We start from the raw sequence: 57,671 nt of genomic DNA on the forward strand, positions 1-57,671 counted from the left end.
CCGAGAGCACTCTGGCTTACCTAATCGCCTATCTTGCGATAGAACAAAGAACAAACGTTCGAAACGTAACCGCACACCAGATTGTAAAAGATCGTTAGAGATTACTCTGTCGCCTCCTGTTTTAACCTTAGTGGTTCTTGACATCACCGAACTCTCCGGAATATCCAGATCAACCGGCTAGTCAATAGCCATCACTTAAGCTTGGTATTTCCTCAATATTCCTATCATCTCATATGCGTATTGTATGCTACGGCTGAACCGATCCAATTTGACAAATAGGATATACTTCTCTTCCTTGCCACGCTCCTTTTTAAATTAGCTTCTTCCATTCTGGCCGGTTGAAGTTCTTTGCGGAAAAATCCTCTCGGTAAATCCCTTTAACAAGAATATTGTTGGATTCACAATATTTAAGTAACCGGTCCTCCTGTTCTGGCAGAGAAAAACCTTTCCTCTTTTGTTCGTCAGTGCTTACCCGCACATATAAATAAGCTGATTTCATAAAACGGGAAATATTTAACTTCAGTTACCTAACAAATAAGGAATGGGAATGGGTTTAAGATAATATACCGGCAAAATATCATTATGACTGAAGATATTTTTTCCGGCAATGTATAGCGGTGCTCATACCCAATATTGGAAGGAAGGCTTAAAGAAATATTTGCTGATCGACTAATGAATCGAGAAACGATCTTACTTTATCAACAAGCGCTTCGTACAGCTTAGGGTCAGCAACTGTTTCGGAAACCGCCTGCTCGCCCTTGTCTAGTCCTTCAAACTCGATTTTACCCTTTTTTAGGAACCAACTTACTTCATATAGCTTGGTATAATCAGCACTTCTTGACAATTTATAATAGGGTGTTAGTTTTGTTTTCCTTAGTTTTCCTTTATTTACCCAGAGAAGAAACCTGTCATCTTTATCTTTCGTATATCCGATAATTAAGTCACCAATGAAGTCCATCTTTTCATTGAAACAGGATTCATGCTCAATTTGATTAAACATGGTTTTAGTTAGCCGTTTGTTACCTACGACAACCTCTCTAACAGTAACATTCAATTGCGTCAATTTATAATCTACCATTTATCGGATGTTTAGGACAATAAAGATATATATCTTATGTGGAATATTTCTTCTTTTGGCTTACCGCCTTTATCCCGACATTTATAGAAATTTTCGAGTATGCCGAAAAAAATTACATCCGCGGAGTTGGCGAGCCTAAATCCAACAGATTTTACTTTGGAGGAAGTTTTAGATATTATAGGACAACTCATTGACCTTGCATCAGATGAAGGGAACCGTGCTTTCCTTGATAAAGCCTTTTTATTATCGGAATCAATAGATGTTGATCGATTGAACAATCCTCAGCAAATGCACTATCATTATTTTTTGGCCAATGCTTGGGCTGCAAAACGACACTTCAATAGATTTGAAACCGAGGCAAGTTGGGACTACGATCAGGAAGAACTTACCAAAGAACTCTACCACCTAAGAAAATGTATATCTATACCCGGATTCAAGAACACCATGAAGGAATTTCAATGTCAGGTTTACACCAATTTGGGCAACCATTTTTCCCATGTCGGCAGATTTGTAGAAGCACAAGAGTATTGGAATATAGCGTTGAAAGTGATCCCGGATTTCCCAATGGCATTGGGAAATCTGGGGCATGGACTACATGGCTATGCCGGATGCTTATACGACGACTCACATCGAAATATCTTCATGTACCATTCGCACAAGTCGCTCAAAAGCGCATTAATATGGAAAGACCATATCTATCCAGCAGCATACAATTCGTTCCTACGACCTTATCAACTTATTCGCATCCATTGGCCAACGGAATACCTGGACAAAGAACACTCCTTTGACTATGATTTGGGTACGGATAAAAGACTTGCCAATTACCGAAAATGGTGTATAGATAAAACCTTATATATTAATCCCCTTAATGACCTCGCGCCTTACAACATCGCCTGCCAAGATATTCTGCATTTGCCGAGTATGACGGTTGCACCAGACGACCCACCAAAATACCATTCTTTATTCAACCAAATTAAGCAGGAATACGGCACAGCAAGATTTCTTTTTTATGAGGGAACCCAGTTACCAGCACAGAGTTATGGCGATGAGGACATCCTACTCGTCGATACGCTGGAATATGCGGAGTATTCCCATAACCTTGAAAAAGTAAAGATTGCATATCGTTTGGTTTATTCGCTTTTTGATAAAATCGCCTATTTATTGAATTTCTATTTAGGCATTGGTATAGAAAGAAATAGAACCAGTTTTCGGGGTTTGTGGCACGAGCCCCAAAAAGGAAAGCCGCTTCGTACCGTTTTCCATAAAAACAAGAATCTTGCATTAAGGGGACTCTATTGGCTAAGTAAGGATCTTTTCGACAAAGAAGACGCCCATCAGGCAGTAATAGAACCCGAAGCAAGGGAGTTGGCTGAAATCCGTAATCATATAGAACATAAATCTTTCAAGGTCGTTGAAAATGGGGGGTCCGGGGCGGATGAATCAGACGACATGACGTATTCCATTGGGCGGGGAGAATTGGAACGAAAAACTTTAAAACAAATGAAGTTAATCCGGTCAGCGATTATATATACTTCATTGGCCATACATCATGAGGAACAAACCAAAGAGCCGAAGTTAACCATACCCTTTACTCTGCCAAATATGCGATTTGAAGATAAAATATAACTTATTACCTTCTTCAGCAATTATCCTGTATACCATCAAAAATTTCCGGCGCTCTTAAGCACACTGGTGCCGCCTCCTCAATAATAAAACTTGCAATTCCTGATATCAGGACTTTTGGATTTTGTAACCTTGCCCAGCTGCAAAAAATACGCTATTTTTAAAAAAAACATCATATATTGCGCCGAGTAATACCTGATCTTGTTCGCTGGAAAACTTCATATAAGCACAGGTTTTATCACAGGATATTTATGAACAAGGTAATTTTTATTGCAAGCTTGCATAGACCTTTCAATCAACAGCTGAAAACCACAAAGTGGGTTTGCAACTTTATTGCATCCAACAAAAATAATCTAAGCAGTTCTTATCTAAACCTGGGGTTTTATTATTACTTAATTAATCTGCTTTATAAGGAATACAGCTTAGCAATCCCGGAAGAGTTTAACGGGCTACCTAGTGACGCTGCTATTTTCAACATCTATCAATATCTCAAGTCGAAAAAGAAAGAACAGTTTATTGCAGAGATTCCGAACATTATAAAGTCGAGGAAAACACCTTTGGAAAAGCAGATTTACTCTACTTATAAAGCAGCGTCCTATTATATCAACCTTGCAAAGGATAAGTTCGGATTAATTAATGATAAGAATCAGCTTAGTTCTGATGGCTATTATCTGATAGGACTCCGGTCAAATTTTTACAGACTGTCCAGCCCGGAAAAAAAATTCTTTTTCAGAAAGATAATAGAAGCAGATTTTCACTTATTTATCACGCACTGCCTGTTCGCAAAACTGGAAAGGCGCTATGACTTGAAGCGGTCGATCGAAGACCAGATAGAATTCATTAATCAATTTTTATCCATTCGACATTTCAACTTCACTTCTGCTAGCCTAGAAAATTATAATATTGTCCGCGGTTACTGGGCAGAAGCCCTAGGCGTTTTAGATTCCGCCTGTAATATCAAAAAGAAATATTTGGATATTATCACCAAGAATGAGAATTTCAGTAAATTATATGATGAAGTAACATCCTTATTTTCAATATTTGAAAAAGAAAATTTCCAGATTAAGAAAAAATATCTAAAAAATAAAAAGAAATTTTTAGATGGCTATAAAAAATGCCTTAAAACTAGCATCAGTGACCTTGGATTCATTAATTTATATGACATCAAGGCGACTATGCGCATTTCAACGGCAAACTTTCAGTTATTTCTCGACGATTTTTATGAATTGGAAAAGAATAACCTGAATCTTTTTTTCGGCAATACAGTAAATTCGATTGATAGGCGGGAACGATTTTTTATCCGAGACCGACCGGTCATTAAAATTAAGATAAAATAAATATGGATACTTCAAATCTATGGGAACGCCTCCCGTTACCTAGCGACAGGTTGGCCACATTTAAAAAGGATATTGCTGAAGGCAAAGTACCTGAATTGCCTTTCTATATTATCGGTCAATTGAATTTAAAAAAGAGAGTGAAGGAACGTATTGAGCAAATCGATTCTGCCCGTATGATTACCAATCTGATCATTGCAGAATATGGTAATGGTAAAACTAACCTGCTTAAATATCTTGAACTTTTTTACAACAAAATTTACCCTGATCTCGGAGTTTCTGTTCAATATTCAAGGGCGGATGTGGAACGGACTGATCTGGTTCTTTTCCTTCTGAAAATCGTTCAAGACAAATATTTACCAGACTTGATTGATGGAGTTAAAGTAATCCGGGAAACGCCGGATGCTATCCCCGACTTGGTCAATAATTACCAAAGCAATTTCCGCGAGATCCAAGAATACACCTTGAAGTTATTCCTGCCGGAACATACCGACGAAGTAATTACTGAATTGCTTTACTTGGGAACGGGGAGGCTTTACAACAAAAGATACTTTGACAAATTTGGGTTGGAGCAATTAAAGGACTTCAACCGCCGTGAAATACTCGTGCTTTTCCTGAACCTTTTGTCTAGTCAATCAAAATATATAATTTTTGCTATCGATGAAATTGAAAAGATAAGAGAAAAATCAAAAATCAGATTTAACCATTTCCTCACCTCTTACCGTGAGTTGGTCGATTTGCTTAACCAGATCAAAGGGCATTACTTATTGGTAAGCTTTACTGACAGTATTGGTTCGTCCGAAATAAGCACGGCCAATGACGCCCTTTATACGCGAATAAAAAATGACATTGTCAATATTGAGCCCTTAAAATCGAAAAGTGACATTATCGAATTGATCGAATACTTAAACGGGTTATTCGAAACACAGAAGGTCGCCGGTGACATTTACAGCGGCTTTATCAAAAAAGGTGCAACGAACAATCGAGTCGCCATCCAGGAAATCTCCAAATTGCTATATGAACAAGATCTCGACGAGTCTTTTGAAACCCAGCTGGAAAACGCGAAGCTGACCGAACTTTTCAAACAGACGGAAACCAAACTTGAGAACGACGAGGCATTTAAAAACCTGCATCGTAAATTCTTTGACCCCTTTGAATATTATATTGATTCCCTAGGTTTAGATTCCGGAAATCTAAATAAACAGGACAGGATTTTTGTCGATCTTGCTACGGAAAAAGTTCATTATTTCATCTTCAATTCCTATCTGGAGGACTTTGAAAACGAACGCATACGAATCTCCAACTTGTTAGCTGAATATCCTGGCTTCAATACTGTGGTTTATGCACCGGAAAAACTGGAACTAACCCACAGCAAATTGAGTATAAGCTCTGACGATGACCTCGAAATTGTTGACGTTGATCCACGCCGCCTTTTTATCTTATTCGTTATTTATAGGGAAAATTATGATTACCAGCCAGCTATAAGTGATATAATTTCCAGCTATACTAAAAGGAAACTCTGATAATGTTCGACAACACGGGTAATATATTCCTTTCTAACTACGAAGTACAGTTAGATGATATCATCGGAGCGTTATGTGATATTTCGTTCGATATTGGCATACAGCTCGAAGAAGTCATCGAGTTGACCAATAAAGAAAAGGGCTTTTCTATTGTTGATCTTTTCAAAGAGGATTTTGTTAAAGCTATATCTAATATCAGAATTGAATCGTTAGTGGACCAAACCACAGAAGAGGGAACAATTCCAGGCTATACCAATCAGGAATTCTTTTCCTATATAGCAGATCATTATAATAAGACACTTTTTTATGATTCGGGCTTCCTTGTGGCACTTGAAGGCTCGGATATCTTACTGGTAGATAAAGAAGCTACTACGTTTTTAGGTTTGGGCGATAAATCGAAAGAACGACTTATCCCAGCTCTGAAAAATACAAAAATTCTGAAAAAACTGATCACAAACCTAAAGAGCGATAAGATCCAGCGCAGCCTTCAGAAAATTGACGCATTCGAAAACGATATATTTTATCGGAATACGATTAAAGCGATAAAACAGGAAGGTCAGCCATTGCTGCCATTTATTAAGCTGGCTTTCTTGAATGAAGCAATAACCGATATTAGTAAAGTAGACACCGGTAATTATTGGATCAATACTACAGCCTACCTGACCCGTCATGGTATTGATCTTACCGGCGATGAAGAGTATTATGTTATGACGGACAAGGATAATGGCAGAACACTCGGTTTAGTCATCAAGGATAATCTACTGCCGTATGCTAATGTCGATTTAGCAAATTACGTGAAGGCGGATCAATTATATAATTATTATTGGCTACTGCTTAAATATACGTACAGCGCAAAGCCCGCCCCAGTAGCGGCAGGTGCCGACGAGGAGCTTGATGAGTTTAAAGCGTTAGTAGTCGACCCGCAATTAAATCAATTGCTGTCAAACCTTAAAAACAACTTTTACATTAAGGACAAAACCAAAATCAACGAGAAATTTTTAAAGTTCTTTAATGATGTGGTTATTCTCGAAAAACTTGACTTTCTTGAAAGCTACTCGTTTTTAATGTCTTCCAACCATGAACAGGAGACAGCTTTAGGTGTATATAATAGTGAAAAGATCGGTACAAGTTATAACTTACTGCACTGGCTTAATCATAAAGGGGACAAAAAGGTTAATCACTTCCGCAGTCCGGTTCCCGTTGAGAAAAACAAAACCATCATTCATACCCTAAAACCCGCGATCTGTTACTATTTCCTTGAGAAGTATTTCGAAGATCTTTTTGAACATCTGTTAAACGCTAATCATTATGCATATCTGGTTAACCGGAGATTACTGGATAAAAACGAGCTATTCTGCGAAATCGATTTTTTAGTACGAACCGAACAGAAGTTCTATTATTTTGAAACCAAAACGAAACTGTCCAAATTCTACATCGACGACTTTTTGAAGAAGGTGTCCAAAATGATTGATAAGTTCAAACCAATGACAGATAGAGGTATTGAGATTGAATTTGTCTTGGTTGGCGGCTATAGTGATCCCAACGTAAGTGATTATCAATATTTCATTACCAACAATGAAAATAAAGAAGGCGTGATTTATAACACAGCAAGGGCGACACTTAACACGAAACCCTATTATTTTAATGTTCCGGTTCCCGACAAAGAAGGAAAAGAAATCATTTGTATCGCCGAGCCAGAATACGATAACCTTCAAAATCTTGTAAGATCTATATGCCCGAAATAAAACTACCTATTACAAGATATTATGGTTCAAAACGTAAGTTAGTAGGACGTATTTGGAATGAAATTGAAAACCTTGGTTTAGAATTTGATTCCGTGCTCGATCTGTTCGGAGGTACGGCTATTTTTTCTTATTATTCTAAGGTTAAGGGCAAACAGGTTACCTATAACGATATATTTAGTTTTAATACGGCTATTGGTAAAAAATTGATTCAGCATAATTCTAACGAATTAACTTATGAAGAAGCCATCTCGCTTTTAGAACCTCAGCAGGGATATCCCTATCAAAAAATTATTCAGGAAAACTTTCAGAATATATATTTTACAGATACAGAAAACAGGCAGATAGATATTTTTATCCAAAATGCAAACCTGCTTGAAAACGAGAATAAAAAACTGAGTGCCTATTATATCCTATTCCAGTCCTGTATTATAAAAAGGCCATACAATTTATTTCACCGGAATAATTTGAGTATGCGGCTTAACTATAATGGAGGCAGCTTTGGCAACAAAAAAACCTGGGAAAGAACCTTTGAGGAACTTTTTTTACGCTTCCTCAACGAATTGGATGAATTTACGTTTGATAATGGGCGTAATAATTTAGCCGTCAACTTCAGCGCTGCAGATTGTTTAGAGACAGCCGATCTCGTTTATATTGATCCGCCATATTTCAGCTCCAGCCGCAATCATACGACCTATCACTCTAAATACCATTTCTTGGAAGGATTGGCTAACTATAATCGTATCCTTGAACACATCAATCATACAAAGAATAACAGGGAAATCACTATCAATAAAAGCGATCAATTTGAAAAACCTTCTACATTTTTAACAGAATTGGAGCAATTGATTCTGCGCCATAACGAATCAATTATTGTAATCTCTTATCGTAACAATGGGATCCCAAGTGTGCAATCTATAAGCGACCTGTTGGTGCGGTGTAGACCAGACCGACAGGTCTTTACTTTAGATTTAGGTCTGTATGGCTATGCTCTAAACAAAGGAAACCAATTTAATAATGAGTTTTTGATTATTGGGACCAACGACCCTATTTAACAAAACTATTGGTTGGTCTTAGTGTGATTTTGCGCCGCTCGGATGGGATGGACATCACGGTGATATGGAAGGAATATTGGTGGGTGGCGATGGAGGCTTCAATCGGTTATGAGGACGATTGGCTTCTGGAAGGAGGAAACCTGTCGAGCCTGCCGCTCGGAATTAAGGTACGTCGGTTGTGGTTGAATAAGTATTGAGTTTCAGTGAAACAAAAAACCTGCTTATAGGATTGAAGCAGGTTAGAATATCATTAGTATAATGATATCAAATCATTCAAGAGTTTTCTTTGCGTTTAATACGGCCTCGTAATCCTCCAAAAAGTTCGACATTTGTAAAGTTCCCTCTACCAAAGGAAGCCGGTCAAGAAATTGATCGGCTTTATTTTTAAACCGAAAACCATGTTTACCGTTTACGTATTGCATTCCGAAAAGTACGGCAAAATCTATATTGGATATACCTCCAACCTGCAAGAAAGGCTGAAATCCCACAACGAGCTCGGAAAAAAGGGCTGGACAGTCAAATTCAGGCCGTGGACACTTGTGTGCTCATCAATGCACGCCGCGCTGGTTGCGCTTAATAAGGAAAGAAATCCTTCCGATGGCCCCCGTGCAGCCTCGCAAACGGGACAGGTCGGGCAATCGGTGCTTTTATCATACGTATGCCCGGCGGCACAAACTTTCATCCGTTTCATCAGAACATAATTATTGATCTATAGCCTGTTTTAGCGGCATCAATGAATGCGTTACAGTTTGCCTTTAAAGGTCTGATGGAACCTGCATTTTCATTGCCTTTTGCGTCAGGCACTGACATCGCAGGTTTCATGGATTCAGTTGCGTTCACAGATTTCTCTGAGCTTTTCCAACGCTTTGGGATAGGTATTCCGAAAATATTCCACCATCTGATCGTTCACGTCGATATCAACGGTCACAGTAGTTGAACCGTTATGGCCTTCAAATGCATAATTTTCAAAACCTTGCCAATCTTCCGCCACAGGTCCTTCCGTAATTTCATTCTCACCGTCCAAAATGCCTACATATTCGATGGAAATATAGCGATTTGGGATATTCTCCCGGATATAACCCACCATTCCTTCCCGTTTTCCCTGCTTATCGGTGCCCACAAACAATACTTTAGCCCCCTTTTGCCAGGTTCCTTCCATATCTCCTCCTTCGTAGTCCGAGCTGGGGTTAAATACCGATGTCCACTGCTTGAATGTTTCTTTGCCGATCATTTTGTCGTACACCGTAGCCACGGGGGCATTGATCGATGTCGTAAATTGCATCCTTTCCATCGTAATCTGTCTTTAAGGTTTTTTACATATAAACTAACCTAACAAAGATAGGGACCAATTGTTGAACGATGCATTGGTACAATGCGCCAATATAAAGGGGTATTTGCGACAAAAACACGAGTCAAAACCATCCTGCAACTCACCTTCCAAATAACAAGGCCATCAAGTCGTCTTTCCGTTGGGACGATACTTCGATTTCCATCCCATCTGCCATTTCCAGCGTACCGCCATTCCCTTTACGATAGCGATTGATGTAGTAAAGATTGATCATCGAGGAACGGTTGACCCGCAGGAAGGTATCGGCTGCCAGTGCACCCTCAAACTCCTTTAATGTTTTCGACACCACGATTTTCTTTCCCTCGATGAGGTAAAACGTACAATAATTGCTCATAGCCTCAATGCGGATAATGTGGGATTTATCTACAAAGTACACCCCTTCTGCGGTGGAGAGCGACAATCTTTTGCTCGCAAATTCGCCCGAAGGTTTGGGCGCAGCTATTGTTTTTTGGGCCACACGGCTTTTCAACCGAACAATCGCCTGACTCAGTTCGTCGTCTGCGATCGGCTTGAGCAGGTAGTCTACAGCACTCAAGCGCAACGCATCTAAGGTGTACGAATCATACGCCGTCGTAAATATGACCTCAAAGGCAAAACCGGAGAGCCGCTCCAAAAACTGGAAGCCATTCATACCCGGCATTTCTACGTCAAGAAAAAGTACATCCGGCTTGTGATTATTGATCTCAATAAGTGCAACTTCGGGATCGTAGAAAGTGGCCACAAGGGAGATATCCGCTTCAAAATATTGCAACTTGTGAGCCAGCAACTTGCACCCCCGGGGTTCGTCATCCAAAATAACTGCTTTGAGCATATCGATCAAGGTTTAGTGAATATCTAGTATACTGAATGGCGTCAATACCAGCGGAACACACAATACCGCTTTCGTTCCGCTCAATCCGTCTCCCGCCAGGTTCGTCAATTCCAGCTTTCCAGTCGTACAACCTGCATTCCGATTGATCAATTTAAGGCGTTCTTCAATCGTAGCCAGCCCCATTGATGCTTTCTTATAGGGATGATTCGGTTTTGACCGTGATTTTCCCAATCCCATTCCGTTGTCGACAATGGTAAAGCAGATACTACTTCCATCCTGCTGGACGGTAACCTGTATCTTGCCCCGCCAGTTTATCTGCTGCCGTATCCCGTGATGGATGGCATTTTCGATCAGCGGCTGTACCAGCATCGGAGGGATAAAAAGATTCTTCATATCAGGGTTTCCTATAACCGAAAAATCATAATCGAACTCATTATTGAACCGCAATGCTTCCAATTCCACGTATAAATTCAGCGCTTCCCACTCTCTCGCAACACTCACGTAACTGTAGGCCGAATTTTCGAGCACCAACCTGTTCAGCTTGGCAAACTTCTGCACCAAACGACTCGCTGCTTCTGCATCTTTCTCCAAAATATAGGATTCAATGGAGCTAAGCACATTGAATATAAAATGCGGATTCATCTGTGCGCGGATAGCCTTTAATTCGCTTTCGGATAAGCGTTTTTGGTAATCTGATTCCAATTTTTCCTTCCGCTCCGCTTCGATGCGTTCCATCTGCGCGGTTACTTCGGCGGTTTTCAACGCCAGTTGCTGCTTCAAATCCTCATTGAAGGCAATCTGCATGGCGTTGAGCTTCTTTGATTGATCAAGCCGATACCGGAAGACACTGTATGCAATCAAAAAAAACAGGATGATAACGACTCCGTAAAACCAGGGAGTCTGCCAATACGGTCCTTTGATATGGATCGGAATTTCACTTAGGTGCGTATTCCAATTGCCCATGTAGTCACCCGTACGCACCAGAAAACGGTAATCGCCTCTGCTGATATCGGTATAGGAGACCGAAAAATCTGCTTTCGCCAGACGCCAGTCTTTATCCACCCCTTCCAGCATAAACGCAAATTGCATTTCATGCGGGTCAATGGCACCGGGGGCAGAGAGGGTGAGGGTAAAAAAGTTCTGTTCATGATCGAGTTCGATCGGCCCTCGCCGCAGCAGGTGGGAAAAATCCTGATCATGCACAAAAAAGGAGTTAACTACCGCTTTTGGAAGCGTTCTTTTTGCCACTACATCGGCGGCACGCCCCATCACAAAACCCCTATCGGTAGCCATCACAACGGTGGAGTTTGAATTGGCAGCGCAGGTTTGCAAGGCGATGTGCCGGGGAGGAACAATGCCCTGCCCGGGTTGCAACTGCTTGAATTTTTTAGAATCGGTATCAAACACCATCAGCCCATCTTCCGTAGCAATCCAAAGGTTACCCAGCGCATCTTCCGACGCGTCATGTGGGTTTTGCCAAGGTGTCGGATTGGTATTCGGAAAGTTCTGAAACGTGTAGCCGTTTCCTGATTTTTTGACGTTGGAAATCCCCAAGTATTCGGTTACCACCCATACAGACCCGTCCATTGCCGGTACGATAGCCCGTACGGTATTCGATGGAATGGAGTTAGACATTTCAGTCCGGAACCGATCAACGGTGACCAACTTCTTATCCGAAATATGCAATAAACCGAAGCCATCCGTACCTACCCATATATCCCCATTCATGTCTTTGGTCATGCAAATCAGTTTGTTGTCGGGCAGTCCATTCCCCGCATTGGTTAACGTCAGGGTTTGGTCGGTACAGTTGTATTTATAAAGCCCCGAATTCCAGGCAGCAATCCATAAATAGGGCGACCCGTCAATCGTATCCGAGACAACATTTCCGCAATCGGCCTGGCGAAAACCATAGGTGTCTCCCCGGATGGGCAAGGGATACGGGGGTTTGCCGCCATCCTGTATCCAAACCCCTTTATCGTATGTAGACAAGTATAGTTTCCCTCCGATTTCGGTAAAATTACTTGTCCACAAACCATTCAAGTCGTAACGCTTGACTGTTCTTTTCTCCCTCTTGTCGTATAGCTGTATATGGGATGCCGTACGGTACCACCACCGGTCGCCCCCTGCCATGCGCAGTTGCTTGATTGGCTCCGATAAGGACAGGGAATAAAAAGACGAAAAACGGTTCTGATAATCCGAATACCGGATCAGGCCTTTATTACGTGTACCGATCCAGATCGTACCTCCTGCGTCCACGTGTATTGTCGCAATGATATCACTCGTGGGGTCTTCTGGGGTTAGTGTCTCCCAATCCAACAAGCTACAGGCCCCGGTAGTCCGGTCATAGCGGTATATCCCTTTTGACTGATGCCCCGCCAGCACTGTATTTCCCCGGATGGCCACGGCATGGATCGCGTTGTCATAGACCCGATCGTTAGGGCCAATGCCCAGCAAATCCGTACGCAGTTCACCGGTTTTCAAATTCAGGCTGCAAAGGTTATAATCGTAATAGGAAAACCACAGGATGCCATCGTGTTCTGCAAAACTGCCGCAGCCATTTTCATCGACCCAGGGTTTTGCTTCCGGTTTTAAATTATATGCTTTTGTGACTCCCGTTTTCGGGTTGACGCAAAAAATACCGTGATGCCGGGTACCTACCCAGATAGTACCGTCTTCCGCCCGGAAAAGATCATAGATAGATAGCGGCCCAAGGGAGTCGGGCACCAAGGTAACCTTTGAAATCTGCTTTGTGGATGCATCCATCTTCAGCACACCGGTATCCTGCCCACCAAACCAGATATTGCCGTCCGCATCGGATACGACATCGTTAAGCATCCGTATCGAAAGGGTATCTCGGCCGTCCCAATAGTAGGTATAATTGGTAAATGCCCGGGGGCTGGGCAGCGATTTGTCATAATAGCTCAACCCACCCGTATAACTGGTAATCCACATCCCGCCATGTTCGTCCTCGTAAATGCCCGAGAGGTTATTACTGGAAATAGAGGCTGGATTTTGGTGGTCGTGCGTAAAATTCTTGCTATTGACCAGGTCGAACAGGTAAAGCCCCTTATTGGTTGCCAGCCATACAAACCCTTCACGGTCGGTGATGATTCGCCGGATGGCATTACCCGGTACCTGTCCTTCTTTCGTAAACCACTCAAAATTGTAAAGACGTTCCTGCGCGCTGCTCACGTGTATGAGCATCACCATCATCAACCAACCGGGTACTATCTTTGCTATCAACGCTTATCGACCTACGTAAATATCCAATTTTTTCCACTCAAATAAAAAGAAAATAACAATCCGTTAACTGACCAGTGCGCAGATGACTCCTTTGAATGAGCGAAACGAACCTGTTATTGAGGGAATGGATAAAATGGCCTTCCCTTATCGCAGGGCAGTGTCCGCTCATTCAACCCTACCCTTTACGCATTGTTAAAAAACCAACAGGCCACCGCGCTCGTAGTTTCAATAAAAATTACTCCCCATTGATGATTAAAACTGCCATGAAACCGATTTCACGTGCGATCCGCTTACTTTAGATGGCCACCTGGATAAGTACTCCTGCCTTACACGCTCAACTTCCCGTACAGGATTCGCTGCAACAGCTGCTCAATGCCCATCCGCAGCATGACGATCGCCGTGCCGAATTGCTTAACAGTTTGGCTTTTTTTACATACCTAAATCAAGCAACTTTGGCTGTATGGCGCACTGTTGATTGTGTTACTTATTTCGCTGGGCGGATACCTACTTAGCTAGTCGCGTATCCAACGGCATACAAAGAAAAATCGATTGGCCTGGCAGGGATCGAAAACAGTTACCCGCGCACAGCTAATCCTGCCCCTGATCCCTGCAACAGAACCGTCTGTCGTACAATAGGGACGGAATACGGATACGGCCGGATTTCATTGCCTGCGAATCGACTGGGCCAAGCCCCGGTTGCCCTCCGCTGTTCCCGAGGCTACGCCGACCGCATATTCATACAGCGTGTCGTTCTTGACATTTTTATCAACAAATACGCTGTTCACGGCTGTTGTACCGATCTTTGAAAACTCCGCCTGCCCGGCCGCCTTTCGGTAAATAACATACTGCTTTCCGGCGACCGTTAGCGGAACAGGCCACGCAACCTCAATCCCGGCAGTCAGGTTGCGCAGGTACAGCTGAGTGGGTGCCGCCAATTCCTCTGTCTGGTCTGCGGCAAGTGCAGTATTGGGCGAAAGGATACTTTGGTTGCCCCAGGCATCCACTGATGCAACAGCGTATTCAAGGGCCACCGTTTTATCGACCGTACTATCGGTAAAAAACGGGAGTTTAAGCAGTTCCGGCGAGATCACCTGGTAATTTTCATCTCCTTCTTTACGCCTATACACGACAAATCCCGCCACGTTGTCGTCCCGAAGCATCACGTTATCCCATTGGAGAGAAGTCCCATCCACCGTATGGCGGGCCTGGATGCCCCCTGGCGCGGTCAATACAACCGGTTGCCGAAGGGTTACGGAAGCCACTTCGGAAGTATCGCTAACCACCTGATGCAGGTTGATGGACTGCAACGCATAGTGTAACTGTCCGGCCTGTTGCACCGAAAATGTCGTATCGACAAACACGGTATCCTGTACAGGCGAGGAGATGACTTCCATATTCGTCGCCGAGGTGCCCCTCAGCACATAGTAACCAAATAAATCAAGCTCATCTCCCGGCTGCCAATTGATTTTTATTCCTTCTGGCGTGACCGACGCATTTACGACCCTCGGTGCCGTTGGTGGCAGGCTATCCACGCCTTTCTTATAACCGCTCACTTCGGAAAAAGCCAGCGGGGCACTTCCCGGCAGATTCAGGATCAGCGGCCTCACCTTGTAGAAGTACGACGTGGCATTGATCACCCGTGTATCCAAATAACGGGTTTCCGTAGCCGGAATGGTATCCAGTTCCACATAATCGGATCCTACCTGACGGGATTTCAGAATCTGGACGCCCCCATAAACCGCCTGCCGGGGAAGCGGATCCCAGGTGAGCAATATGCCGCCCAGCGTGTCGGCCGTTTTCAGGTTGCTGATGCGGGCAATCTTCGCCGGCTCCACAGCAATCGTATAAAGCGTATCGGAAGCCGGGCCCTCGTTGCCGGCGAAATCCGAAACACGCATAAAATAGCGGTAGCGTTGCCCGGGTGTAACCGTTTCGCTGAAATAAACCCGTGTGCTGTCGGAAACCCCATCGGTTGCAACCAGCAACCTCGACACCTGCTGGAATTCCGTATCGCCGACACTCCGGTAAACCGTTGCAAACGACGGCATCTCCCCTTCAAAATGTTGCGCTAATGAAAACCAACTAACGGAAACTGTACTGTCCGTTGTTAAAAAGGTGTTTCCCCGGTACCGCTCACTCAATGTGGGCAGTCCGGCCTTTACAACGGCCTCCATCTGCTTTGCTTCTTTTCCGTCCTGCTGCCAGGTTATCCGATAGGACGACGAAACCCCGGGGTCCCGATCGCGGTCAACAAAAATCAGTCCCAGCGCCTCCTGGATTTCCGTACTGATCAGCAACAGGCCCAACGTGTCGGGGCCGGTGCTTACCAGCCGGTCATATGCTTCCTTTATGGTACGTACGGACAGCTTGTTCAATATTTCTGTGGTAAATGCGCCGGTCCGTTTCTCCAATTCAGCCGCGGATGCCGGAAAGGTAACCACGCCAATCCGTTTGTAATTCTGCATTTGCCCATCGGCCCGCTCGACAACAAACGATTCATTTTCCCTTAGAAATCCGGTCGGACGGGAGTCGTCCAACAATGCGCCCACCAGTACCAGGGTATGGTCCGGTCCCGGAAGCACCAGTGGAAACGATTCGTCTTGCGCGATTGCGCAAAGCGGCAGAAAAAAGATTGCTAAAATCAGTTGCTTCATATTCTCTAATTTGAACAAATATTACCGTCGTTACTTCGGCCCAATCCGACGCCGAGGTCAATGCCATTGTGGGTACTGATCTTAAAGGAGGCATGTGCACCGATACATATCCGTGCTCCGCACGGGAAAATGAGTTTCTTCCCGATTGAATTGCAATCCGCATCGCAGCCAATCCTCGCCTCAAAAGCGCCTGCGGCTTTACCGGCCAGAAACCAACCTTCGTAATCACTGTAACCACCGGTAAACATGTAGCAGGCATCAAATCCTGCTCCGATGCATGCGAAAGCCAAGCAACCCTCGGCACCCGCGCTCAGTGACCCCGCCAGCCTGAACCGGTAATCATTGGCGGCAAAATTCAGCAACAGCAATACATCCGAAGTCGAATGAAACCATGCCTTTCCGCTCACCACTTTCAGGTCGAATCCTACCGCCTTTTCCTTGGGCACCCCGATGGAACTCTGCGTGTGCAGATACACACCCGAAAACGTATAATCTCCACCGCTGGCATAGAGGTCTTCGTCGAGATACCGGAAATATCCCGCGATGTCGTCGTTCCGGTATTTCGGATCCCAGATATTGACACCCAATGCATATTCGCCATAATTGTGGATGAACCCAAGCAGGTTAACATCGGTATTCACACCCAGGAACACATAACGGTCGTCCGGATCCCACTTGATGCGGAGTAGCCCCTGGAGCCGGGCGGAAGCCACTCCTTTGATCGGCTCGATATCGGAATCGACATGGATGGCAAAGAACTTACCCGGCATGTTCAACGTTACGGATGCATCCACCAATTTGAAGGCCGTGCCTACCACCACCCCTACCTGGCCCGTAATAATCGGTCCCGATTCCACGGTGAGGCTGATCGGGTTCAGCTCCACCAATGCCCGCATGCCGGTGATGGTTGCTCCGCCGTTGATGTTGATCATGAACTTCTTGTTGGCCGTATTGTAGCTGAAGCCTCCACCCACCCGGGTGATTTCCACAATCCCGATCGGAATGGAAATACCGGATTTGAAGCTTGCCCCGATGTCTACGCCCCCACTCACCTTATAATAGTGGAAGTTTACCTCCGCATTGATGGGTGTACCCGGTATCCCGAGCTTCCCGCCTCCTTCAAATCCATTTTCCTTCAGTCCCACCGTTACGCCCACCTTCATAACCGCTACCGACAGCTCACCGCCGATGGTGCCCACCGAGAAGTTTGTTCCCCCATTGGGGTTGGCCGTAAACCGGATGTCGGAAGCGTTGAACTTAAGCCCCGGGAATTCAACCTTGAACTCACCTTGTACGCTTATGGCAGGCGCTTGGCCAGAAAGCGTACTGACCGTAAGGGTCTTGATCTTAAATTTGGCAAACGCCAGATCGGCATCGTAATTCACCGGCGATTCCAGCAGGAACCGTCCGTCTGTCTGCACCTGGAACGAGGGAATCTTGATGGTCTTCGTGATCAGCTTGTCGAATTTCATGTTGGCGCTGCCGGACAGGTAATAGACCTGGAGATTGCCAACCCGTCCGAAGCCCAAGGGGCTGCCGCCCGAAGTCAGTTGGACGATATTCAGCACATTGACACCTTCATTGGGGAAGCTGAATTGGCCGCCGTACAGCGCGTCTTTGCCGAAGCTCAGGTTCGAAAATTCAACCGTGGATGCTCCGGATTTGGGAAGTGTAAATTTCAGCTTTCCCCCTAATTTGAATCCATTTTCGTTGAACAGCAAGGAAGTAAGCGACGCACTCCAGTCAGCTATTTTCAAGGTAGGAAGATCGGTGGTCTTCACTTTCACCGATTGGATACGCAATTCTTTGCTGATACTGAATTTCTCGATGGCCACAGACATGCCTGAAATCGGACCCATCGAAGGCGTTGAGATAGAACCGACGAGGTCCAACCCGGTCTGTCCGATAGTGGATTCCGATAGGCTCAGCGTAAGCGAAAAACCATAGAGGTCCATGGACACATCCCCGGCTTGGTCGGCCACCAGGCGCAAATTGGAAGCAGTACTTCCACCCCGATCTCCGGCGCTGCTGAAGATCACCACCTGATCTGCCCCTGCATCCACTGCACTGACATACAGCGCTTTCTGCTGAGGGAAGGCAAAACCGCGGCTCCCCTGTATCTGGCCTACATCCAATCGCAGCTTACCCTGAATCACCCCGTTGCCCTGGGCATTGCCTTCGACCTTGATCTGCGGATCACCCTGAAGTACAACAGGCAGATAACCAAATATTTTCAGCGGCAGATTCGTAACATCGGTTTGCACCTCGTTGCCTTGTGGCGTAGGATTCCCCTGTGCGTCGAAGGTGACGTTGACATTGGCAAAAGGCAGCGAAACCGATGCCCCATTTCCGAACCACGCCGTCGAGGGTTTGAGATTCACGAAACGCCCGCTCCATTTTTCGCCGTTCCCGTCGGGAATCCGTTTGTCTAATTCGATGTCGAAGCCCAACAGCTTGGAAATGTTCTTTCCGCCTCCATCTTCCAAATTAAAATTCAGTTCCAGTTCGGCTCCCGGCTGGATGTTCCGGTTTTCCTTTTTGGAGAGGTAACCGTTTTTAGCCGCCCGGACCACCTGTTCACCCGCTGGAAGGAAAAACTCGTAACTTCCATCGGCTTCGGAAAGGACCTGGAGGTATTCCCGGCCCTCTACCGTTACCTTTGCATTTTCCAACGCGTCTCCACCCCCGGTTATTTTTCCATATAGCCGTACACCTTTTTCCAATTCAAGGGTCACCTCGGTAATTTTTCCAGTTTCGTTGACCTGGATCGAACGTTGCAAGGTAATCAGTCCTTTTCCCGCGGGAGGAGTGACTGTTACGGTCGCTTGCCCACCAAAACCTTCATATAGCCATTTGCCTTCCGCATCGGTCACCTGTGTCGAATCAAACAGCTGCACCACGGCCCCCGGAACCGGCGTACCGCTTCCCTGTTCCACGACGGTAAAGCGTACCTTACCTACCCGAGGCAACATCGGGCCGATGTCGCCCAGGTCGGTTGTCTTCGTGGCGAATGAATACTGATTGGCGTTAAATGTAGCCAGAATCTGGGGAGCAAAGGCCGTGTTCAGCATCTGTTGCTGGCTTAACACAGGAGCTTCGGGTTCCATGGGAGCCGGGCCGCCACGCAGTGCACCCGGTAGCTGCGTAGCAACAGCCCCGCCGCCGTTCATCGGACTGCCGACCGCAAATCCGAACATGGCCGGGGAAAATACCTCACCGGCAGCAACCGCCTGCTGTACCGTGGGTGAAGACTGCATGCTTTCAACCCATGCCCCCGGACTGGCCATATTCATCATCACATCGGCACCCGGCGCTACCGTGGTTTTTTTCGTCAGCTTCCTGGCCGCTTCCTTCAATAGGTTTTTCGTTTTGCCATCGACCACTTCGCCACCCAGCTTGACAGGAAACTCCAGGGTAAGGTAACCCTCTTTCTCGACAACCAACGTATGATCGCCCTCGTAGAAGCTCGTCTGGAAGATGCCCGTCTCCCCCGTGTCAAAATAGGTGGTGCTGCCTTTAAAGTGAACACGTGCCGATGGAATGCCATTTTTCTCTCCGTCAACAATCCGACCCACCAAATTAAATACTTCGGGCTGGATGCGGAACGCTACGTTGGGATTTTCTCCTTTCAGCGCCTTCACCTGCCTTTCTTTGCCGTCGGCAACTTCCATGTTGCGGTAGTTGTACGGAACATCAACCAGTTTTACCGTATAGTTTGCCGAATCTGCCAGAAGTGGAAGGTTGCCGATGTAGAACTGACCAGCACTATCCGTTTTAACGGCATATGGTCCATATTTGGAACGGATCTGTGCATCTGTCAGGTCGCCATCTGCTCCCGCTAATGCGTACGAGAGAGTTGCAGCACCGACGGACTGCCCGACGGATGCGGATACTTCCTCGACGGCTACTGCATGGGATATCCCGTCGCTGCTCAATGCGGCACCGATCGCCATCGGATTGGCGTTCGATCCGGTAGCATACGACACCGTGCCTGCATTGCCGCTCAATCCGCTCCCAACGAAATTAAAGTTTGCCTGACGGACATCTTGTCCTACCTGTATCAGTTGGCTGCTAGCCGCCGCACCGGCATGCTCATGCACGACAGCCTCCGTATTGAACGAAACCATGACCACAGCACCTCCCACGGGAATCATCGATTCGCCCGCTTCAAGAATCACCTCTCCCTGCACACCGGGTTTCGCCAAACTGCTATTAAATTGCGGCTTGGCTACTAAAATACGGGAAGCACTTGTTTCCGGATCGGTCAGCCGGATGGTCGACGTCCGCTTTTGATAGCTCGGTGCCAGCGGCTCCAGTTCTACGTAGAGGCTTCCCTCGTAGAACAGTTTTCCCACCGAAAATTCGATTGCCTTTCTGATATTCCCGCCTGCCTCCACACGTTCGTCGGCCACGGGAATGTATTTCCGCCCGTTCACCACAACGGGATTTTTCGCTTCACCCGTTAAGTTGCCCTCCAGTTGCAGATAGGGATGCTGATCCACTTCGCTGGCGAGGCGGAATACCCTGAACCGCATACCGGGGTCTGCAACATCTGCTGTCGGCTGTTCCAGTTCCATTTTCGGAGTCAGCCGATAGGTCCGCGCAAGTACAAGGATTTCGCCGAGGTTGATGGTTTCGAGCGAATCCAACTGGTTGGATGGCAATGTGTATTCATAAGGCTCAAAGCCCGGACTCTTTATGGACACTACCAATCGATCGTAACGTTTTTGCCCTTCGTAACGCGGATTCAGTAGTTGCAGCGAAAAATTGCCTTCCGCATCCGTGCGGGCTGTGGCCAATATGGTCGAGGCGGGATCATTTCCCGTCCGGGTATTCACAGGCTGCAAGTCTTGGAGGGTCCTATTGCCCGCCATTACTCCTGCCGTTGCCGAAATCGCTGTCGGTGCAGCGACCGACCTATTAACACCTTGCGGGATGTTAACACCTTGCGGGGCAACTACGGGAGCCACGGTCACACCGTTTTTCAGGGTCTGTTCCAAGGTGGTTTGGGTGCGGAGTCCCGCCCACGTGATATCCTGGCTGCGCGTTACGGATGTTAACGATGCGGTCGTCGACACCATGCTAAACGTGGGCACCGTTGTTTCATCTTGTACACCCGCCAACGTTACCGTCACGTTAGCCAACGGATGCCGCTGGCTTCCCGTATCCACCTGCACGGATTCATAAGAAATGGCCAGCGAAGACGACCCGGGAGCGCTGATGACGTCACTCGCTTCCGGAGGAGGGTTGAGAGTACCGTATGCATTTAACGTAGGGTCAGATTGGGCCATACCCGAAGCATTGATTTGCTGCGTCGGGTTACCACCCGTATACAATTGAACCAATGCGCTATTTCCGATCTGCGTTCCCTGCTGGACCGTGTTCTGCCCGACTGTGGACTGGACGGCCATCGCCGATGATGACAGGACTGCGGCACTCGCCTGAAATTCCCTAACATTTTGCGATACAACCCCTGACATCACGGCTTGACCTCCATACGATGAGGGTCCCTTTGAAAACCGTTCTTCCGACGCCTTGAATGCCCAGGAAAGTTTACCCCTAATGCGATTGGTGGCATATTCCACGTCCGAAGGTTCTTCCCGCTTAGGTGGGTTGGTTTCATCCGCTGAAGCCACCCCTTTTGAATCCCGCCCATAGGTGAATACGGTCACTTCACTCATTCCCTGATTACGGAAACTGATCGTACCATAGGGGTCGATGGCCTGCACCATCAGCGCATACTGCCTACCCGGTGTAAGTTGCGGATACTGTGGCCCGTAGAGCAGCATATTGGTATTCACGGTTTCCTCAAAAAAAGGCGGCGTGGTAGCCGATTGCATCGCATCGTTGGGGTTCCGGGGAGCAATGATCTCCACCATTTTGACCTTGTATTGGGTTAGGGGTGATGACCCCGGTGGGGTACTCCACGTGATGGGGAACGCCTGGGGGCCATCGGCTCGCAGTTCCTGTTCGTTAAACGGTTGGATAATGGTAGGTGGCTCCACGCTGCTGATCACCAACTGCGTACATCCCATCGGTTCTTCGGGGCTCAGCGGTTCGTGGGTATCGTAATCCAATGCGCGGACACATAGCTGATACGTGCCTTCCAACAAGCCCCTTCCCCGGGTGAAGTCGGCCTGGCTGATACCCGTGTATTGAATCTGGTTGTGATCAAATAAAAAAGCGATATCACTGCCGTTAAGCGTAACAACCTGTCCGGATGCCAGCTCAATAGGCTGCGGACTGCGATAGCCGGGGTTTACCCAAGCACCTATACCGTTGTCGCCGCTGATGGCCGCCGTCAGTTGCACACGGCGCACCGAGGTAGACGTATTGGTCAGCGTGAGCAACATCAGATCCGGTCGCGATGCATATTCGGTAATGCGGCTTTGATAGGGAGGTAATATCCGGATCGTCACATTAACCTGCCCCATGGCCGCGTGTGCAGCCACGAGTGCTACTAAAAAAAAGATGAAACGATACGTTAAGGATAATGTCTTCATAGCCCGAAATTGATTTGATATGCCAACTCCCCGCGTGTTTCGGTGAATGCAGGGTTTACACCCGTCACCACACTGCCAGGATTGTTGTTGGTTAAAAAGAATGATGCACGGATGGACTGCCAACCATTGATGCGGTAGTTCAGGTTCAGCGATCCATTGACGATCATACTCTTACCTGCTATCGTCTTTCCTTGCATCAGACTGGTGTTGATTCCCGCCTGCAATTGCGGTTTAGCCAGGCTGTAATTGCCGCCCAGCGAGACACCGTCATAGCTGGTTTCCGTACCGGCTCCTTCCATCGCGGTATGACTTACACTGGCAAAAACACTCAGCAGCTTCGCCGGGAAGCTAATGTTGTAGTTTAACAGGTATTGGCTGGTATGGATATCCCGATTTGCCGCTTCCTGTTCAAAATAACTGTTGTAATCTTTCATGCCGCTGAGGTTTACCGACAGCATCACCATGTGCACCATGCGCTCGCCCACCACGGTGTAGCGTGGCATTACATTGAACGTTTGGGTTGTCTGCACAATTTTCAGTGAATCGGCAAATCGCAGCGTATTGGGGCGCTGATTGTTGGAAAAGTTGCTGTAGTTGATATCGACACCCAGTTGATCCGTAAATTCAGCACCGATCGTACCGGCTCCGATGATGCGCTTGCTGGTTGCCTGTTTCTGCAGGTTCACGTTATCCTGCTGTATCCCCAGACTGGCATTGACACGAAACTTGCCATTAGGCAGCGTAAAATTCGGGTTGATGGTCAAATTCTCCACATCGTTGGCGAAGAAATAGGCACCCATGGTCTTGAAATCGGGTTCAATGCGGCGGTAGTTTACCTTGATGCCATAATTTTTCTCCCGGTAGCCAATACCCGCGTTGAAGGCCAAAAACCATTCCGTGGAACCGTTCACATCGAGCAATCCCTTCAGGCGCTTCAACATCGGGTCGGCAATCGAATCAAACGTAATGGGTGAATTGAGATCGCGGGTGTAGATACTCGCTGCACCTTCGCTCTCAATGGACAGTTTTTTGAATAACAGAAACTTCATGCTGTACCCAAGCACCGTGTTGGCCGCCGCCAGCACCCGTGTATTGTCATGCAGCGGAATACCCGGTCCGGAGGTACTATCGTCTTTGGCATGAAGAAAATTCAGATCGAAATGATTGGTAGCCGTACCGTAACCGAGTTTGGCGGCCATGCCTTTGCGGCTGAATGAAAACGGAACCAGCGACTGGGTCGTGGTATCGATGACCGTGGCGCGGTTAAGCCGTCCATACATGAAGCCTACACGTAGCTTGCCTGGATTGATTTCGAAACCGCCACCCAGCATGGTATGGCCAGCTAAAGTATAAGGCGAAAACGTGACGTTGCGGTAGCCCGCGTGCAGGGTGATCCACCTATAGGTAGGGCTCATCCCAAACTGGTTGAACGGCTGCCGGAACGAGCGTTCATCCTTGCTCACCATGAAACTGAAGGGGATGCTCCAACCATAAAGGCTTACCGTAGGGCTGCCGCTCAGTAGGTAGGTAAAAGGCTCACGGCGGTTGGCGATGCCGTTGGCATTGTAATAGATGCCCCGAAGTTCCAATGCGCCGGAGAACCCAAGTGGCCGCTGGGCTTCTAAATTAGAAAGATCTTGCCCATGCAAGGGTAAGGCCACCGTGACACCACTTATTAACAGGTATACAAACAAAAAGCTTTTCATAGTCAGGGGCCTTGACACAACTAATCTACCATGCTGAACATTGCCTTCACACTGCCATAGTCCTGTAAATTTAGCCCCAAGGTTGCAGCAACCGAACCGGGAATCAGCACATACCGGAATTGATAATCAGCTGCGACCATCGTCCCTCTGGACATTACCCGTATCGCACTTTTTGCGATTGAAAACTCAATATATTCACCGTGAGGAGAATTGAATGGTAATTTATAAGTCCCCAACAGCGTTCCCGTACTGCCACTCCCACCTTTATAAACCTTCGCATAAACAGCCACTACTCCTTTATCCGCTATATCTTGGGTCAACTGAGGTACATTGATGGTAAATTCTTCCCACTCTCCCTGCGGCATGTTCAACCACCCGCTATACGTCACATTCACCGAACCCGCCGGGCCCTGTGGACCCGTAGCACCCCGCGGACCCGCCGGACCCGTAGCGCCGCGGTCACCTTTATCACCTTTCGGGCCTGTGGCGCCACGTGGTCCCGTATCTCCCCTGTCGCCTTTGGCACCATTCGTACCTCTGGGTCCCGTATCACCCTTTTCTCCCTGCTCACCCTGTGTTCCTTGTTCGCCCTGCGGACCTACATCGCCTTCTTTCGTGCAGGAAACGGTGTAAAGGCCCAAAGCCACCAGCATTATTAAATACCGTAATGTTTTCATGGTTTCTTCGTAATAAAATGATCAGTTAATTTTCAAATTGAAATGTGCGCGATACGCTACGGTAATCCGTAGGGCTTATAACACTGGTGCCGGGCGTGCCACCGGGAACCAGCACATATCGATATTCGTAACGCATGATTGGATCTGCTTCCTGCACATAGGAAGCAGAATAGGCCCATGTGAGGCTAGAAAGACCGGGGTTTGACAATACCACACTTTTCAATAAGGCTGCCAGCGTGCGCAAACCCAAATCCGCCTGTTTGTCCGAATTTGAAGCTAACAGCTCAACCGTTTCTATCCAAATCTTTCCCTTTCCCAGCGAATACCGGAATTGCCAATATGAATGGGTATAGCCATCCACCAGATAAACCGCGCCGGAAGAACTGCTGGGATTTCTCAAATACACATAGACTTCACCTTGATCCAAAATTTCCGAAGTAAGTTTAGGCGCATTGATCTCCAGCCTGCCATCCGGCGTGATCGAAAGCGAGGTCGGGTCGATCCATTCGGAGTAAATTACATTTGCAATTCCTGGAGCGCCCTGCGCCCCCCTCGGTCCGGCAGGCCCCTGCGACCCGGTATCGCCCCGGTCGCCCTTCGGTCCCTTCGCACCGTTCGGTCCTGCATTGCCCCGGTTGCCTTTTGCCCCTTTTTCCCCCGCAGCGCCCCGGTCGCCCTGCGCTCCCTTCGGACCGTCCTTCCCCTGCTCTCCCTGCGGCCCCATTGCTCCCGTCTTCTCACAACCAGGTGAAAAACAGGCGATCATAACAACAAACAATACGGATCTGATCAAGTGAAGTGTCTTCATAGCTACGTGAAATTGATACGATGCATCGGTGATTCCGACACTGCCAAATAGCCAAATAATTTCCAATCGATTTCTCGGAATGAGTGAACACCCTATTTTATTGAGTGAACGCCGGGATTCGACAAGTTACGGCAACGAAAAACGCCCGCACGTTTTGTGCAGGCGCATCCAGATTGATAAGGGTGAGATGTAGGAACCGAATTACAAATTATTCAGCCAACTGATGTCTTGTTGGTTCGCTGGCTGCGGGGTAAGGGTGTAAAGGCCATTTGCCGCGATCGTGATATTTTCTTGTTTAGCAAAATATAGGTTGTCCTGTGCATCTTTCGCGATAACCGCGACCGAAATGATTTCCCCGATTGGCAGATTAGGCGTCAATGAAAAGCTTTCCGTACCGAACCACTCCATTGCCGGATCGTAGTTGAGACCTATCACTGCATTCAGGTTTTCAAATACCATCATCACGGCAATGTCTTGCAGGCCGTTTGCCGATCCCGGCGTCAATTTCACATGCACATACGTAAGTTGATCAGCGGGATAACCCAAAAACTTATCCACATTGATCCAGCCAAAAGTTGGGATATTGAAGTCGTACGAATAGGGCTGCACCATCGCCTGAGGCGACTCGTCAAACACCAACCAGGTAAACGAGTCGTCGTTCAGCAGATTCTCATCATAACGCGGTCCCTGATTGAATAAAATCATTCCGGCGGGGTCGGCCCCCATGCTGCGCGGCAACTTCACATGCACAGGATCATTACTCCATTGACCATGATCCGGATTGAGTTGTAATGTATTTCCGTTTTGGAGTGCCTGGATGTACAATTCGCCTCCCGATTCCAAAAGCTGCCCATTTGATTCTGTGGCTACTCCCGAAAGCAGCAGGTCCTTTTTAGTCAGGATTTCGATGATGCCGATCTCCACCTGACCCGATACCACATGGCCATCTTCGTCTACGAAAGCGTTGACCGGAAAACTGATTTCCGTGCCACCGGCACCTGTAATGACAAACCCGGCAGACGCGTCGCCGCTGAATAACTGAAGGGTTGCTCCATGTTCATTGTAAAACGCTGCAGCATTGATTGACTGGGGAGTAAAGTGCTCTTCACCTTTATGACAAGCTGAGAACAGCAAGGTACATGCTCCAACGATCCCGGTTACAAATAAAAACTTTTTCATGATTACTTTTTTTAGTTAAACCATTCAGCCGGAAACCACTTCCGACCCGTTTTATTCGTATATCAATGGAGGTAGTACATTGTTACCATCCGGCAGTAAAAAATGCACAGGCAATGAAAAAGAGAAAAATCGGGGACTACTGCATTAAGCGATCTGCCAGTTTCCGAGCCTTCCGGTGGTAATCGCTTTGGGAGGTAACACGTGTCGCGTAATGCCGTGCGTCATCCTGTTTACCTAAACGCCACAAAGCAACCGCCACAAAATAACGGGCATCATCGGCATATACAGCTGTTCCATCAGCAACGGGTTGCAGTATGTCAACACTTTGCTGGTATTTCTTTTCTCCGAGGTAGCTTAGGCCGAGGTAATACCGGTTCCGTACATTGGTCGTATCGGCATCAACCAACGTAGTAAGTAACTGGGTACTGCGGGCATAGGCTTTGGCATTGAATGCTTTCGCAGCTTCCCGAGCCATATCATCGGCGTCTGCGCCCCTTGTCACAGTCGATGGCATATCAGGTAAAGATTCATAATCAGTGGTCCACCAACCGGGTATGGTAAACACCCATAGCAAACACGCAGCTGCTGCCAACGGGATCAGCCATCGCACGGTTGTTGCGGATTTTCGCTTCCGTATCTTCGTGAAATGAGCCGCACTGACGGTCCGTAATGTTTCAGCTAATGTGGGTACCCCTTCATTGGCTTGAAGGCGCTTTGCAACGGTTTCCCGGAGCATACGCTGATGATCGGTTTCTATTCGCAAATCGACATCCCGTTCCAGCGCCTCTTCAAAACGCAGCCTCTCCTCCGGAGATAAGGTGCCGTCCAAATAATCCTGGATATGTTCAAAATAGTTATCCATGTTGTTACTGTTCACGGTTAAACAATGGATGCGCGTTCACCAATTTTCCCAGTTGTGCCATACATTCGCTCTTTTTCTTGCGTAGATAGCCATAGGTCAGTCCCAATTGCTCAGCCACCTTTTCCTGATGCTCTTTCCCCATACACGCCTTTATGATGTCTCGGCAGGTTGAACCCATCGTTTCAAGCACCTGCATCACTGCATTTTCCCGTTCCAGCTGATCTGCGTGTACATTGGCTTCCGTTTCATCGTTCCGTTCGAATGTAAATCCTTCGTCCAGTGATTTTGTTACGGGGTTGCGCGTCTTTTTTTTCAGCACATTCAACCATTTGCGTTTACAGACCGTTACCAAAAAAGCTTCGAAGGGGCACGTCAGCACGAATTTTCCATCGGCACTCAGCCGATAGATGTCTATCAGCGCTTCTTGGAGAATATCGGCAGCATCCGCGTCATTACCATTGTTATGGCTGATCATCCGAACAATCTTATTGGCGTATAGACGGTAAATCTCCGCAATCCCCTGACTGTCGTTATTCCGTAAATAGTTGATGAACCGTTGATCGGGATGCATGGTGTAATCAGATGCGATGGTGGTAAAAATAAAAAAAATTCTTACTTTTCAGCCAAAACATCACAAATCACAATTGGTATGCGGCCTGCGAAGGTTTTTGACACAAACTTTTCCATCGGGACGATGCCAAACCGGTTTCTTTACGAACCGTTTTTAAACACGTATGGAAATAAAACACTACCTAACGTTATGTACGCTTCTGACCATTTATGCAACCGCACATGCGGATGGTATTGACACCGTCCAAGCAAAGATTAACGTACAATTCCTTGGTAACCAAGCCGCATTCGGGGCAGACTTACCTGAACTCAATGGCATTCCGGGTGGGCGTCAACCCTTTTATACCTACTTATGGGATTTTGGCGACGGTCATTTCAGTACCGACGAAGCTCCCAAACATCAATATGCCGAACCCGGTGATTATGAAGTGACTCTCTATACGGTCAATAATTACGACAATGGCCCCCGACCGAAACGCCCAACGAGGAAGATTAATGTAGATTCAACCAAGGTAACACCGAAACCCATGGCATCTACTGCGGAACAGAACTTTTTCGATACCGATGGTACCTTTAAACTTTCCAAAAATGCCAATGCATTGCCTGGGCAAGACATGGTAGTCATTGCCGGAATAAACACAACCGAAAAAGGAAAGATATTCTTGCTGACCAACGAAAAGATTTTTGGGCCCGAAGGATTTGCCTATGCTGGTCAGACAACCTATAACGATGAAGTCGTCACACCGTCAACTGACCCGAAAAGCCTCGAAAGCCTATGGGCAGCGGTACCCAGCGTAACCGTAACCCAAAGCGGCAGCCCCGATTATGGCATCCGCGAAGAGCTGGACTTCAAAGGCAGCGAGGCTATCGACTATTTTGCCGAGCTGTATGGCAGCTATAAAACCGTGACATCCTATGAAGTTACGGGCAGGAACACCGCCCAGTTTTCGTTGATTAATTTGGACATCACCCCGGAAATGCTGGCGGATACCAACGCCACGGTGACCATTACCGGCGTATTCATCCCTGAAAAAGGCCCGGCGCGGGTACATCGGCTAGACGTACCGATTGTGACGTCCCACGACCCCAATAAAATGTCGCTTAAGCAATCCCGTCTGAGTTACCGTTTGCTATCCAAACGGAAAGAGCTGACTTACAAAGTGCAATTCCAAAACGATGGCGAGGGCGATGCCAAAAACATACGTCTTGAAATTAAATTACCGGAGATACTCGATCCGGCAACCTTCAAGTTACTTAACTTGTATCCCCAATGTGACTCCTGTACCACCGCGGAGCAAACGGCATGTTACCAATACAGCATCCAGGGTGCCGATACTTTGGTGTTCCACTTTAAAGACATTGCCCTACCGGGTTCTAAAGCAGCGGATGTGCATGACAAGGACAGTACCCAAGGGTTTATCCGGTTTACCGTCCGCCCCAAAAAGAAATTGCCAAACCAGTCGTTTAAAGGGCATACCGATATCTATTTCGACAAAAATGAACCCATCGTAACAAATTCCGCTACGGGCAGGTTCCGGAAAGGCTTTTCGCCAATCGTATTTGCCGGGTATCATCATTTCCTCCAAAAACCGGAACAGACGCATAAAGATGAAACGGTGAAAAATGGGCCATTGCTCGGCTTGGGACTTGCGCCGATAGCACCGTATCGTAAACTCTACTGGCAGGTAGAAGTGTATGCCAATGCCTACCGGACATCGGAATCTGCTACCGTTTATGACCATGGAGTGATTGAGCTTCCGGATCCCGGCACTGACCGCATCCAAAAATATGAATATGAGCGGTATGATACACATCAGCTTGCCCGATTCATTCAACTACGGATTGTGCCCCTGCACATACGATACAACGTCAATAGCTGGCTATCCGCCGGTCTGGGTGCCTTGGTAGAAACGACCATCAATACCCGGTATTCCGAAGCGCGCACCTATTATTTACTCACAGCTAACGGAGAAATGGCTACCCCGTTATCGCAATCGGACGAGCGGCTGGCCATGGGGCGGCTTCACGTACAGCCGTTTGCCGACGTCAATTTCGGACGGACCTATTTAGGTCCTGTCGTTGGATTACGGTATGTGTACGGTGGCAATCAGGGGCAATTCGGGCACGTGTATGCAGCATGGCGGTTTTAGAAAAGATCTCAGCGATACTTGGATGGCTCTTCCTGGGAAGCCTGTTTAGCTGTCAATATCCCGCGCAGTTGCCCTCCGATGGCAAAATTGCGGATGTGCCCACGGATACGTTTGCCCTACTTGACCAACTGGAAACGTTGGGTAATATCGCATATGATCATCCGGAACAGTTCATCCACAACCCCGATTCGTTTTTAAACCAGCTTACCGCTAAACCTGTAACGGCCGAAGGGCAAGAGATGTACGCCTGGCTGTTGCTGAATATCGGTTACGCCTTGCGGGAAAATGGAAATATCCTGGGAAGTACCCGGTATTACGAAATGGCGATAGAGTATTGTACCCAGCATAGCCTGAGGGAGCCCGATTTTGTCGCGTACATCGCCAAGCCGCTCGGCAATCTCTACACACAGATCGGCGATCTACAGAAGGCGCTGCATATCCATCAGCTTGCCATTGCCCACCAGAAAAAACTGGGAACCGTACAGCAACTCCCGGCACTGTATGGAAATATGGCCATCATTTACCAGCAAGCCGGTTTGCCCGATAGCGTTTTACTTGCCTGTACCCACGGCCTGTCCCATCTGCGAAAAAATGACATCCATGCAGCATTGCTCTACAACACCTTGGCACGCACCCATCAGGACCTCGGCAACCTGGACAGTGCACGGCACTATAACCACATGGCTCTCACGCTATTTTCCAATCGGCCGTTGCAAGAGGACACATTGATTTGGTACACCGCCGCTTTGCACCAGCAGAGCGTTCTGCAAATTCAGGACAACCAGTCAGTATCCGCCCAGCGAACCATCAACCGGGCTATTGCTCTCGCCGAAATGCATTTTCCAAACACCAAACAACGTGAAAAGGCAAAGTATTATTATGCGCGGGGGAACCTCCATTTGCTGCAGCAACGATTCAATCAGGCGCGGGAAGATTTCCAGCAAGTGCTGCATTTGTTTTCACCTTCCCCGGCCACTCCGCACCTCTTCCCCGACTATACCTTCACCGAAGCACTCTGGGCAACGGCACGGGCTTATGCAAACGTTCAGCCTGACTCCACAATTTATTATTATGTGAAGTCGATCGAAAACGCCTACTATACACAACAACTGATTGTCAGCAATCAAAGCCATTACCAAAACTCAGCGTGGAATCGCACGCTGCTCAGTGATGCAATGGCCTATCTGTGGCAAACGTACCAACAACAGCACAGTGAAAATATACGGCAGTCGCTCGCCACCACCATGCTTTGGATCACGGAATTGTCAAAGGGCAGACAGCTGCTTCAGGAAATCAACCGTTCCAACCAGTGGAACGACGCAGATTCCCTTCACGCAAACTTAAGAGGGAGATTGCAATTCATTTTCCGGACGCTGGCGGAAGAACATGACCCCGGGAAAAAAAAAGAGTTGGAACGGGAAGCGGACAACCTCGCTTACCGGCTCCAATTGGCAGAAAACCATTTTGCTCAATCGTTCTCCCCGCCTGATTTCGGTGCCTTCCATCGACACATTACCGCTTCATCAGAGGCTATGACGATCGTTAGTTACTTTGTCAGTCCGACCGGCGATGCCTATTGTACAAGTATCGCAAATAGCCAAACCGAAGTTTTCCATCTTGCACCGGAAATTTTTGCGGAATTACCCAACTTTGTGGCCACCTATTTCGGAGAAAGTCCGGTAGCCTATGAAAATGATCCGAACCGATACCGCGATCTCGCCTCGCAGCTGGCAACCCAACTGCTTCCGGCTATTTCGACCGCTCCTCATGACCGCATCGTCATTTCCGCCGATGGTCCGCTACTGACCCTCCCCTTCGATGCATTGTTCCATCGAGGACATTTTATTGCACAGCAGAAAACAGTCCATTATATCTATACGCTGTTGCTTCCAATACTTGATGATGCCGGTGGAGAAGGCTATCGTACCGGAATGTCCGTCTTTGCACAAACCCATTACCAAGATAGGGGACTGCCAGACTTACCCTTCGTGGCGACGGAAATCGATTACCTCACCCGGCACTTCCAGACCACCTGTTACCTGGATACGGCCGCCAATGATCATTCCTTCTCCCATGCATTGACCGAAGGAAAGCTGATTCACCTGGCAGCTCACGCCGTAGCTGACAGCGAAAACGGCCCCTATATTGCGCTCAACCAGCCGGTGACATTAAATCAGATACGCTACATTCCGGCAGCTTCCCCACTGATTTTCCTAGCCGCCTGCGAAACTGCTTCCGGAAACCTGCTTCCCGGCGAAGGCATGGAAAGCCTGAACAAGGCCCTCCTCAGTAAAGGTATTAAGGGGGTCATCGCATCCTATTGGGCGATAGACGATGCGACGGCCCCCTTGCTGACCCGGTTGTTCTATGAAGCACTTGCGGAGGCCCGCCGCCCTTCCCTTGCGCTGGCTACTGCCAAGCGTCGGTACCTGGCTTCGGCTCCGGCGGCGGCGCAAAATCCTTGGTATTGGTCATCGCTCCAGTTTACCGGTACAGACACCATTCTTTACCCCGACCAACGCCGGCCGGTGGTGGGAACACTGCTTGTCTTGAGCTGCATAGTAGCAGTGGGCGGTATCGGATGGTGGCTCTCAAAAGCCACGAAACGTCCATTTCACCGCAAACACCAAAAAGCCGATTAAAAGTTTGATGATTTCCATGACTAGTACTCCAATACTTTGATTTCCGTACGACGGTTTTGTTCGTGTGCATCTTCCGGGCAATCCACACCGTTGCTGCACCCGTTCACTAACTGGGTTTCGCCATATCCACGGGCAATCATCCTTCCACGGAATATTCCTTTTGATTCCAGGTAGTGCACCGCGGCTTCGGCTCGGTGTTGTGAAAGGCGCATGTTGTAAGCGTCATTTCCCCGGCTATCCGTATGGGACGAAAGCTCGATGCGCATCGTCGGATTTTGTTTTAGAATATTGGCGACATTGTCAAGCACCAATGCTGCATCCCGGCGGATATCACTCTTATCAAAATCATACAGGATGTTTTTCACTACCCAGGAAGCTCCCGCTTCCAGCATGCAGACACCAAGCTTTAGCGTTACATACAGGGTTTTGCTGCGGTCTAGCCCCCGGGTAGAAACCCGCTCGGTCTGCGAATATTTACCCGCTTGGTTGGCTACCACATTGTAAGTTGACTGAGGCTCCAATTGAAAAATAAATTTACCTTCAGCGTCAGACACCTGACTGATATTGAAATCATTACCCTCGTGGGTCAGCGTGGTATTGATACCTGAAATCTTCTGTTCCGTATCGCATTCCACGGTCTCCCCTACCAAGGTAAAACGGGGATCGTCGTGCAACAGTTCCCTGTAAATCACCTGTCCTGCGGCGGAAAAATCAGCTGCTGTGAGCGTAACGTCTGTTGTTTTGATGCCATTTTTATCCCCCTGAATGTGATAAGTCCCTACCGGCACGGCTATCAGGCGTTCTGCCTCGCCATTGGCATTCGTTGTGGTTATATGCTCCAATTCCGCTCCATGCACCGATACCTTCACACCGCTTAAAGCTAAACCTGTTTGCTTATCTTTTACGACGATGACAACATCCTTAGTTTTGGGCTGTTCAGAATTGACCGGAATAGTTTCAGTCAGTTGGGATGATACGGCTGGCTCAATATCCCGCTTTCGGCCGAAAGCATACTTGACACCGGCGGTGAAATTCAGCGCTTGCGTAAACGTACGGCGCAACTCGGGCTTTTCCCCAAAAAACTCATAAGGACTGTCAACGAAATGCACTGCTGTCAACGGTTGGACAACCGGTAACTCCTCCACGAAAAATTCAGCCGACTTGCCCCCAAAGCGTGCACCAAATGCACTTAAATAGTCTCCCTGTACAAAAACACTTAAATTACGTGCTACTTCGTAATTGAAACGGACACCCCCCACTCCCATCCACGCTAACGCCCTGTCAGCCGCGTTGGCCGTTTTGCGAATGATCAGGGATTGCGCAACCGTTCCTCCACGCGGATCGGTTGCTTCATAAACAAGCTGCCGTTCATAGTTGGGAAATTGCTGGAATAGTACACCGCCCTTTGCAAATAGTTCCAAAGCAAATCTACCGGTACAGAACCGGTAGCTAGGTCCTGCGGCTAATCCGATGTGTTGAAACCGCTTTGCCGTATGAAAGGTAGTCGCCATAAATCCATTCCTGAAAAACACGCTGTCATTACCCCATAATGGATGCTGCATCCACCGTGCATCGACACCAATGCCGAAATCACCACCGCCGAAATAATAATCGGCAAATGCTCCACCTACATATCCCATATTCGCCTGTGCGGTATCGCCATGGTAGGTACCCAACGTCGGACTTATCCCGCCGAATACGCCGATTTGCCACGGATCACGCTCCTGAGATTTTGCCGATTGATGCCACATCAGCCATACAAACAGTACCGCCAATGTCCCGAGTAAAAACTTCTTCATAACAAATTGCATTACGATTAAAAATTCTGTTCTTTTCCAGTATATCAACCCTAACTTCAGATTGTTACCTATGCCCCAACACCAAAAATTAATTTTGATTTAAAAGACAGATGTTTAAATTAGCATGGCAGAAACTTGTTAATTTTCAATTATCAAGGGTTAATTATTAATTATTTAAACCAATTCATCAATATCATGGGAAAATTCGTGATTTCAATGCGTAAGAATGGGGAATTTCAATTCAACCTAAAAGCCGGTAATGGAGAGGTCATCCTAGCAAGCGAAGGATACGTTGCAAAGACTTCAGCCATAAACGGCATCGAATCCGTACGTAAAAATGCGGCTGATGACAACCGTTATGAACGGAAGGAATCGAAAAACGGAAAGTTTATGTTCAATCTGAAAGCCCGTAATGGCCAGGTAATCGGCACCAGCGAATTGTATGAATCTGCTTCCGGGCGCGACAAGGGGATTGAGTCCGTAAAACGCAATGCGCCGGACGCCACTATTGAAGACCAAACCGTATAGTTTATACGCGGATTGGCAAGAAAACCTTTCTTCCGATCCGCTTTTTTTGCTAACTTGCACACCTTAGATTTTATAGCTATGAACGAGGCAGCAACAACAGCAATCCGGGTGGAGCAAACGCAGCATTCGAGGCTCCCGCAAGTCGATTTCAACAACCTTACATTCGGTCAAATTTTATCGGACCATATGCTGGTGGCGGAATACGCACACGGCCACTGGGAGGATGTGAGCATCGTGCCATACGGAAACCTGTCGTTGAGTCCTGCCACGTCTGCCTTGCATTATGGACAGGCGATTTTCGAAGGATTGAAAGCTTACAAATTTGCCGATGGAACGATCAGCATGTTCCGGCCCGACAAAAACAATGAGCGCTTCAACAAATCCGCCCGCCGGCTGGAAATGCCCGAGGTACCCGAAGAAATATTCATTGGCGGACTGAAAGCGTTGATCGATCTCGATCGCAATTGGGTACCAGGTACGGATGGTGCTTCGCTCTATATCCGCCCTTTTATGTTTGGTACGGAAGCAGCATTGGGCGTACATCCTTCCAACTCGTATAAATTTATCATCATCACCGGTCCGGTAGGTGCCTACTATAACAAACCCCTGCGGCTGAAAGTGGAAACACAGTTCACCCGTGCCGCCGAAGGAGGGGTTGGTTTTTCTAAGAATGCAGGCAACTATGCCCTCTCACTTCATCCTACGCGGCTTGCACAGGAAGAGGGATACGACCAATTGATGTGGACGGATGCCAAAGAACACAAGTACGTGGAAGAAGCCGGAACGGCCAATCTGGTATTTCGTGTAGGCGACACGATCATCACGCCATCAGCAGACACCATCCTCCATGGTATCACACGCCGTACGATTATCGAAATTGCCCGGCATTGGGGATATCAGGCGGAAGAACGCAAAGTGTCAGTCAAAGAATTGATCGACGGAATCGAAAACGGTAGTGTCACCGAAGCATTTGCAGCCGGCACTGCTGCCACACTTACCCCGATTACAGAAATCGGATACGAAGGCAAACGATACACCTTATCAGATCCCGCTACGCGCGAGTTTTCCAACAAAGTGCTGCAATACCTCAACGACCTGCGTTATGGCCGTATTGAGGATGAGTTTGGATGGAATTTTATTATAGATTGATTTAATCGCCGGTAATATAGGCTTTCATTTCCGCTACATCAGTGGGTTCAAACCACTGGGTTAACGGATCTTTCCGGAACCAGGTAAGCTGTCTTTTCGCATACCTACGGGTATTTTGTTTAATGCGGTCTACGGCCTCTTCCAGCGCGCAATTACCATCCAAGTACTCAAACAGTTCGGCGTACCCCACCGTCTGCAGCGGCGGAAGGTTTCGGTATGGCAATAAGGACGCTACTTCTTCCAATAAGCCTGCATCCATCATGGCGTCTACCCGCGCATTGATGCGCTGATAAAGGTTTTGGCGGTCCGTATTTAAACCAAGTTTATGTATCTGGAAAGGACGATTACTCCGTTGCTGTTTTCGAAAATGGGAAAAGGGCTGCCCGGTACTCTCGTGGACTTCCAACGCCCGGATTACCCGTTGGGGATTATAGATATCTACTTCTTGGTAATAAAGCGGATCTACTTCCTTCAGCCGTTGTTGAAGGTATGGAAGTCCTTTGTCCGCATACAGCCGATTCAGTTGGTCGCGTACACCCGGCAGTGGTTGGGGCAGGTCATCCAGTCCACGACATACAGCATCTACAAATAATCCCGATCCACCGACCAGCAGGACGACATCGTGCCGTGCAAACAGTTCTTTTAACAGCTGTAACGCATCACGCTCAAAATCACCGGCGGAGTATAGATCCGTCAAACGGTGGGAATTGACAAAATAATGGGGAACCGCCGCCAATTCTTCGGGAGTAGGTTTGGCGGTACCGATATTCATTTCCCGGTAAAACTGCCGGGAATCAGCGGATAAGATAACCGTCTGAAGGTGTTGTGCCAACTGGATAGCGACCGCAGTCTTACCGATAGCGGTGGGACCCACCACACACACCAACGTCTTTGCCGCCGCATGCTCCATTAATATTCATCCTCATAGCTCCCGTTCTCCTCCTCTTTCCCTTCGGTCTGCTCCTCCTCGTCCAGCATGTCGAAATCCTCTTCTTCGTTGATGCCGTATTCCGTTTCCTGAAGGAAATCATACTCATCTCCTCCTTTCTTTGTAACCGCATCAGTAGGTAATACAGCCGCACCGGGAAGTTTGGGAGCTTGCCCCACACTCTTGAATAAAGCGGGATATTCCTTCCCTGCTTCCTCTTTCAGAATTTTGATCAGTTGCACATGGAAATCAAATGGCTGACTGATGTTATATACATAGTAAAATTTCTGATGGGGATCGTCGATAAATTTGCTTAGCTTCGAGTCTTCCATCAATGCAACACCCCGTTCTTTTTTCCGCTCGTCAGGTAAATAAGCGATCTCATCGCCCTTTTTCCAATGGTCATTGCTCACGTAAAAAGATGACGGTATTTCCGGATTATAACCTGTTGTGGCATGCAATGCTTTATGCAGATCCAGAAAGGTCTGCTTTGGCAGTACATCAATCTCACGGATGATATCATCATAATCTTCGAATGAAACCCTAAAACGATAGATGGCCATAACGCTTCCCTGTGATTATTTTATTTTTTAATCTATTTTAATTACGAATATCTGAAATTAATCCCATTTCCTGTCCTTTTTCGAGCATAAACCGGTATGCTTCTTCACGGCTATTGGCGATATCTCCCTCTAGGATTGCTTCCCGGATGGCATTTTTAATGATTCCCACTTCCCTGCCGGGTTTCAGTTCAAACGCAGCCATGATATCCGCTCCGGTAACTGGAGGTTGCCAATTCCGGATTTTATCCCGTTCCTCCACATCACGGAGTTTCTGTTTCACCAATTCGAAGTTCTGCCGGTATTTTTTTCGTTTATACTCATTTTTGGTCGTTACGTCAGCATGGCAAAGTATCATGAGGCTATCGATATCATCGCCTGCCTCAAACAGCAGCCGCCTGACGGCCGAATCGGTAACAATATCCTGAGCCAATACAATAGGCCTCAAATGCAGCAGCACCAACTTTTGCACGAATTTCATTTTTTCGTTGAGCGGCAGTTTAAGCGCTGCGAACAGCCTCGGTACCATCCTAGCCCCCTTATCTTCGTGGCCGTGAAATGTCCACCCATGCCGCCGGTCAAAGCGCTTGGTGGCGGGCTTGGCGATATCGTGCATAATCGCTGCCCACCTAAGCCAGAGGTCATCGCTTACCGTTGCCACGTTATCCAGCACCTCCAATGTATGGTAAAAGTTATCCTTATGCCCTTTTCCATCAATGATTTCCACACCGTAGAGGTTCGCCATCGCCGGAAAAATAATTGCTAGCAGACCGGTATCAAACAGGTATTTGAATCCAAGCGAGGGCTTCTCTGCTAAAACAATCTTGTTAAGCTCATCAATGATGCGCTCTTTGGAAATGATATTGATCCGTTCGCGGAGTTCTGCTATCGCCTTAACAGCCTGAATATCAATTTTAAAATTCAGTTGCGTTGCAAACCGGATCGCGCGCATCATCCGCAGCGGATCGTCCGAAAAGGTGTCAACGGGATTTAAAGGTGTCCGGATCATCCGGTGCTGAATATCTGAAATTCCCCCGAATGGGTCGATCAATTGTCCGAAATCACGTTTATTGAGTGATAGCGCCATCGCGTTGATGGTAAAATCGCGCCGGTTCTGATCATCTTCCAAACTTCCGTTCTCAACAATGGGTTTACGTGAGTCCGAACGATACGACTCTTTGCGGGCTCCCACAAATTCCAGCTGCAGCGGTCCATGGTTGAGCATGGCTGTACCGAAATTCTTGTAAACCTTAACCTTAACACCTAGTCGGTTACCCACCCGGCTTGCAAAATCAATACCGCTTCCGACGACGACAATATCGACATCGTTTTTAAAGTCGCGTTTCATGATTTGATCCCGTACGTACCCGCCCACAACGTAACAAGCTATCTGGGATTCATCGGCAACGTCGCTCAATAGCGAGAAGATGGGATGTTGTAAAAATTCCTTCATGATAGTTTCCGATATTGTCCCTGCTGATTAGTCCCGGTCACGCGACAAGCGCTTGGTGACCAACGGATTTGATGACAATTCTGCCTGTTCTCTCCGTTGTCTGACAATATGGATCGCCGAAAAAATTGCTTCACGGAACGAGGCTTCCGAAGCCAGGTTCTTGCCGGCAATATCGTAACCTGTGCCGTGATCCGGCGACGTGCGTACAACCGGCAGCCCAGCTGTAAAATTAACGCCGCTGCGCGAAGCTATGTGCTTGAAAGGGATAAGTCCCTGATCGTGATACATAGCCAATACCGCGTCAAATTTGGTATATGTGTCCGAAGCAAAGAAACCATCCGCCGGATAAGGGCCGAAGCAAAAAATTCCTGCCGCTTTTGCCTGTTCAATTGCAGGGCCGATGATCTGCTCATCTTCCGAACCGATCAACCCGTGGTCGCCCGCATGAGGATTCAAACCCAATACCGCAATTTTCGGTTTTTGCACCCAAAAATCCCGCTTCAGGCTTGCATTCATCAGCGCAAGCTTGGAAACAATGGCTTCGACCGTAATATTCGGAGCAATGTCTTTCACCGGAATATGCCCCGTAACGACGCCGATGCGCAGGTCCTCACAAATCATAAACATGAGCACATCCTCGCTATTTGTCCGGGATTGCAGGTATTCAGTATGGCCGGGAAATTCAAATTCATTCCGCTGAATGTTGTGTTTGTTGATCGGAGCGGTCACCAGCGCATCAATCTTACCGTCCACCAAGTCATCCACAGCATGCTTCAACGATAAGAACGCATATTTCCCCCCGATTTCATTTTCCTCCCCCAGGCTAATCTTCACTTCCTCCTGCCAGCAATTAATCATATTAGGGCGTTTGCTATGTGCCTGTTCGGGAGAATTGATTACATGAAAACTGAAATCATTGATGCCGAGTGCCTTGCGATGGAAAGAAGCGACTTTGGTATTTCCATAAACAATAGGTGTAAAATATTCCAGTATCCGATTGTCCATCAAGGTTTTAATAATAACCTCCAACCCGATACCGTTTACATCGCCTATCGAAATTCCGATCTTCAGTTTATCGCTCATATCCGTTTCCTAGTTTGGCTACCAAAAGTATGAATTTAAAGGACGCTCTCAAAACAATTTACGAGCGAGCCAGATGATCAAGCTAAGTACTGCGCTCAGCAATAACATGCTGGTAAGCGGCATATAGAAGCTAAATCCCGGTTTTTCTATGCGGATATCGCCAGGAAGATTGCCGAATCCCCTTAACCGGTCACCGAGAAAATAAATAATCAGTCCGATCACCAAAAGTGATCCGCCTCCAAACATCAATATTCTGGCAATGTCTTTCATCTCATCTGCAAAGCTACAAAATATGGATATTGGCGCCTTCAATTAAAAAGGCTATTTTTGCTCGGTCTTTCGCAAATCCAAGCATTAATGAGCAGCGTCCGCGCAAAAAAACATCTGGGTCAGCATTTTTTGACGGATAAGAATACCGCAGCCAAGATTGTGGGCGCACTTCGCCCACAACTGGGGTACGACACCGTATTGGAGGTTGGCCCCGGCATGGGAATCCTGTCGGACTTTCTACTCGCTCAGGACGCCTATCAAACGTGGCTTATCGACGTCGATGGCGAATCCATTGAATTCCTGAAACAGCACTATCCGCAATTAGACAAGCAGCTTATCTACGGTGATTTTCTCCGGTTGGATTTTTCAGCCCATTTTCAGGGCAAACTAGCCGTTATCGGTAATTTCCCCTACAATATTTCTTCACAGATTCTATTCAAGGTGCTGGAAGAACGCCACCGCGTGGTCGAAGTTGTAGGCATGTTTCAGAAAGAAGTAGCCGAACGATGTGTTGCCCCGCCGGGCGGCAAGGAATATGGCATTCTTAGTGTATTGATCCAAGCTTATTACGGTGTGGAATATCTTTTTACCGTCAAGGCCGGCGCATTTAACCCTCCCCCGAAAGTGCTTTCGGGTGTCATCCGGCTTACACGTAATGCCACCGAAACATTGGATTGCGATGAGCTGCTATTCGGACGTGTCGTTAAAGCTGCTTTCAACCAACGGCGCAAAACATTACGCAATGCACTGGCAGGCCTTATTCCGAAAGACCGGATGGGTAGTAACCCGCTGTACGATCTACGTGCCGAACGGCTTTCTGTAACCGACTTTACCACATTGACGAACGAAATTTCCCAACGCTTATGACAACACTTCCTACGAAAGTACTGATCGTGGATGACATTCATCCCATATTTATGGAGAAGCTGCAAGGCAAACATATTGCATTTGACTATCGTCCCACAATTAATAAAGAAGAAACCCTGCAAATTATACCCCAGTATACCGGATTGGTTATCCGATCCAAATTTAAAGTCGATGCTGCCTTCATCGACGCCGCTCCACAATTGACTTTTATTGCCCGCGGCGGAGCGGGCATGGACAACATTGACGAACGTCACGCATTGCAAAAGGGAATCACATTGCTCAATGCACCCGAGGGCAACCGTGATGCAGTAGGCGAACACATGGTGGGCATGCTATTGGGACTGATGAACAACCTCAACCGCGGCAATATGGAAGTAAAAAGCGGATTGTGGCGACGCGAGGAAAACCGCGGAGTGGAATTGGGCGGCCGAACAGTCGCCCTGATCGGCTATGGTAATAATGGGCAGGCCATGGCCCGCAAATTATCCGGATTCGACGTGACGGTAATTGCATATGATAAGTACAAAACCGGATTCAGCGATACCTATGCGACTGAGGTAAGCATGGAAGAAGTGGTCAAGCGGGCCGACGTGCTTAGCCTTCACATTCCCCTTACCCACGAGACACGCAACTTGGTAGACGATGAATACCTACACCTCTTTCGCAAACCTATTTTCTTTCTCAATGGTGCACGGGGAGAAATCGTCAACATTCCCTCGATTCTGAAGGCACTTGACGAAGGCCGGATATTGGGGGCTGCATTTGACGTATTGCCCGTAGAAAAAATTCCTGACTTGACGCAACAGCCATGGTTTATTCCCTTGACACAACACGAAAAAGTGGCATTAAGCCCGCACGTAGCCGGCTGGAGTGTGGAAAGCTACTTTAAAATTGCGGATGTGTTGGTGAATAAAGTAATTGCATTTTTAGATTAAATATCCCCGCTAGCTACCGCTCACTCCCCACATCACCAAGAACTGAATTGCCATCATTCCATCCAACAGCAGGAAATAATAGTATTCATTTTTTTTCACCAGCGGAAATAAAATTACAGCCAAGCAGAGCAGGGATACCGACGATAACCCCAAACGAACGGGTAGGGGGTACCTGCTTAACCAAATCCAACCGGTATGCAAAATCAATAACATTGCAGATAGCGCCAACGCCTTACGCTCGCCGACCATAACCGGAATGGTTTTGAGTCCATAGTATTTGTCCTGATAAATATCGCGGATATCAAAAGGAATCGTGATAGCCACGATAAATAAAAACACCCATGCGAATAATTGGGCCACCTGCCCCGTATCAATAGCAAAACCATCGTGATAGGCTTCCGCTACGGGAAGTAGCACATTGCTCATCGCCCACATCAAACCGATGTAAAATAGCTTAAGCCCGGTAATCTGACGTAACCCTGTCCAGTGCCGTTTACCCCGGATTGGAAGTACGGGAAGGTTATAGGCAACACCCATTGCCCCCATGAAACCTAACAGCAGAAACGATGGCCGGTGTAGCCGCAATCCCAACACGACCAATACAACCACTGCAATCCCAGTCCAGATCCAAAGCGAACGCTCGTGTGTAAATACCCAACGCACACGACGGAAACGTGATTTATCCGGCTGCGGGGGTTTGGCCAATATCATGCTGAAATTGTACAGCGCCAGCGTCGAACATCCCAATATGGTCAATACTTCTCCATTGAAAGGCAGTGCAAGCAAAAGATAAATCATCCCGCCTTGTGCAACGGCACACAGGGCAATGAACACATTACTAAATAATAACATGTCTAAAATCCGCTGTGCGTAATTTCGAAGCATTTGGCAGAAAATTCTCTTTTTTACAAAAAGTGTGTAAATTAGCCAGCAATAAAACCAAATTAGGCCAATGTGTCCAGCAAAATAACACATAAAAAGTTAAACTAAACATGGATTTACAAATCAAATCGTTTGAGGAATATCAACGGGTTTACCAAAAGAGTGTTGAAAAACCCGAGGATTTTTGGGCAGAAATCGCAGCGCATTTTTATTGGAAGCGCAAGTGGAACCGGGTATTGGAGTGGAATTTTAAGGAGCCCAAGATCAAATGGTTTGAGGGTGCTCGACTCAATATTACTGAAAACTGCCTCGACCGGCACATTTACAAACTCGGTGACAAGCCGGCCATTATTTGGGAACCCAACGATCCCAACGAGGCCCATCGTGTGCTTACCTACAAGCAACTGCTGGAAAAAGTAGAGCAATTTTCCAATGTACTCAAAAACAATGGTGTCCGCAAAGGGGATCGTGTGTGCATTTACCTACCGATGGTACCTGAATTGGTCATTTCGGTACTTGCCTGTGCCCGTATCGGAGCGATTCACTCCGTAGTTTTTGGTGGATTCTCAGCACAATCAATTGCAGACCGCATTAACGACACGGGTTGCCGATTGGTCATCACATCGGATGGTGGTTTCCGCGGCACGAAAACCATTGAGCTAAAAAACATCGTCGACGATGCATTGGTACAGTGCAAATCCGTAGACCGCGTGATTGTACTTACCCGTACCCGCACACCGGTATCCATGATCAAAGGCCGCGATGTATGGTGGGAAGACGAGATTAAAAAAGTAGAAACCCAGGGCAACCCCGCTTTCCCCGCAGAGGAGATGGATGCCGAAGATATGCTATTCATTCTTTACACCTCGGGATCTACCGGCAAACCCAAGGGAGTTGTACATACCTGCGGCGGTTACATGGTTTATACAGGGTACACCTTTGCCAATGTATTCCAATACCAACCGGATGAAGTTTATTTCTGTACCGCCGATATCGGATGGATTACCGGACACTCGTATATCATCTATGGCCCGCTATCCCAGGGAGCAACCTCATTGATGTTTGAAGGAATACCCACGTGGCCAGACGCGGGACGTTTCTGGGATATTGTGGATAAGCATAAAGTGAATATCCTGTATACGGCGCCAACAGCGATCCGCTCCTTGATGGCCGCAGGCGATGAATACGTTGACGGAAAAGACCTTAGCAGTATCCGAAAACTCGGCAGTGTGGGCGAACCCATCAACGAGGAAGCCTGGAATTGGTACAACGAAAAAATCGGGAAAGGAAAAGCTCCCATTGTGGATACCTGGTGGCAAACTGAAAACGGTGGTATCCTGATCTCGCCCATCGCCGGGGTCACCCCCACCATCCCGAGTTATGCCATGCTTCCGCTTCCGGGCGTACAACCTGTTCTGGTGGATGAAAATGGAAAGGAACTGCAGGGCAATGGCGTAAGCGGAAATCTCTGTATCAAATTCCCGTGGCCGGGGATGATCCGTACTACGTATGGCGACCACGAGCGCTGCAGGCAGACGTATTTCTCCGCTTATGAAAATATGTATTTCACCGGCGACGGCTGCTTACGCAATGAAGATGGGTACTATCGCATTACAGGACGGGTAGACGATGTGCTGAATGTCTCTGGACACCGCATTGGTACCGCAGAATTGGAAAATGCGATCAACATGCACAGCGATGTGGTGGAATCAGCGATCGTGGGGTATCCGCATCCTGTCAAAGGCCAGGGTATCTACGCCTACGTGATTGCCTCCGGACACCATGTCGACGAAGATCTTACCCGTCAGGACATCAACCAAACGGTAAGCCGTATCATAGGTGCCATTGCCAAGCCGGATAAGATCCAGTTTGTAAGCGGTCTACCTAAAACGCGCTCGGGGAAAATCATGCGGCGCATTTTGCGGAAAATTGCCGAAGGAGACACCTCGAATCTGGGAGACACGACGACGCTACTTGACCCGGGCGTGGTGGATGAAATCAAGGAAGGTGCAGAAAAGCTACGGGGATAAGGGAGTATTGAACACGGATGACGCGGAAAAAACGGATTTATGATGGATCTGCTCAATCTGCGTCCTCCGTGTCCTATCTTTTTTAATCCAGCTCAAATGTAAACTGGTCGTATTCGGCCGTGCGCCACGCATGTTGCCGTGTAGAAGGAGAGATGGCAAACAACGGTGAAAAGGTCCTGACATTGACCGTCTTCCCGTCTGGTAAAAATTCCAGGTAGCGTAACCAACCGTCTCCTCCGTTGCCGTGCCATCCACCACCCAATGCCTGCGCATTGAACACCATCTGCTGTACACGTTTTCCGGCGGCGTTGGTATCTGTCCGGAATCCGATATGCCCCAGTATATCATCGGGTTTACCGATATGCCCGCTGAACACCAGTTGGATATTTTTTGAAGGCTTTACCAGTTTCTCCCAAACTGCGGCACCATAGTTTCCATCGGTGATGGGATAACCTTCCTTGACGATGTGTTCACCCCCGGCATTAAGGAACGAATGGGTTAATAGGACAACCGTATAATCCGCATACTTTTCCTGATTGACAATTTCCAATGCCCAACGGAGCACGGTATCCCTCGGTGCGAATTCAAGCACCATGAAGAGAAATTTGCGTCCGTGAGGACTCATAAACTCGTATGTTGCATTGGTCAGCGATGGATAACCGTCATTGTCAATCCCAACATCCCGCAATAGCCGTTGCGATAAGGGATTCTTATCCACCGGAAAGTAGTGGTTATAATTCGTCCGGCGGTATTCGATACTCTTTACACCATAATCGTGATTACCTGTCGCTGCGATATAGGGTACCTTTCCATCCAATCGGCTAAATGCACCTGCCACCGCTTCCCATTGTTTCTTTCCAGGTTGATTGGCTTGAGTTCCATTCGGATTCAGCCAATCGTTGTGTTCCACCAAGTCGCCCGTGCACAGTACCATACCGATATTCAATGGCTCAATCTGTTCACTGACCCATCCCGTCATCAGTTCCAAAATCCCCTGATTGCGTTCAAACTTTACGTAACTCTGCGGGTCAGGTAGCAACACCAACGACCAGGAGCGGGGGTTGCTTAATGTGGGCGGCTGATAAGAAGCGATCTGTGCCTTGCCACCGAGCGTTGAAAAACCAATAAAAACAATGGCTAATAGCCGGATGAAGTAAGGAGTACGCATGATTAAAGATTTACTACATTTATAGATTTACCCTCAAGAAATGCCGCCAAATTTGAAACCACCATTTTCATCATGCGACTTCTTGCCTCGCGGGTAGCCCAGGCAATATGAGGCGTAATGAGGCAACTTTCGATACCAAACAACGGATGGTCCGAAGGAGGAGGCTCGGTGGATAGGACGTCCAGTCCGGCTCCGGCCAATTGTCCACGCTTCAGTGCATCGGCTAAATCTTCTTCTACGATAATCGGACCTCTGGACGTATTGAGCAGAAAGGCACTCGCTTTCATTTTGGCCAGCGTTCCGGCATGGATCAATCCCTTTGTCTGTGGAGTAAGCGGACAATGGATACTCACCACGTCCGACTGTTCCAACAATTCATCCAAACTCGCCCAGCTGAAATTACGGCGATGGGATTGATCGGTCTTTGTGCGGCTATATCCCAGTATTTTCATTCCAAATGCCGATGCTACATCGGCCACTTGCTGGCCGATATCACCAAATCCGATGATACCCAATGTTTTCCCCGAAAGTTCAACCAACGGGTATTCCCAGAAACAGAAATCGGGCGACTGCGACCACTTGCCTTTGGTTACACTATCACTGTGCCGTTGCACCCGTTGACATAATTCCAACAAGAGCGCAAATGTCAGCTGTACCACCGAATTGGTACCATATCCCGGCACATTGGTTACTACGACACCCCGTTGTTTGGCAACGTCTACATCGATGATGTTATAACCGGTAGCTAATACGCCGATATACCTCAATTTGGGAAGCTTTTCCAAGGTAGTCTTATCCAGCGGCACTTTGTTGGTGAATAGGGCCTCAGCGTCTTTTGCACGCTCCACAATATCCGGCACAGCAGTACGGTCATAAACAGTCAGGTTTCCATGCTGTTGCAGGTCACTCCAGCTTAAATCGCCCGGATTTAAGGTATAGCCATCTAATACAACGAGGTTCATTTGCGTATTTCCTTTAGAATCTCAATAATAAGAAGAACTTTTCAAATACGGGAAATATTCCACTTTTTTCAATTTTTTGACGATACCCTTGGCAGAATTTATATATTTTAGTCACCGTTCAAACAAAAGGCAAATGTTAATTGCGGTTCTGTCAGGTTTAATTGTTTCTATTTTATACGTCCCCTTTGGTAAATACCTCAAAGGCAGGCTTTCCATTTGTGTGTCGCTGTTGCCGATCACCCTGTTTGCTTATTTTGCCAGTTTTATCCCTTCTATCCGCGGAGGCAACCATGTTACCTTTCACTATCCGTGGGTTCCTTCCCTGGGTGTCAATTTTGATTTCCACCTGGACGGGCTTTCTCTCCTATTCAGTTTATTGATTACGGGTATAGGTTCATTGGTCTTTTTATATGCTGCACCTTACCTGCAGGGCCACCGATACCTCGATCGTTTCTATGCCTACCTGAGTTTATTCATGGCAGCCATGCTGGGCGTTGTACTGGCCGATAATGTGTTGTTGTTGTTTATCTTTTGGGAACTTACGAGCATCAGCTCTTTTTTTCTGATCGGTTTTAACAACGATAATGCCGATTCGAGGAAAAGCTCATTAATTGCATTGGGGATAACCGCCGGGGGAGGTTTTTTCCTGATGGCCGGTTTGATTCTGATGGGTCATCTTTCGGGCAGTTACTCAATCCAGGAGATGCTGGGCACGAATGAGTACCTGAAAAGCCATGCGCTGTATGGATGGATACTGGCATTAGTATTTGCAGGAGCATTCACGAAATCGGCGCAATTCCCTTTCCATTTCTGGCTCCCGGGAGCAATGAAAGCTCCTACGCCGGTGTCGGCTTATCTACATTCTGCCACTATGGTAAAGGCTGGCATATACCTGCTTGCCCGGCTCAATCCGGTGTTGGGCGGCACGGATTACTGGATGTACCCGCTCGTTATTGTTGGCGGTCTCACCATGCTTTACAGTGCGTTCCATTCCCTGTTCCGAACGGATTTGAAAGCCATATTGGCTTATTCAACCATCGCAGCACTGGGTATACTGGTTTTTCTCATCGGTATCGGCACCCCGGAATCGTTACTGGCAGCTTCGGTATTTATTTTGGTTCACGCATTATATAAAGCATCGCTATTTCTTACCACGGGCGTAATTGACCATGAAACAGGCACCCGTGATATCACGCAATTGGGTGGACTCCGTAAGGTTTTATGGCCGCTTTCCATTGCGGGGGTAGTAGCCGCTCTATCAAGCGCCGGTGTACCGCTTACCTTTGGCTTCATTGGCAAAGATCTGATCTACGAGGCAACGTTACACACACAGGGCATATTACCGATTGTTCTCACCGCGGTTGCCGTGCTTACCAACATATGGGTTTTATACGCCGGTTTTCTCGCAGGCATCAAACCTTTTGCCGGGGCGCTCCCCGAACGTTATGCTCACATCCACCTTCCAAATCCACTGATGTGGCTTGCCCCATTGCTGTTAGCGCTCTTGGGTTTATTATTTGGATGCTTCCCGTTTCTCGTGGATGGGGCCTTGTTGAATCCAGCCGCGCGGGCGATACTCCAGGCACCTATCGGAACACCTTTGAAGATCTGGCATGGTTTCAATCCTGTACTATTGCTCAGCGGCATCACATTGGCAATCGGCACCTTGCTGTATGTGATACGGAAGCCGTCATCTCACAACTTGGCTTTCGTTGAGCGGTTCAATACGCTTTCTCCCCGATATATCGTTGGCCGGATTGCCCGCTTTGCCAAGGTAATATCCCGTCGCTATACAAATACGCTACACAACGGCTTTCTACGGGTGTACTTACTACGGATTATCGTATTTGCCGTTTTACTGCTTGGATTCCGGCTGTTTACAGGGGGGGCCGTCAGCCTGACCTTAAACCACCTCTCTCCGATCAGTGCATATGAAATCATCGTAGCAGCCATTCTCATTGGGGCGATATTTCTGGCGGTCACCACGCCGTCGCGGCTTACCGCCGTGGTAGCCACCAGCGTCATCGGCTACTGCATTTGCCTCCAATTCGTATTTTACAGCGCACCCGATTTGGCGATGACCCAGTTTTCCATCGATACGCTCACGGTGGTTCTGTTCGTACTGGTACTTTTCCGGCTCCCACCCTTTCTCAATTTTGCGAACCGCTCAACCCGTCTGCGCGATTGGACAGTTGCATTGGCTTTCGGTGCCGTAATCTCACTGATTGCCATCCAGGTATTGAACCAGCCATTTGACGAGGCCGTCAGCCGCTTTTACGGTGACAACGCATACACGTTGGCTAAGGGAAAAAACGTGGTCAACGTAATTCTTGTCGATTTCAGAGGTTTCGACACGATGTTCGAAATTGTGGTATTGAGTATTGCAGCCATCGGCGTATTCAGTTTATTGAAATTAAGGCTTAAAGCATCGGAAAAAGAATAATATGAACAGCTCCATTTTAAAAACTGCGTCCAATTACCTGCTGCCCATTTTGCTGCTCTTCTCCGTCTTTCTGTTGCTGCGGGGGCATTATCACCCCGGCGGCGGATTCGTGGGCGGACTGATCGCTTCCATTGCTTTTGTACTGCATGGCTTTACCCACGGAACAGATGCTACGTTGCGACTGCTCCGGATCCATCCGGGTGTGCTGATCCCAGTAGGCCTGGGGCTTGCGGCGCTGAGCATGTTTGCGCCTGTATTAACCGGACAGCCGGTGATGACCGGATTGTGGATTGAAGAGCCCCTGCCCGTGATTGGCCTGATCGGCTCAGCATTGTTCTTCGACCTAGGGGTATACCTGGTGGTTATTGGAGTCGTACTCACCATTCTGTTTACCATTTCCCAATACAGCGAATAAGCATGGAAATTGTACTGGTTCTACTAATCGGCATACTGTACGCTTCGGGCATCTTCATGCTGCTCCGAAGGAGCATGGTGAAACTGTTGATCGGACTTACTTTGCTGGGAAATGGTGCCAACCTGTTGATTTTCTTACTGGGTAGGATTACCAAAGGAAAACCACCGGTCATTGATACCGCGGCCAAACTGTTTACCGACGTGTATGCCGATCCGGTTCCGCAAGCGTTGATTTTGACAGCGATTGTCATCAGTTTTGGTCTGCAGGCGTTTGCCATCGTTTTATTAAAACGGGTTTATGTACTGGTCAATTCAGATGATCTCGACGATTTGAACACACCGGAGGAAGAAGACATATGACAGATAACACACTTATTTTTCCGGTGCTTACACACCTCTTCACAGCCATCGTATCGCTCTTTTTCTGGCAGAAGACGGTCTCCCAGCGCATAATCAGCATTGTGGGAAGCGCCGTTGCCATGGGGCTATCCATCGAATTGTTCGTCAAGGTATGGACCGGTGGTATCCTCACCCTGCAGGCGGCAGGCTGGGATGCTCCTTTCGGTATTTCCTTTGTGGCCGACGTATTCAGTTGCAGCATGGTGCTGCTCACCTCGTTTTCGGGGTTTGCCGTATCGTTGTATTCGGCTACAGGCATCGCGCGCGCGCGGATGCTGTATGGCTATTTCCCCATCTTTCATTTCCTGTTGATGGGGCTCAACGGTGCATTCCTGACGGGTGATATCTTCAATCTTTACGTGTGGTTTGAAGTCATTATCATCGCGTCTTTTGTGCTTATGACATTAGGCGGCAGAAAGGCACAGATCGAGGGGTCCGTCAAATACATGGCGATGAACATCCTGGCTTCTGCATTTTTTCTTACCGGCATCGGCATTCTGTACGGCATCACCGGTACGCTCAACATGGCCGATCTATCGCTGAAAATCAGTGCGCTTGAAAACCGTAAATTAGTGGATATCACCGCCATCTTTTTTGTAATTGGATTTGGTATCAAGTCTGCGGTATTCCCTTTATATTTCTGGCTCCCCTCCTCTTACCATACGCCCCCATCGGCTGTAGCAGCAGTATTCGGTGGTTTATTGACCAAAGTAGGCATCTATGCGTTGTTCCGCGTCTTCACGTTGATTTTTATTCCGGACAACTTTCTCAGTACGTTATTGGTGGCATTAGCCATATTCACCATCCTGACTGGTACGTTTGGCGCCGTCATCAAAAACAATATCAGGCGCGTATTTTCCTACCTTATTGTCTGCCACATCGGCTTCATGGTAGGCGGATTGGGCATGTACTCAGAGATTGCGCTCACGGGCGCACTATTCTACCTGTTTCACGATATTTTGGTCAAGACAAACAGTTTTCTCATTGCAGGGCTCATCCGGAAACTACGCGGCACCATGAACATGGAAAAACTGGGTGGACTCTATGCTGAATACCCACTGCTTTCCCTGTTAATAGCCATCGTATTTTTCTCGCTGGTGGGCATACCTCCCCTATCCGGATTCTGGCCGAAAATCTATCTGTTTGAAGCCGGGTTTATGGATCGTCACTATGTGCTGATCGGAGCAATTATTGTCGGTAGCTTTGCTACACTCTACGTAATTGCCAACCTGTGGGCGCAGGTTTTTTGGAAAAATCCACCGGAGACGCCGGGCGACAGTCCGCTCACGGACGATTTCAAACCCATGACACGCTTCCGGAAAGCCCTGTTAGTTGCCCCCATTGCCTTTTTAGCAGCCATTACGTTGTATGTTGGTTTGGGAGCGGAGAACATTACGCTGGTGGTTCAGCATATTGCACGAGAAATGAAAGATCCATCGCCGTATATCGAAGCTGTTTTGAGCAAAAATATACCACAATAATTAGGAATGCCATGGTAAAACAATTTTTGATGAACCTTTTGCTCTCCTTTATTTGGGTAGCCTTAACAGGAGTGCTGTATTACACAAACTTCCTGTTTGGTTTTGCAATCGGTTTTTTTCTGATGTGGTTGATGAATCGCAACGAGAGCGATCAGCGCTATTTTACGCGGGTACCCAAAATCATTGGTTTTTTCCTGTATTTTCTCTATGAAATGATCAAAGCCAATATACAGGTTGCTTACGATGTGGTGACACCGAAATTTTTCATGAAACCGGGAATTGTAAAATATCCGATGAACGCAAAAAGCGAAATCGAGATTAATTTGCTTTCCACGGTAATATCGCTGACACCGGGTACGCTGATTCTCGACGTGAGCGAAGACCGAAAGGTATTGTATATCCACGTGATGTATTTGAAAGATAAGGAGCAGTTTATCCAGCAAATTAAAGACGGCTTCGAACGGAGGTTATTGGAAATCTTACGATGACACTGAGCACTTACATAGACTACGTGATTTTACCCATCCTGGGATTGTCCTTGCTACTGGTTTTTATCCGGCTGCTCCGGGGGCCGAATGTGGTTGATCGCGTTATCGCCCTGGATCTGCTCATTACCATTGGCGTAAGTGTCATTACGGTATACAGCATCAGCACGGAGAAATCAACTTTTATTGACGTGGCGATGATCCTTGCACTGATTGCCTTTTTGGGTACCATCGCATTTGCATATTATTTAGAAAAGAGAGGTAGAAAATGATAGCTATTCTAATCGGCATCCTATGCACCATCGGTGCATTAGCCATTCTCATCGCTGCAATTGGTATCCTACGCATGCCAGACTTTTACCTGCGCCTGTCCGTCACCGTCAAAGCGGCTACCCTGGGTGGCGGTCTTTTACTGCTTTGTGCCGCATTTTATTTTCCGGAAGAGGTTTCCGTAACCACCAAAGCAGTGGCCATCATCTTCTTTCTGACGCTTACAGCTCCGGTTGCTGCCCACCTCATCGCCCGGGCAGCCTATTTCATCGGCACCGAAAAATGGAGTGGTACAGTACGAGACGATCTTGCCGGCATGTACGACAAAGAGACGCATAAACTCAGCAGCGGAAAAAAGGATACAGAAAACTTCATGTAATTGCACTATTTCGGCAAATGAAACCGGAATCCCGTGCCGATAATCAACCCGTTCGAAAATACAGGTTGATTGGGAAGCTTGTCTGCTTTTGCTCCTGTCCCCACTCCCCCAATCTCTATAAAGTAATTGCCGTTTCTCCGGAAAAAAAACTCGAAACCAAACAGACCGTACCCACCGAATTTGGTACGGTCGGAAGAAAATTTATCCGAAGGAAACAGGCCAACGATGCCTCCTTCACTGTATAACCGGATGTCTCCTACATAACCAACTACCCCAATAAAGCCGAGTGAGGCATTGGAATAAGGTGTCCACGTTGTTGCCTCTTGGTCTGGATGCTCATAAAATAGGATATTGCCCCGCAAACGCACAGCTACCCTATCGTTCGCAAAATAAGGACTTGTAATGTTCAACCCCGCTCCGAAATCCTTTTGGTATTGATTCAGTTGAAAACCAAATCCGACACCCCGATCCAAGGGGGTATCCTGTCCAAATAACGCAAAGGTGTAGCATAGAAACACCACCCCACAGATAAGATACCTTTTTGTCCTGTCCATTCTAAAAGTCTTTGTTTTAACAATCGCATGGAACCTACATGATCATTTTTATCGCCTTTAGCGTAAGGCGATGAATAGGCAGGTTTTATCGATTCGTAAATCAGTGTTTAGAGGATAAGACGAGTCTATCCGCCGATGCGCTACAAAATTACGTCGATTAATGTCTTAGAATACCAAACATACGGGCGCGGGCACGGCAATGCGGTGCTGTGTATCGGTGAGCATACCTGTTTCTGTATTCCTTGCAAATACGACCACTTCATCCGTATTTTGGTTGGCAACCAGCAGGTACCTGCCATCCGGCGAAATCGCAAAGTTACGGGGTACGCGCCCTAATACCGATTGATTGCCTACCTTAACAAGCGTGCCATCTACACTCACACGGTAAATCGCCAGTGTGTTGGCGTCACCCCGATTAGAGGCATACAGAAATTTCCCATCGGGTGATAATTTGATGTCGGCAGCCCCATTTTTCCCCGAGAAGCCTTCTTCGTTTATCTCTACTTCTTGCACAGCTTTCAACTGTTCATTCTGTTGCCGATAAACCATCACCTTGGCTGTCATTTCCTGTACGAGGTAAACTACACTTCCATCTGCGGATTGCGCAATGTGCCGTGGGCCACCACCCGGTGCACTTTTAACAAAGGGCGGTGTTGCCGGAACCAATGGATGGTCCGCATTCGTCGGTTGAAAATCGTAAATATTAATCTTATCCGTTCCAAGGTCCTGCACATAGATGCGTCTTTCGTCGGGTGTAAAAAAAGCGGAATGCACATGCGGTTCCTGTTGCCTGGTTTTATCGGGCCCGCTACCCGTATGCTGAATCAATTGCTTAAGCGGACCCAGGCTGCCATCCCGCTCAATTGCAAACACGCTGATACTGCCACCGGTATAATTAGAGGCGATAACGTGTGTTCCCCCTTTATCGGTCGTGATATGGCACGGTGCATCTCCTTGCGTCAGCTGTTGGTTCAGTAATTTGAGTTTTCCCGTTGCCTTCTCATAGGTAAAGGCGCTAGCCGCGCCTCTGCCCGCTCCATTTTCATTGACCGCGTAGACATACTTTCCATCGGTGCTAAAGGTCAGGAAGGACGGGTTTTCCGATGCTGCCGTATTTTTCAGCGTGGCACTGCCTGTAGCCGGATCGAACGCATATACATAGATACCTTTGCTTTTCCCATTATCCGTATAGGTGCCGATCAATAGATCAATCGGGTGGTGCTGGGCAAAAATCATGGTGGGTAATGTGATTAAGAGAAACGCAATTTGTGTTTTCATTCGAAAATGATCTATTCTTAGTTGCCACATGGAACCTGCATATTCTTTGCCTTTTGTATTAGGCGTTGATAGGACAGGTTTCATCAAACAAAGCTATAACTAGAGTCAAAAACCGTACAATTTAGGAAGAAGAGGGATGACGAGTGATCATCTTCTCTCCCTCTCCCCCCACTGGTTCTTCTCTTAATGCGGCTAATCAATACCCAATAGCCGCCGGTTGCTAGCCTCATCGGCCTTTCCTCCGGCAAAATCGTCAAACGTCTTTTCCGTTACACGGATAATGTGATCCTGGATGAATACGGCTCCTTCACGCGCCCCATCTTCCGGATGCTTCAATGCACATTCCCACTCCATGACAGCCCAGCCTTTAAAGTCGTATGCCGTCAGCTTACTGAATATGGCTTTGAAGTCCACCTGCCCATCACCAAGCGAGCGGAATCGGCCGGCACGTTCTACCCAACCCGAATAACCTCCGTATACACCTTGCTTACCCGTGGGATTGAACTCGGCATCTTTCACATGGAACATCCGTATGCGTTCGTGGTAATGATCAATGTAGGATAAGTAGTCTAGGCACTGTAGCACAAAGTGTGAAGGGTCGTACAACAGGCACGCTCTTGGATGATTATCTACCTTTTCCAAAAAGCGCTCATAGCTTACTCCGTCATGCAGATCCTCACCGGGATGGATCTCATAACATACATCCACACCATGCTCATCAAACACATCCAATATGGGTCGCCAGCGCCTAGCTAATTCTTCAAATCCGGTATCTACCAATCCTTGTGGCCGCTGAGGCCAGGGGTATACGGTATGCCATAGCAGTGCCCCGCTGAAGGTACCATGCGCATTCAACTCTAGGTTGGCAGATGCCTGCGCTGCGTATTTCAGTTGCTGTACCGCCCACTCGGTCCGGGCTTTTGGATTGTTGTGGTACTGCGCAGGTGCAAATCCATCAAACAGCTGATCGTATGCCGGATGCACCGCCACCAATTGTCCCTGTAAATGCGTGGATAGTTCAGTAATCTCAAGACCAATTTCATTTGCCAACCCCTTAATTTCATCTGCATAAGTTTTGCTTTCGGCCGCCTTTTGCAAGTCAAAATAAGAGGTTGCCCATGTGGGGATCTGAATACCTTTGAATCCCAACCCCTTTGCCCACCGGCAAATGGCCTCGAAAGAATCAAACGGGGGTTGATCGCCTAAAAACTGCGCCAGGAAGATCCCTGGTCCTTTTAGTGTCTGCATCTTTATCTCATTTAAAATAAAACAATTATTCTCTGCCCCTACACGGTAAAAGGGGTCCACTTTTCACTGCTTTCGCTGCTACGTACCACGTTATCCAGAAACGCCATTCCACGCACGCCATCGTCTACAGACGGGAAATCGTAATCGTTGATTTCTGCTCCTGAAAGTTTTGCCCGCAGCGCATTTCCGAATAGTTTATAGAGGTTGGCAAAAGCCTCGAGGTATCCTTCCGGGTGTCCCGAAGGAGTACGGCACAGGGATGCCGCTTCAGCCGACAGCCCGGGGCCGTTTGCCCGATAGATTTGTGTAGGCTGATCCAACCACCTCACCAGTAACGTGTTAGGCTCCTGCTGATGCCATTCCAACCCACCATTTTCTCCATAAACGCGTATCTTCAGGGCGTTTTCTTCACCAGCGGCAACCTGCGAAGCGATCAGCACCCCGCTTGCACCGTTGTCAAATTGAAGCAATACATTGCCATCGTCGTCCAATTTCCTTCCTTCAACATAGGTATACAGTGAAGCACAGAGTTGTGTGGTCTTCAGTCCCGAGATAAACTCAGCGAGATGCAGCGCATGTGTACCGATGTCGCCCATGC

47 protein-coding genes (1 of these 47 running past the window's edge) are annotated in these 57,671 nt (G+C 47.6%); 21 read left to right on the forward strand and 26 right to left on the reverse strand.

The annotated features are described in order from the left end of the window. Window positions 1–310 precede the first annotated feature (310 nt). Together IEX60_RS24895 and IEX60_RS20995 are read right to left on the reverse strand one after the other, a co-directional pair. Window positions 311–499: a recombinase family protein gene (locus tag IEX60_RS24895; protein WP_229717691.1), complete on the reverse strand. Its 189-nt coding sequence runs from the start codon at window positions 497–499 to the stop codon at window positions 311–313. A 147-nt stretch (window positions 500–646) separates the two neighbouring features. Continuing rightward, window positions 647–1,078, reverse strand: a complete 432-nt coding sequence (locus IEX60_RS20995) for a hypothetical protein (RefSeq protein WP_188753363.1) — start codon at window positions 1,076–1,078, stop codon at window positions 647–649. Window positions 1,079–1,177: 99 nt separating this feature from the next. Between IEX60_RS20995 and IEX60_RS21000 the strand changes: the two genes are divergently transcribed. From IEX60_RS21000 to IEX60_RS21030, 7 genes are all read left to right on the forward strand, one after another. Continuing rightward, a complete protein-coding gene (locus IEX60_RS21000) occupies window positions 1,178–2,704 on the forward strand; it encodes an LA2681 family HEPN domain-containing protein (protein WP_188753364.1) in 1,527 nt (508 codons plus the stop codon). A gap of 248 nt (window positions 2,705–2,952) precedes the next feature. Further along, window positions 2,953–4,038 (forward strand): hypothetical protein, encoded by a 1,086-nt coding sequence (locus tag IEX60_RS21005; RefSeq protein ID WP_188753365.1) that lies wholly within the window; start codon window positions 2,953–2,955, stop codon window positions 4,036–4,038. A gap of 2 nt (window positions 4,039–4,040) precedes the next feature. Beyond that, window positions 4,041–5,558 (forward strand): hypothetical protein, encoded by a 1,518-nt coding sequence (locus tag IEX60_RS21010; RefSeq protein WP_188753366.1) that lies wholly within the window; start codon window positions 4,041–4,043, stop codon window positions 5,556–5,558. 2 nt (window positions 5,559–5,560) lie between these two features. Beyond that, window positions 5,561–7,303: a hypothetical protein gene (locus IEX60_RS21015; protein WP_188753367.1), complete on the forward strand. Its 1,743-nt coding sequence runs from the start codon at window positions 5,561–5,563 to the stop codon at window positions 7,301–7,303. Continuing rightward, window positions 7,291–8,355, forward strand: coding sequence for a DNA adenine methylase (locus IEX60_RS21020; RefSeq protein ID WP_188753368.1), 1,065 nt, complete (start codon window positions 7,291–7,293; stop codon window positions 8,353–8,355). The genes IEX60_RS21015 and IEX60_RS21020 overlap by 13 nt, the downstream gene beginning before the upstream one ends. An 8-nt stretch (window positions 8,356–8,363) precedes the next feature. Beyond that, complete coding sequence (locus tag IEX60_RS21025) at window positions 8,364–8,552, forward strand: hypothetical protein (protein ID WP_188753369.1); 189 nt, start codon at window positions 8,364–8,366, stop codon at window positions 8,550–8,552. Window positions 8,553–8,753: 201 nt separating this feature from the next. After that, window positions 8,754–9,056, forward strand: a complete 303-nt coding sequence (locus IEX60_RS21030; RefSeq protein WP_188753370.1) for a GIY-YIG nuclease family protein — start codon at window positions 8,754–8,756, stop codon at window positions 9,054–9,056. A gap of 125 nt (window positions 9,057–9,181) precedes the next feature. Here IEX60_RS21030 and IEX60_RS21035 read toward each other — a convergent pair whose 3' ends face one another. The 11 genes from IEX60_RS21035 to IEX60_RS21085 form a co-directional block, all read right to left on the reverse strand. Continuing rightward, complete coding sequence (locus IEX60_RS21035; RefSeq protein ID WP_188753371.1) at window positions 9,182–9,646, reverse strand: SRPBCC family protein; 465 nt, start codon at window positions 9,644–9,646, stop codon at window positions 9,182–9,184. A gap of 139 nt (window positions 9,647–9,785) precedes the next feature. After that, a complete protein-coding gene (locus IEX60_RS21040) occupies window positions 9,786–10,514 on the reverse strand; it encodes a LytR/AlgR family response regulator transcription factor (protein WP_188753372.1) in 729 nt (242 codons plus the stop codon). A gap of 12 nt (window positions 10,515–10,526) precedes the next feature. Continuing rightward, entirely contained in the window at window positions 10,527–13,757 is a 3,231-nt protein-coding gene (locus tag IEX60_RS21045) for a sensor histidine kinase (protein WP_188753373.1), read from the reverse strand. Between the two features lie 662 nt (window positions 13,758–14,419). After that, the gene (locus tag IEX60_RS21050; protein WP_188753374.1) at window positions 14,420–16,411 is read right to left on the reverse strand and encodes a fibronectin type III domain-containing protein; all 1,992 of its coding nucleotides are present in this window, start codon (window positions 16,409–16,411) and stop codon (window positions 14,420–14,422) included. A 5-nt stretch (window positions 16,412–16,416) separates the two neighbouring features. After that, window positions 16,417–22,914, reverse strand: a complete 6,498-nt coding sequence (locus IEX60_RS21055) for an MSCRAMM family protein (RefSeq protein WP_188753375.1) — start codon at window positions 22,912–22,914, stop codon at window positions 16,417–16,419. Further along, window positions 22,911–24,620 (reverse strand): hypothetical protein, encoded by a 1,710-nt coding sequence (locus IEX60_RS21060; RefSeq protein ID WP_188753376.1) that lies wholly within the window; start codon window positions 24,618–24,620, stop codon window positions 22,911–22,913. Before IEX60_RS21060 ends, IEX60_RS21055 begins: the two co-directional genes overlap by 4 nt. A gap of 20 nt (window positions 24,621–24,640) precedes the next feature. Continuing rightward, on the reverse strand, window positions 24,641–25,297 hold the full coding sequence (locus IEX60_RS25010; RefSeq protein ID WP_188753377.1) for a collagen-like protein: 657 nt from the start codon (window positions 25,295–25,297) through the stop codon (window positions 24,641–24,643). A 25-nt stretch (window positions 25,298–25,322) separates the two neighbouring features. After that, the gene (locus IEX60_RS25015) at window positions 25,323–26,105 is read right to left on the reverse strand and encodes a collagen-like protein (RefSeq protein ID WP_188753378.1); all 783 of its coding nucleotides are present in this window, start codon (window positions 26,103–26,105) and stop codon (window positions 25,323–25,325) included. A 201-nt stretch (window positions 26,106–26,306) separates the two neighbouring features. Next, the gene (locus IEX60_RS21075; RefSeq protein WP_188753379.1) at window positions 26,307–27,284 is read right to left on the reverse strand and encodes a hypothetical protein; all 978 of its coding nucleotides are present in this window, start codon (window positions 27,282–27,284) and stop codon (window positions 26,307–26,309) included. Window positions 27,285–27,420: 136 nt separating this feature from the next. Continuing rightward, window positions 27,421–28,146 (reverse strand): zf-HC2 domain-containing protein, encoded by a 726-nt coding sequence (locus IEX60_RS21080; RefSeq protein ID WP_188753380.1) that lies wholly within the window; start codon window positions 28,144–28,146, stop codon window positions 27,421–27,423. Window positions 28,147–28,150: 4 nt separating this feature from the next. Beyond that, complete coding sequence (locus IEX60_RS21085) at window positions 28,151–28,717, reverse strand: RNA polymerase sigma factor (RefSeq protein WP_188753381.1); 567 nt, start codon at window positions 28,715–28,717, stop codon at window positions 28,151–28,153. A 163-nt stretch (window positions 28,718–28,880) separates the two neighbouring features. Here IEX60_RS21085 and IEX60_RS21090 point away from each other — a divergent pair, with 163 nt between their 5' ends. Together IEX60_RS21090 and IEX60_RS21095 are read left to right on the forward strand one after the other, a co-directional pair. Next, window positions 28,881–30,866 carry a PKD domain-containing protein gene (locus IEX60_RS21090; protein WP_188753382.1) on the forward strand — a complete coding sequence of 662 codons (1,986 nt, stop codon included), beginning with the start codon at window positions 28,881–28,883 and terminating at the stop codon, window positions 30,864–30,866. Next, window positions 30,854–33,508: a CHAT domain-containing protein gene (locus IEX60_RS21095; RefSeq protein WP_188753383.1), complete on the forward strand. Its 2,655-nt coding sequence runs from the start codon at window positions 30,854–30,856 to the stop codon at window positions 33,506–33,508. The genes IEX60_RS21090 and IEX60_RS21095 overlap by 13 nt, the downstream gene beginning before the upstream one ends. 20 nt (window positions 33,509–33,528) lie before the next feature. Here the strand turns inward: IEX60_RS21095 and IEX60_RS21100 are convergent, their stop codons facing one another. Continuing rightward, the gene (locus IEX60_RS21100; protein ID WP_188753384.1) at window positions 33,529–35,307 is read right to left on the reverse strand and encodes an OmpA family protein; all 1,779 of its coding nucleotides are present in this window, start codon (window positions 35,305–35,307) and stop codon (window positions 33,529–33,531) included. Between the two features lie 216 nt (window positions 35,308–35,523). On the opposite strand from IEX60_RS21100, the gene IEX60_RS21105 reads away from it, so the two are divergent. Both IEX60_RS21105 and IEX60_RS21110 read left to right on the forward strand, forming a co-directional pair. Then, window positions 35,524–35,835 carry a YegP family protein gene (locus tag IEX60_RS21105; protein WP_308420770.1) on the forward strand — a complete coding sequence of 104 codons (312 nt, stop codon included), beginning with the start codon at window positions 35,524–35,526 and terminating at the stop codon, window positions 35,833–35,835. Between the two features lie 78 nt (window positions 35,836–35,913). Further along, window positions 35,914–36,984 (forward strand): branched-chain amino acid aminotransferase, encoded by a 1,071-nt coding sequence (locus IEX60_RS21110; protein WP_188753386.1) that lies wholly within the window; start codon window positions 35,914–35,916, stop codon window positions 36,982–36,984. A 1-nt stretch (window position 36,985) separates the two neighbouring features. Here IEX60_RS21110 and miaA read toward each other — a convergent pair whose 3' ends face one another. From miaA to IEX60_RS21135, 5 genes are read right to left on the reverse strand one after another with little or no spacing between them, the layout of a single operon-like run. Then, complete coding sequence (gene miaA / locus IEX60_RS21115) at window positions 36,986–37,894, reverse strand: tRNA (adenosine(37)-N6)-dimethylallyltransferase MiaA (RefSeq protein ID WP_188753387.1); 909 nt, start codon at window positions 37,892–37,894, stop codon at window positions 36,986–36,988. Further along, window positions 37,894–38,475: an IS1096 element passenger TnpR family protein gene (locus IEX60_RS21120; RefSeq protein ID WP_188753388.1), complete on the reverse strand. Its 582-nt coding sequence runs from the start codon at window positions 38,473–38,475 to the stop codon at window positions 37,894–37,896. Before IEX60_RS21120 ends, miaA begins: the two co-directional genes overlap by 1 nt. A gap of 37 nt (window positions 38,476–38,512) precedes the next feature. Continuing rightward, on the reverse strand, window positions 38,513–39,925 hold the full coding sequence (locus tag IEX60_RS21125) for a CCA tRNA nucleotidyltransferase (RefSeq protein WP_188753389.1): 1,413 nt from the start codon (window positions 39,923–39,925) through the stop codon (window positions 38,513–38,515). 27 nt (window positions 39,926–39,952) lie between these two features. Next, on the reverse strand, window positions 39,953–41,008 hold the full coding sequence (pdxA, locus tag IEX60_RS21130) for a 4-hydroxythreonine-4-phosphate dehydrogenase PdxA (RefSeq protein ID WP_188753390.1): 1,056 nt from the start codon (window positions 41,006–41,008) through the stop codon (window positions 39,953–39,955). A gap of 48 nt (window positions 41,009–41,056) precedes the next feature. Next, window positions 41,057–41,278: a DUF2905 domain-containing protein gene (locus IEX60_RS21135; protein WP_188753391.1), complete on the reverse strand. Its 222-nt coding sequence runs from the start codon at window positions 41,276–41,278 to the stop codon at window positions 41,057–41,059. A gap of 87 nt (window positions 41,279–41,365) precedes the next feature. Here IEX60_RS21135 and rsmA point away from each other — a divergent pair, with 87 nt between their 5' ends. Both rsmA and IEX60_RS21145 read left to right on the forward strand, forming a co-directional pair. Then, the gene (rsmA, locus tag IEX60_RS21140; RefSeq protein WP_188753392.1) at window positions 41,366–42,145 is read left to right on the forward strand and encodes a 16S rRNA (adenine(1518)-N(6)/adenine(1519)-N(6))-dimethyltransferase RsmA; all 780 of its coding nucleotides are present in this window, start codon (window positions 41,366–41,368) and stop codon (window positions 42,143–42,145) included. Next, window positions 42,142–43,080 carry an NAD(P)-dependent oxidoreductase gene (locus IEX60_RS21145; RefSeq protein WP_188753393.1) on the forward strand — a complete coding sequence of 313 codons (939 nt, stop codon included), beginning with the start codon at window positions 42,142–42,144 and terminating at the stop codon, window positions 43,078–43,080. The genes rsmA and IEX60_RS21145 overlap by 4 nt, the downstream gene beginning before the upstream one ends. A gap of 9 nt (window positions 43,081–43,089) precedes the next feature. On the opposite strand, the gene IEX60_RS21150 is transcribed toward IEX60_RS21145, so the two are convergent. Continuing rightward, window positions 43,090–43,965 carry a UbiA family prenyltransferase gene (locus tag IEX60_RS21150; RefSeq protein WP_188753394.1) on the reverse strand — a complete coding sequence of 292 codons (876 nt, stop codon included), beginning with the start codon at window positions 43,963–43,965 and terminating at the stop codon, window positions 43,090–43,092. 107 nt (window positions 43,966–44,072) lie between these two features. Between IEX60_RS21150 and acs the strand changes: the two genes are divergently transcribed. Continuing rightward, entirely contained in the window at window positions 44,073–45,992 is a 1,920-nt protein-coding gene (gene acs, locus IEX60_RS21155) for an acetate--CoA ligase (RefSeq protein WP_188753395.1), read from the forward strand. Window positions 45,993–46,074: 82 nt separating this feature from the next. Here the strand turns inward: acs and IEX60_RS21160 are convergent, their stop codons facing one another. Together IEX60_RS21160 and IEX60_RS21165 are read right to left on the reverse strand one after the other, a co-directional pair. Next, on the reverse strand, window positions 46,075–47,160 hold the full coding sequence (locus tag IEX60_RS21160) for a metallophosphoesterase (protein WP_188753396.1): 1,086 nt from the start codon (window positions 47,158–47,160) through the stop codon (window positions 46,075–46,077). A 2-nt stretch (window positions 47,161–47,162) separates the two neighbouring features. Continuing rightward, a complete protein-coding gene (locus IEX60_RS21165) occupies window positions 47,163–48,122 on the reverse strand; it encodes a D-2-hydroxyacid dehydrogenase (protein ID WP_188753397.1) in 960 nt (319 codons plus the stop codon). 133 nt (window positions 48,123–48,255) lie between these two features. On the opposite strand from IEX60_RS21165, the gene IEX60_RS21170 reads away from it, so the two are divergent. From IEX60_RS21170 to mnhG, 7 genes are read left to right on the forward strand one after another with little or no spacing between them, the layout of a single operon-like run. Further along, the gene (locus IEX60_RS21170; RefSeq protein ID WP_188753398.1) at window positions 48,256–50,565 is read left to right on the forward strand and encodes a putative monovalent cation/H+ antiporter subunit A; all 2,310 of its coding nucleotides are present in this window, start codon (window positions 48,256–48,258) and stop codon (window positions 50,563–50,565) included. A gap of 1 nt (window position 50,566) precedes the next feature. After that, complete coding sequence (locus IEX60_RS21175; protein WP_188753399.1) at window positions 50,567–50,980, forward strand: Na+/H+ antiporter subunit B; 414 nt, start codon at window positions 50,567–50,569, stop codon at window positions 50,978–50,980. Window positions 50,981–50,982: 2 nt separating this feature from the next. Further along, window positions 50,983–51,339 (forward strand): Na+/H+ antiporter subunit C, encoded by a 357-nt coding sequence (locus tag IEX60_RS21180; protein WP_188753400.1) that lies wholly within the window; start codon window positions 50,983–50,985, stop codon window positions 51,337–51,339. Next, complete coding sequence (locus tag IEX60_RS21185; protein WP_188753401.1) at window positions 51,336–52,859, forward strand: proton-conducting transporter transmembrane domain-containing protein; 1,524 nt, start codon at window positions 51,336–51,338, stop codon at window positions 52,857–52,859. Before IEX60_RS21180 ends, IEX60_RS21185 begins: the two co-directional genes overlap by 4 nt. A 29-nt stretch (window positions 52,860–52,888) precedes the next feature. Then, the gene (locus IEX60_RS21190; protein ID WP_229717693.1) at window positions 52,889–53,347 is read left to right on the forward strand and encodes a Na+/H+ antiporter subunit E; all 459 of its coding nucleotides are present in this window, start codon (window positions 52,889–52,891) and stop codon (window positions 53,345–53,347) included. Next, window positions 53,344–53,616 (forward strand): monovalent cation/H+ antiporter complex subunit F, encoded by a 273-nt coding sequence (locus IEX60_RS21195; protein WP_188753403.1) that lies wholly within the window; start codon window positions 53,344–53,346, stop codon window positions 53,614–53,616. Before IEX60_RS21190 ends, IEX60_RS21195 begins: the two co-directional genes overlap by 4 nt. After that, entirely contained in the window at window positions 53,613–53,993 is a 381-nt protein-coding gene (mnhG, locus tag IEX60_RS21200) for a monovalent cation/H(+) antiporter subunit G (RefSeq protein ID WP_188753404.1), read from the forward strand. The genes IEX60_RS21195 and mnhG overlap by 4 nt, the downstream gene beginning before the upstream one ends. A 5-nt stretch (window positions 53,994–53,998) precedes the next feature. On the opposite strand, the gene IEX60_RS21205 is transcribed toward mnhG, so the two are convergent. The 4 genes from IEX60_RS21205 to IEX60_RS21220 form a co-directional block, all read right to left on the reverse strand. Continuing rightward, entirely contained in the window at window positions 53,999–54,547 is a 549-nt protein-coding gene (locus tag IEX60_RS21205; protein ID WP_188753405.1) for a hypothetical protein, read from the reverse strand. A 165-nt stretch (window positions 54,548–54,712) separates the two neighbouring features. Continuing rightward, window positions 54,713–55,825 (reverse strand): lactonase family protein, encoded by a 1,113-nt coding sequence (locus tag IEX60_RS21210; protein WP_229717694.1) that lies wholly within the window; start codon window positions 55,823–55,825, stop codon window positions 54,713–54,715. A gap of 192 nt (window positions 55,826–56,017) precedes the next feature. Then, a complete protein-coding gene (locus tag IEX60_RS21215) occupies window positions 56,018–57,073 on the reverse strand; it encodes a sugar phosphate isomerase/epimerase family protein (RefSeq protein WP_188753406.1) in 1,056 nt (351 codons plus the stop codon). A gap of 38 nt (window positions 57,074–57,111) precedes the next feature. Continuing rightward, window positions 57,112–57,671, reverse strand: the final stretch of a protein-coding gene (locus IEX60_RS21220; protein ID WP_229717695.1) for a Gfo/Idh/MocA family protein. Its footprint extends 604 nt past the window's final position; the window shows 560 of its 1,164 coding nt (coding positions 605–1,164); the start codon falls outside the window, past its right edge; it ends in the stop codon at window positions 57,112–57,114.

The sequence above is a fragment of the Parapedobacter defluvii genome (assembly GCF_014642075.1).
In the GTDB taxonomy this organism is placed as follows: Bacteria; Bacteroidota; Bacteroidia; order Sphingobacteriales; family Sphingobacteriaceae; genus Parapedobacter; species Parapedobacter defluvii.

What these genes read in the sequence shown, in the direction of transcription:
- IEX60_RS24895 (WP_229717691.1), bottom strand. Translation starts at nt 499, where the DNA reads ATGAAATCAGCTTATTTATATGTGCGGGTAAGCACTGACGAACAAAAG.
- IEX60_RS20995 (WP_188753363.1), bottom strand. Translation starts at nt 1,078, where the DNA reads ATGGTAGATTATAAATTGACGCAATTGAATGTTACTGTTAGAGAGGTT.
- IEX60_RS21000 (WP_188753364.1), top strand. Translation starts at nt 1,178, where the DNA reads ATGCCGAAAAAAATTACATCCGCGGAGTTGGCGAGCCTAAATCCAACA.
- IEX60_RS21005 (WP_188753365.1), top strand. Translation starts at nt 2,953, where the DNA reads ATGAACAAGGTAATTTTTATTGCAAGCTTGCATAGACCTTTCAATCAA.
- IEX60_RS21010 (WP_188753366.1), top strand. Translation starts at nt 4,041, where the DNA reads ATGGATACTTCAAATCTATGGGAACGCCTCCCGTTACCTAGCGACAGG.
- IEX60_RS21015 (WP_188753367.1), top strand. Translation starts at nt 5,561, where the DNA reads ATGTTCGACAACACGGGTAATATATTCCTTTCTAACTACGAAGTACAG.
- IEX60_RS21020 (WP_188753368.1), top strand. Translation starts at nt 7,291, where the DNA reads ATGCCCGAAATAAAACTACCTATTACAAGATATTATGGTTCAAAACGT.
- IEX60_RS21030 (WP_188753370.1), top strand. Translation starts at nt 8,754, where the DNA reads ATGTTTACCGTTTACGTATTGCATTCCGAAAAGTACGGCAAAATCTAT.
- IEX60_RS21035 (WP_188753371.1), bottom strand. Translation starts at nt 9,646, where the DNA reads ATGGAAAGGATGCAATTTACGACATCGATCAATGCCCCCGTGGCTACG.
- IEX60_RS21040 (WP_188753372.1), bottom strand. Translation starts at nt 10,514, where the DNA reads ATGCTCAAAGCAGTTATTTTGGATGACGAACCCCGGGGGTGCAAGTTG.
- IEX60_RS21050 (WP_188753374.1), bottom strand. Translation starts at nt 16,411, where the DNA reads ATGAAGCAACTGATTTTAGCAATCTTTTTTCTGCCGCTTTGCGCAATC.
- IEX60_RS21055 (WP_188753375.1), bottom strand. Translation starts at nt 22,914, where the DNA reads ATGAAGACATTATCCTTAACGTATCGTTTCATCTTTTTTTTAGTAGCA.
- IEX60_RS21060 (WP_188753376.1), bottom strand. Translation starts at nt 24,620, where the DNA reads ATGAAAAGCTTTTTGTTTGTATACCTGTTAATAAGTGGTGTCACGGTG.
- IEX60_RS25010 (WP_188753377.1), bottom strand. Translation starts at nt 25,297, where the DNA reads ATGAAAACATTACGGTATTTAATAATGCTGGTGGCTTTGGGCCTTTAC.
- IEX60_RS25015 (WP_188753378.1), bottom strand. Translation starts at nt 26,105, where the DNA reads ATGAAGACACTTCACTTGATCAGATCCGTATTGTTTGTTGTTATGATC.
- IEX60_RS21075 (WP_188753379.1), bottom strand. Translation starts at nt 27,284, where the DNA reads ATGAAAAAGTTTTTATTTGTAACCGGGATCGTTGGAGCATGTACCTTG.
- IEX60_RS21080 (WP_188753380.1), bottom strand. Translation starts at nt 28,146, where the DNA reads ATGGATAACTATTTTGAACATATCCAGGATTATTTGGACGGCACCTTA.
- IEX60_RS21085 (WP_188753381.1), bottom strand. Translation starts at nt 28,717, where the DNA reads ATGCATCCCGATCAACGGTTCATCAACTATTTACGGAATAACGACAGT.
- IEX60_RS21090 (WP_188753382.1), top strand. Translation starts at nt 28,881, where the DNA reads ATGGAAATAAAACACTACCTAACGTTATGTACGCTTCTGACCATTTAT.
- IEX60_RS21095 (WP_188753383.1), top strand. Translation starts at nt 30,854, where the DNA reads ATGGCGGTTTTAGAAAAGATCTCAGCGATACTTGGATGGCTCTTCCTG.
- IEX60_RS21100 (WP_188753384.1), bottom strand. Translation starts at nt 35,307, where the DNA reads ATGAAGAAGTTTTTACTCGGGACATTGGCGGTACTGTTTGTATGGCTG.
- IEX60_RS21105 (WP_308420770.1), top strand. Translation starts at nt 35,524, where the DNA reads ATGCGTAAGAATGGGGAATTTCAATTCAACCTAAAAGCCGGTAATGGA.
- IEX60_RS21110 (WP_188753386.1), top strand. Translation starts at nt 35,914, where the DNA reads ATGAACGAGGCAGCAACAACAGCAATCCGGGTGGAGCAAACGCAGCAT.
- miaA (WP_188753387.1), bottom strand. Translation starts at nt 37,894, where the DNA reads ATGGAGCATGCGGCGGCAAAGACGTTGGTGTGTGTGGTGGGTCCCACC.
- IEX60_RS21120 (WP_188753388.1), bottom strand. Translation starts at nt 38,475, where the DNA reads ATGGCCATCTATCGTTTTAGGGTTTCATTCGAAGATTATGATGATATC.
- IEX60_RS21125 (WP_188753389.1), bottom strand. Translation starts at nt 39,925, where the DNA reads ATGAAGGAATTTTTACAACATCCCATCTTCTCGCTATTGAGCGACGTT.
- pdxA (WP_188753390.1), bottom strand. Translation starts at nt 41,008, where the DNA reads ATGAGCGATAAACTGAAGATCGGAATTTCGATAGGCGATGTAAACGGT.
- IEX60_RS21135 (WP_188753391.1), bottom strand. Translation starts at nt 41,278, where the DNA reads ATGAAAGACATTGCCAGAATATTGATGTTTGGAGGCGGATCACTTTTG.
- rsmA (WP_188753392.1), top strand. Translation starts at nt 41,366, where the DNA reads ATGAGCAGCGTCCGCGCAAAAAAACATCTGGGTCAGCATTTTTTGACG.
- IEX60_RS21145 (WP_188753393.1), top strand. Translation starts at nt 42,142, where the DNA reads ATGACAACACTTCCTACGAAAGTACTGATCGTGGATGACATTCATCCC.
- IEX60_RS21150 (WP_188753394.1), bottom strand. Translation starts at nt 43,965, where the DNA reads ATGCTTCGAAATTACGCACAGCGGATTTTAGACATGTTATTATTTAGT.
- acs (WP_188753395.1), top strand. Translation starts at nt 44,073, where the DNA reads ATGGATTTACAAATCAAATCGTTTGAGGAATATCAACGGGTTTACCAA.
- IEX60_RS21160 (WP_188753396.1), bottom strand. Translation starts at nt 47,160, where the DNA reads ATGCGTACTCCTTACTTCATCCGGCTATTAGCCATTGTTTTTATTGGT.
- IEX60_RS21165 (WP_188753397.1), bottom strand. Translation starts at nt 48,122, where the DNA reads ATGAACCTCGTTGTATTAGATGGCTATACCTTAAATCCGGGCGATTTA.
- IEX60_RS21170 (WP_188753398.1), top strand. Translation starts at nt 48,256, where the DNA reads ATGTTAATTGCGGTTCTGTCAGGTTTAATTGTTTCTATTTTATACGTC.
- IEX60_RS21175 (WP_188753399.1), top strand. Translation starts at nt 50,567, where the DNA reads ATGAACAGCTCCATTTTAAAAACTGCGTCCAATTACCTGCTGCCCATT.
- IEX60_RS21180 (WP_188753400.1), top strand. Translation starts at nt 50,983, where the DNA reads ATGGAAATTGTACTGGTTCTACTAATCGGCATACTGTACGCTTCGGGC.
- IEX60_RS21185 (WP_188753401.1), top strand. Translation starts at nt 51,336, where the DNA reads ATGACAGATAACACACTTATTTTTCCGGTGCTTACACACCTCTTCACA.
- IEX60_RS21190 (WP_229717693.1), top strand. Translation starts at nt 52,889, where the DNA reads ATGAACCTTTTGCTCTCCTTTATTTGGGTAGCCTTAACAGGAGTGCTG.
- IEX60_RS21195 (WP_188753403.1), top strand. Translation starts at nt 53,344, where the DNA reads ATGACACTGAGCACTTACATAGACTACGTGATTTTACCCATCCTGGGA.
- mnhG (WP_188753404.1), top strand. Translation starts at nt 53,613, where the DNA reads ATGATAGCTATTCTAATCGGCATCCTATGCACCATCGGTGCATTAGCC.
- IEX60_RS21205 (WP_188753405.1), bottom strand. Translation starts at nt 54,547, where the DNA reads ATGGACAGGACAAAAAGGTATCTTATCTGTGGGGTGGTGTTTCTATGC.
- IEX60_RS21210 (WP_229717694.1), bottom strand. Translation starts at nt 55,825, where the DNA reads ATGAAAACACAAATTGCGTTTCTCTTAATCACATTACCCACCATGATT.
- IEX60_RS21215 (WP_188753406.1), bottom strand. Translation starts at nt 57,073, where the DNA reads ATGCAGACACTAAAAGGACCAGGGATCTTCCTGGCGCAGTTTTTAGGC.